This is a genomic window from Lentzea tibetensis (assembly GCF_007845675.1).
GTDB lineage: Bacteria > Actinomycetota > Actinomycetes > Mycobacteriales > Pseudonocardiaceae > Lentzea > Lentzea tibetensis.
Map to the genome: position 1 here is coordinate 1 of NZ_VOBR01000034.1, position 57,106 is coordinate 57,106.

Here is a 57,106-nt window from a genome sequence, read left to right on the forward strand (position 1 = left end):
CGACCTGTCGCCCAACGCCGGCTCCACCCACACCAGCGGCTCACCTTCGACCTCCACCCCGGACGCACCGTCGTCCCCCAACTCACCCTCGACGTCCTCACCGGACGGACCAGGCTCCACCACACCCGGCTCACCTGGGTCACCCAGCACACCTGGCTCGCCGGGATCACCCAGCACGCCAGGTTCGCCCAGCTCGCCTGGGTCACCGAGCACGCCAGGTTCGCCTGGCTCACCGAGCTCGCCTGGGTCACCGACTTCGCCGTCCTCGAGTTCGCCGTCGGGGTCGCCTTCTGGCTCGCCGTCGTCTCCGGGCGCGCACTCGCCGGGATCTCCGTCGTCGGGCGCCCCGTCGGCCCCGTCGCACGCGCCGAACTCGCCGTCCGCGGCCGGCGCACCCAGCCCGTCGCACGCGCCCAGCGCGGACGGCCCATCGGGTGCCCCGTCGCACAGCCCGTCCCCGAGCGGCCCGTCGCCCAGCTCCACCGGCGCACCTTCGGCCGGTGCGCACTCCGGTGCCCCGTCCGCGGGCTCCCCATCGGCGGGCGGGTCGCCGAGCGCACACGGCCCCGGCGCCCAGCCCGACGCCCCAGCCGCCCCGCGCAACACCGGCCAGACCCAGCAGGCAGGCGTCGCCGCCCCCGAGGCACCCACCCACGCGGCAGGCCCGCGCGACACCAGCCCCGCCAGCTCCTCACCCGCCGGACAACAGAGCCCAGCAGGCACCCCGGCCGCAGGCCCCGCCGGCGCGGCCCCAGCAGGCGGCGCACCCTCGGCCGGCGGCGCCCCGACCGCAGGCGGAGCCCGCCCCGGCGCCGGTGGCGGCTGGACCGGCACCCCCGGCAGCCGAGGCGACCTCGGCTCCGGCACCCCCAGCCCCCGCACCCCCGACACATCGCCTTCGGGCGCCCGCCCGCACAGCGGCACCCCCAGCACACCATCGGCACCCCACGCACCGTCGACCTCCTCGGCACCGCACGCACCCGCAGCGTCCTCAACGCCACACGCACCTTCGACACCAGCAGCGCCGTCGGCGCCGCACGGCGGCACCCAGAACACCGGCGCGCCGCACTCCCCCTCAGCACCTGCCGCGGGCGCGCCGCACACCGGCACACCCGCCGCAGGCACGCCCCACACCGGTCCCGGCGCGGGTGCGCCGCACACCGGATCACCTGCCGCACCGAACGCGGGTACACCGCACTCCCCGAGCGCAGGCACACCACACGGCGGCCCGGCCACCGGCTCGCCATCGGCACCCGGCTCACCCCACGCAGGAGGCCCGAACGCGGGCACCCCGCACACCGGCACACCGACCGCTCCTCCCACTGGCGCACCGCACACCGGCTCACCATCGGCACCTTCCGCGGGTGCACCGCACACCGGCTCGCCCACGGCTCCCTCCGCAGGCGCACCGCACACCGGAGCCCCCTCAGCGCCCAACGCACCGCACAGCGGCCCAGCCGCCGGCACGCCGCACGGCGGTCCTGGCGGCGGCTCGCCACAGTCCGGCCCTGGCGCCCGCCCCGACGCGCCGGGCGCGCGTCCGGACGGGCCGATGCGCCCGCAGTCCGCGACCACCCCCACCCACGCCGACGCCCCCAGCCCCGGCACCAGCGCACCGCATGGCGGCCCGAACGCGCCGCACACCCAGCAGCCGGGCTTCACCCCACCGCACACCGGCAGCCCCGGCATGGGCGCACCCCACACCGGCGGCCCCGCCGCGGGCACGCCGCACACCGGCGGCCCGAGCACACACGGCCCCAACTCGCCCAGCGCACACGGCCCCGGCGGCCGCCCGGACACCCCCGCCACCAGGCCCGACGGCCCTGGATCCAGGCCCGACGGAACACGCCCGGACGCCTCCCGCCCCCGCACCGACGCCCCCGGCGGACACCCCAACAGCCCCTCCCGCCCGGACACCCCAGCCCCGCACAACCGCCCCGACAGCGCGCGATCCCGCGGCGACAGCCCCACCACCCATCCCGGCCAGCGACCCGACGCACCCAGCCAACCCCACAACCGCCCGGATGGCACCCGCCCCGACGGATCCCGCCCCGACGGATCCCGTCCCGACGGCACCCGCCCGGACGGCACTCGTCCCGGCTCGGCGCACCCGGACACCCCGAGCCACGCACCAGACCGCCCAGGCCACACCCCCGACCGGCCCGGCCACAGCCCCGACGGCAACCGGCCCGACAGCCACGCCCCGGACAGTCACGGCCCGGACAGCCCTCACCACGACCCCGACACGCCCGGCCACCACGACAAGCCGGACACCGACACCCCCAACAGCCACGACCCCAACAGCGACACCCCCCACACCCACGCCGACGAGCCGCGCCCGGACCCCGCCGAGGCCCACGCCCGGCACGCCGAACCCACCCCGGCCGGCGTCAGCCACCACGGCGGCGACCCCGACATGGGCGACCTCCCGCACCGCGTCCCCAACGACCCGCGCTTCTTCACCGCCGACGTCCACATCACCCCCGACGGCAGAGCCCGCATCGGCGGCCACGACTACACCCCCGCCGAATACGCCGACATGCTCCGCCGCTCCGGCTACGACGGCAGCAAACCCGTCCGCCTCATCGGCTGCGACGCCGCCAGCAACGACTTCGCCCAACAACTGTCCAGACACCTCGACGCCCCCGTCGTGGCGCCCACCAAACCCGCCTGGACCGACGCCAACGGCCGCGTCTTCACCAGCGACGTCGACATCACTCCCGACGGCACCAGGCAGCCGAAGATCCCGCCCAACGGCGAATGGGAAACCCACCACCCCGACGGCAGCAAAACCAAAGCCAGCGACGACGGCTACGCACCCGGCAGCGACAAGAACACCGACGGCGCCGACGCCAAAGACCGCGGCGACGAGCCGAAGAGCGACAGCGACAGCACTGACGCCAAGGACAAGCCGGAGACGCCCAAGAACGACCCGGACTGGGACAAGGCCGACCCGGCGGACCGAGCACGCATCCAGGAACAGGTCGACCAGATCCGTGATCAGGTGCGTGAGAGGTTCGACCAGTACTCGCGCGAAGCGTGGGACGAGGTCGACGGCAACTGGGACGACCTCAAGAAGCGGTACGACCGACCCATCAACGAAAAGGGTCTGCCGGAGGAGATGTTCAAGGGCACCGAGACGCACAACCGGTTCGAGAAGCGGGTCGAACAGGACATGAACGATCTCATCGACCCCGAGTCCGGCTACCGGATCCGCGTCGAGACGTCGTGGGATGCCGAAGGCGACCTGGTGCCGCGCGGCACCAAGGACTCGATCCGGCCAGACCTCATTCTGGAACGACAGTTCCGCGACGAAAGCGGCCGACTGCAGTGGGAGACCGCCCACGTGTGGGACCTGAAGACCGGCCAGGACGTCATCAGCAACTCGTGGGCGACGAAGGTCAACGACCGGCTGGACCCCGTGAAGACCCCGGAAACGATCAACCACCAGCTGGCCGACCAGGGCAAACTCCCCAAGGTCGACTCTCGTTAAGGTGGGGCGCATGAAACTCGTCGACCGCTGGCACGAACTCGCGAGGGAGCTGGCACCATCGCTCCCCGGCCGGTGGAGGCTGCGGGGCCGGGGTGACCTGACGGCGCTGGTCCAGGAGCCGTGGGACTGGACCGTGCGGTGGATCGGGTTCGAGCGGAGCTCGTTCTCCGACGAGGGCTGGTTCCAGGCCGCGGTCGAACCGCCCGTCCGAGACAGGTTCAAGTGGGCGCTGACGTTCGGGCTCAGGATGGACGAGGTGCAGGGTGGCCCGCGTCGCGTGGACCTCTGGTCGGCCGAAGCGGGACAGGTCCTGCAGGAGTTCGCGGTCAAAGCCGCTCTGCCGGAGTTCGAGCACTGGACCGTCGAGACGTTCGCCAGCGCCGCCGAGAAGTCGTTGCAACGGCCCGTCGAACGCCGACGGCCGCCGCACTACTGGATGATGGCGCCGGCGTGGCGCGTCATCCTCGACACCGGGTCCCCGGAAGAGCCGCTGCGGCAGATCATCGACTACTGCAACGAACACGAAGCGTTCAACCGCGCGTTGCCGTTCTACGAAGAGGTGCTCGAACGCTGGCAGGCCGGTGGACGTGACGAGACGCTCAGGTTTCTCGAGTTCGACCGCGACCGCAAGCTCGAGGAAGCGGGTCTCGCCCACCTGATCGACGGAGGAACGGCATGACCGCCCCACCCGCGCTGATCGAAGCCGTGCAGGAGAAGCTGCCTCTGCTCGCGCCGGAGGCATCGCTCGACGCGGAACGCGGTGAACTCCTGGTGCCGGTACCGGACGGCAGGGCGCGCATCTCGCTCGACTCGCTCGCGAAGACCGCCGCCACGACGCCGGCAGAGCAGTGGCCCGCACTCGTCGAGAGCTGGCTCGGCACGTTGCGCGCCGACCTCGCCGACGCGCAGGCGGGCAACGACGTCTCTCCTGACCAGCTCCGGGTCCAGCTGAAGCCGCACGAGGACACCCCGCCGACCGAGGCCCTGGTCCTGCCGTACGACCAGAACTTCGACGCCGCGATCGTGGTCGACCACGAGACCCGCGTCTCACCGCTGACCTACGCGCAGACGGCGAAGCTCGGCGCCGCGGTGGACGAGATCAACCGCCGGGCGATCAAGCAGACGATCACTCAGGAACTGGCGAACCTGGACGTTCGGGATCACACACTGCCGAACGGCGTCGTCACGCGAGTCGTCGCGCAGGACGGCAACCCCTACGTGACGACGATCCTCCTGTCGCTGGACCGCTTCACTCCTGGCGACGCTCCGCACGGCACGATCGTCGCGGTCCCCCAGTACAGCGCCGTGCTGCTGCACGAGGTGCGCACCCGCGACGTGATCGACTTCCTCGTCCCGTTCAGCCGCATCGCGAAGTCGATGCACGACGAGGCGCGCGACCCCTTCGGGACCGCCGTCTACTGGTGGGTCGCGGGGACGTACCACCGCGTCGAGATCGAGGAGACGGGCGACGACACGGCGAAGGCTCACCTGCCGGTCGGCTTGCGCGAGGTCGTCGACGCACTCCCGGAAGCGGACTGAGCCTGGCTCGCCCCGAGCGTGACCTGAGTCAACCGCCCCGCGCACACGGGGCCCGGCGGTTAAGATCGGCTCAACGTCTGGGGGGATACGAAGGGGCGAGGAGAGCATGAGTCAGCCGGCGACACCGCTGAGCGACGAGGACCAGCAGCAACTCGTGAGGCAGATCGGTCGCGCGATGCTGCCCGCACTACCGCCGGACTGGACGAGAGTGCGTGCGGAGTACCGCGCGGCAGGCAGGCACATCGAGGTCGACCTCGCGTTCGCCGGACCGGATGGCCAGATGCGGCCGGTGCGGCCTCCGATGGACGTCGTGCAGCTCTTCGGCCAGCTTCGGCAGGGCATGTACCAGCAGGATCGGGGGACGTGGCTCAGTGCGGTGTACGAGATCGAGGCGCCTGCGGCGTTCACGGTCGACTTCAACGCCGAGGAGGAGCCGCGGTGGCGCAACACGCCGCCGCCCATCGGCTTCCGCGACGAGCTGCAGACGTTCCCGCGGCCGGACGAGCGGATTCCGGACTGGTGGCGGCAGCGGATCGGGCTGCCACCGCTGCCCCAACCCGAACCGCAGGAGTACCAGGCCGCCGAGCAACCGCCGTCGGACGCGCCGCTGCGCACCGCCAAGGTGTACGACGGCAAGAACGACGAGGGCCGCATCGTGGTCAACCGGCAGCCGGTCGAGCCGCACCTGGTCGACGGGCTGATCGCCTACCTCGAGTCCGCTCCGGTCGTGCTGGCCGCGCGGAACCTCGACGTGGACGAGTTCAACCCCGGTGAGCAGGACGTCCCGCTGAACTTCCGCACCGACGGCACGTGGATCTGGGCGGGCGCGGTGCCGCACTACCTGAAGAAGTACGGCCTGCCGCCGGAGCCCGAGCTGGTGCGGCACGCGGCCAACCGCGGCTTCCAGGTCGGCGACGTCGACGAGGCGACGCAGGACCTCGCGGTCTCCATCATCACCGGTCAGCGGTAGTACTCCGGAGCACCGCCTCTCCTCGCGGGGAGAGGCGGTAACCGGTTTCCAGGCTCTCCGTGAGCCCTTTCGCCTTCAACCGCCGCACGTCCACATCGGACCGAAGCGCGACGCGCGGATCCTCGCCCAGGTACCGCAACCGGATCCGGTACAGCGAACCCTCACGCGAGTCCACAAAGGACATCAGATCGGCCACCGAGGAGTAGCCCGCGGCCGAAGCCTCCACTGATGACACGGACGACACGACGTCCACCGCGTCGATCGCCAGCACGCCCACCGCGGTCTGCAACGTCGAGCCCGCGCACCGTCGGGCGCCGCCACCGGCGGAACGCCAGGGTCACGGTGCCCGCGACGATCTCGTCCAGCACCGGCCGTCGGATCAGCACCGGCCCATCATCCCAGGTTGCCGACCTCCCGCACCCCGGCCACGATCCGGAGCAGGAGGTGCACGATGCTGCTGGAAACGCTCGCACAACGCTGGGGATTGTTCGCGCTCAGAGGCGCTCTGGCCATCCTGTTCGGCGTGATGGCGCTGGTCTGGCCGGGGATCACACTGCTCGCACTGGTGCTCCTGTGGGGCGCCTACGCACTGGTCGACGGCGTCACGGCCCTGTACATGTCGTTCACCCAGCGCGAATGGCCGACCGCTGACCGGGTGATGCAGGGGGTCTTCGGCGCGATCGGCGTGATCGCCGGAATCGGCGCGATCGCCTGGCCCGGACTGACCGTCGGGGCACTGCTGATCGTCATCGCCGTCTGGGCGATCGTCGCCGGGGTCATCCAGATCGCGGCGGCGATCCGGATGCGCAAGGTCGTCACGAACGAGTGGTTCTACGTCCTGACCGGCGTGCTCTCGGTGGTGCTGGGCATCATCCTGTTCGCCAGTCCGGGCAGCGGTGCGCTCGCGCTCGTCGTCACGATCGGCGTCTTCGCGATCATGTGGGGTGTCGTGCTGCTGTTGTTCAGCTTCCGCCTGCGGTCGCTGACAGGGCATTCCGCCGCTGGGCACGGGCAAGCAGCGCCAGCGTGACGAGCACGCCGAGACCCGCCCACACGTAGGCGTTGCCGATCACCTGCTGCCACCACGCCCAGTTGCGCTCGACGTCGTTGTCGTTGGGGAACCACCAGTGCGGCCCGAGCGCGAACACCAGCGTCAGCGGCAGGAAGCCCGCCCAGAACGCCCGGCCGCGGCGCAGCCCCGGCCGGGCGAGCAGCACCAGCGCGGGCGCGATCCACACCCAGTGGTGGCCCCACGACACCGGGGAGATCAGCAGCCCGCCGGTGGCGACCGCGAGGAACGCGACGAGGTCGTCACCGATCCCGCGCGCCCACACCGCAACTAGGTACGTCACGACCACGACGAGCAGCGACAGCACGACCCACGTCAGCACCTGCGCGGAACCGTCGAGCCCGAGCCGGGCGACCAGGCCGCGCAGCGACTGGTTCGCGGTGTAGGTGAGCCTGCCGACGCGACTCGGGTCGAGCAGCGCGCCCAGCCAGTACTTGCTCGCGTCCGACGGCGCGATCAGGAAGCCGAGCACGCCGAAGAAGAGGAACGAGCCGATCGCGACGACCACCGGCCGCCACTCGCGCTTGGCCACGAAGTACAGCGCGAAGAACGCCGGCGTCAGCTTGATCGCGGCGGCGAGGCCGATGAGCGCGCCCCTCGGCCAGCGGGTGCGCGCGAGCAGGCAGTCCGCCATGACCAGCACGCCGAGCATCAGGTTGATCTGGCCGAACCACAGCGTCTCGCGCAGCGGGTCGAAGATCGACGTCACGGCCGCGACCCCGAGCCCCCACTGCACGGCCTGCGGACCCCACCCGCACACGCGCGAGGCGGCGATGAGGCACAGCGTCGTCAGCGCGGCCAGGTTCACGAACGCCACGGCGAACACGGCGACCGCGAGCGGCACGAGCGCCAGCAGGCTGAAGATCACCGCGGCGACCGGCGGGTAGGTGAACGGGAGGTCCGGCCCGCCCAGCGGCTTGGCGAACCCGTCGACGTAGAGCGGGAAGCCCTTCAGCCACGCCTCGCCGCCGACGCGGTACACGCGCAGGTCGAGCGAGAAGTCGAGCGGGCGGCTCATGATGAACACCAAGGTGCCGATCATGGTGACGAGCCAGCCTGCCGCGATGAGCCGACCGCGAAGGTCCAATCGCGCCAGCGTCTGCATCGTGCACCCCCGTGTGAGCCGTTCGGACGCCGAATCGTAGCGAGCGCTCGGATGAGGTTTACGTCACGACCTCCGGCGGATCCCCGCTCGGAAAACTTCACGTAGCGTCGTTGCTTGTGCGCACACCGTCGAACCTCAGGTCATTTCGGGTGAAGGGGGCGCACAAAAGCGCACGCACGGGATACTCTGTGCGCATGAGCCCCGCGCTGGAGACGGTGCTGGCCAAGGCCGGCCTTCAGGTGACCCCCGACGAGTTCCTCTCTCTCGTGAGCGATGCCGCGAAGAGACTGGCTCCGCCGCACCCCGACCCGGCCAGCTACTTCACGCCGGACCAGGCCGAAGCGCTGACCGACGTGGGGCTCGACCTGACCCCCGCACGCCCGCAGGACGCGAAGCCGCGCGCCCGAACGGTCGTCGCGCACGCCGTGCTGCGCGACTCGGCGCTGACCGTCGCCGAGGCCGCCCGGCAGCTCCAGGTCGACACGAGCCGCATCCGGCACCGCCTCGGTGTCGGCAGGCTGGTCGGCTGGAAGGACAAGGGCAGCTGGCGCCTGCCCGCGTGGCAGTTCGCCGGCGGTGGAGTGCTGCCCGGTCTGGAGACCGTGCTGTCCGCCGTTCCGGTGGACCAACCCGCGCTCGTCGTAGCCGCCTTCATGACCACCGCACAGGAGGACCTGCTGGTCGACGGCAAGCCCGCCACCCCGCGTGAGTGGCTCCTCGCCGGAGGAGACCCGCGGCGCGTGGCCGACCTGGCCGCCATGCTCGGGACACCCGTCTAGAGCACACGAGACAACCTGGACCTGAATGTCACGGCTTCCCCAGCCGCCTGCCCCTGCCGTCCTGCAGGCGCACCTGCGCCGCACCGAGGACGTGGTGGCGGTGCACCGGGCGACCCGCCTGGTGCGCGTGTTCACCGCCAAGGGGCTGCACCCGCAGCGCTGGAACACGTTCCGCTACACCGGCCCGCTCACGCACGCGCGGTTCGACTGCCAGCCGCCCGCCGAGGACGGCGGGCCGACGCAGAGCCACGAGCACGGTGTCCTCTACTTCGGACTGTCCGTGCGCACGTCCGTGGCCGAGGTCTTCCAGTCGACGTCGCTGGTCGACCGCCGCACGCGCTCACCGTTCCTCGTGGTCCTGCGACCACGCCGGACGTTGCGACTGCTCGACCTGGCGGGCCTGTGGCCCACGCGAGTGGGCGCGTCGCAGGAGATCTCCAGCGGCCCCAAGCACATCACGCAGGCGTGGGCGCGCGCGATCCGCGCCGCCTACCCGGAGCTGGACGGGCTCTGGTACCGCTCGTCCATGGACTCCGGCGACCCCGCGGTGTGCCTGTGGGACCCGCCCGGTGCCAGCGGGTTGCCCGCTGCTCCGGACGTGTTGCTGCCGCTGGACCATCCGGGTCTGGATCTGCCGTTGGCGCGCGTGTGCGAGGAGCTGAACTACACACTGCTGGGATGAACGAGTTCTCCGGAACCGTGCACGGCAATGTCCTCCAGGCCGGGACGATCCATGGTGACGTGCACATCCACGGCCGTGCAGAGCAGCGGTTGGACCCGATTGCGCTGTACTACCCGTACATCCACGTCCGCGACGACACGTGGTTGAAGTACGCGGCGCTGTACTGGCCGAAGCTCGGCAGGCTGCTGCCCAACGGCTATCCGGCGAGGGACTCGGCCGTGGCGGTGGAACTGGACCGGGAGCTGAAGTGGGTGCTCAACATCCAGCCGTACTTCGCCGCGATGAAGATCGGAGACGACTTCCTGGACCTCGTCGTGCACCACGCCGAGGCATTGCGTCACCGCTACGGCATCCAGGACGTGCACGACTGGCAGGTCGATCCGGACGGCGGCAGCTCGGCGGGCACGTCGCGCGACCTGAACCCCCGATACTCCTACGTGCACTTGACCAAGATCCGGCGTGACCTGGTCGAAGCGATCGTCGATGCAGGCCTCGGCCACGAAGTGGGCGGACATGGTGGCGACTGGCTCGGCCTGCACCCGAAGCTCGCGGGCGTATACATGTGCGCGCTCACCGAGGAAGTGGCCAGGGAGGAGCGGATGCATCCCGTCACCGACCGGGCACTGACCCACGCTGCCCTCTCCGGCTGGACCATGGAACGGCTCGCGGAGGTGCTGCTCGGCAGCAGTCACGACACCAGGCCAACGGCAGGTGACCCGATCGACCGGTTCGTGGTCGCGGCCTTCCAGACCGTCGTCCCCGCGAACATGGCGTCCGTCCCCGTCGAGAAGATCATCGAGGTGCGCAAGCGGTACCGGCGCGAGCTGAACGGGTTCCGCGAGTACGTCGCGGCACAGCTCGAGGCGGTCACCGGCCTCGGCGACGTCCGTGATGTCGCCGTCTACCGCGCACACCTCGACTACGAGGTCGAGCGCAAGATCTCCGACAAGCTGGACGACCTGCGGGACCTGCTGCTGGACATGGGTCTGGAGCCGGCAACCGCACTTGCCACGGTGAAGGCGCCGCTCGACGTGCGGGACACGACAACGGAAACGAGCGAGCGCGGAACGCTCGCAACCCGTGTCGTCGAGGTGCCGCAACGATTGCGGGACCAGACGATTCGCAGCTCCCCGGTCGGCTACCTGTTCCACCTCGGCGAACGCCTGTCCGCGTCCGCACTGGCAGATCAGGTCACCAGTGCGATGCAGACCTAGCGGCGCCGGAACACGACACCGACCCCGACGAGCGCCACCATCGCGATGACGCAGCCCCACAGGTTCCACGGTTCGTAGTTCACGTTCCGCGCGAGCTCGGGCCGCAGCGGTGGCAGCTGGTACACGTCCACCTCGTCGCTCTCCAGGCGGTGGCTGTAGGTCTCGGACTCCTCGACGGTGCCGCTGGGGCACGCGATCACGTAGTCGTACCCGTGCCCGCTGCGCGCCCCCTTCTCCCAGTGGTACTCCTCGGTCGCCATGACGTGGCACTTCTCCACCGCGCCGAACGTGGTCATCACGGCGTTGTGCAGCTCCTGGGAGATCATGGCCGGGGCGATGGTGCCGACCGCGAACGCGAGCGAGATCATCCAGAAACCGCCGCGGCCGACGAGTGCCACGACTCCGGCGCCGAACACCAGGCCGGCGATGATGGTGAACACCATCCACGTGATGAACCAGCCGATCCCCTCGGGGAACAGTCCGAGGGGAGCGAACACCACCACACCGGCGGCACCGCCGACGATCATCAACCACGCCACTCGTGGCCGCGTCATCGCGCGACCCCGCTCGACTGGTCGGTGTCGCGGCGCCTCGCCAGAAGACCGACCCCGACGAGCGCCGCCATCGCGAGCGGAGGACTCCACAGCAGCCACGGCTCGGAGTGCATGCTCCGCGCGAGGACGGGCCGCAGCGGCGGGAGCTGGTACACGTCCACCTCGTCGCTCTCCAGGCGGTCGAAGTAGTCGACGGTCTCCTCGAGGATGCCGCTGGGACACGCGATCGCGTAGTCGACGACGTACTTGTCGGACTTGCCCCGCACTCCCTCGCTCCACCTCTTCTCGGCGTGCGCGACGCGGCACTCCTCCACCACGCCGTACGTGCGGAGCACGGTGAGATGGGCCTCGAGCACGAGCATCACCGGGGCGGCCGCGCCGATCAGCACCGCGACTCCGAACGCACAGCCGCCGCCCCGTTGGACGAGCGTGAGCACGCCGAAGCCGAAGACCAGGCCGCAGAGCACGGCGAGCACCGGTGCCCCGACCTCACCCATGAATCCGGAGAACATGCCGAGCGGCACGCACACCAGCACTCCGGCGGCACCGCCACCGATCAACCACCACACCCACCGCTTCATGCGGCAACGATCCAAGGACGCACCACACGGCGACCACACTCAGGCCAGGTGGCGCGACCACCACTCGAGGACGGCGTCGAAGCGCTGCCTGCGGTGCCGGGGCTGGCCGGTCCGAGTGAGCTCGTGGCCCTCACCGGGGAACACCAGCATCTCGGCGTCGACCCCGTTGCGCCGCAACGCGACGAACATGCGCTGCGCCTGTTCCAGCGGGCAACGCCAGTCCTGCTCGGAGTGCACCACCGCGAACGGCTTGGTGATCTTCTCGACGTAGCTCAGCGGCGACATCGCGTACTGGGCCTCGCGGTCGATGCCGATGTAGGCCTCGGTGAAGAACCAGCCGATGTCGGACGAACCGGAGAACGAGTCCCACGCGTTGACCGCGCGTTCGCTCCACGCCGCGCGGAAGCGCTCGCCGTGGTGCGCCGCCAGCCAGGACGTCATGAAACCGCCGTAGGAGCCGCCCATCACGCCGACGCGGTCCGCGTCGCAGGCCGGGTTCGCCAGCGCCAGGTCCAGGACGGCGAGCACGTCGTCGGCGTCGACCGTGCCGTACCTGGCGATCACGGCCTGGCCGTGCGCCTGGCCGTAGCCCGCCGAGCCGCGCGGGTTGGGCAGCACGACCGCGTAGCCCGCGGCGGCGTAGACCTGCGCCTCGTCGAAGAAACCCCAGCCGTGGTACATGAACGGGCCGCCGTGCACGGCCAGCACGACGGGGTGCGGGCCCTCGCCCTCGGGCAGCACCAGCCAGCCGTGCACCGGGTAGCCGTCCGGCGCGGTGCCGTTCAGCTCGACCAGCGGCCGCGCGGGCACCGACGAGAACGAGGCGCGCACCGAGGTGCCCACGAAGGACACCACACCCGGATTGTCCTCAGTGGACACACAGGCGACTGTCGTGTCACCCGACGCGGCGAAGGACTTCACGTGGGCACGCGCACCTTCGAGCAGCGGCAGGTCGGCGAGCACGACGCCCGCGGCGTCCAGAGGCACCCGGCGCAGCTCGACCGCGCCGCGGTTCCGCGCCGCCACGAGCACACCGGACGAGGTGACCACCGGACGGCCGGACAGCTTGTCCAGGTCCACGGTCTCGGTGTCGGTCATCCGGACCGCGTCGCCACCTGCGACGGGCACGCGGAACAGTCCCGCGTTGCGGGCGACGGCGTGGATGCCGGTGAACTCGGTGCCCAGGAAGAAGATCGAGTCACCGGAGACGACCGGGTGCGCGGCGTCGCCGGGGCCCCGCACGACGAGCCGGGGCTCGCCGCCCGCGGCCGGGATCGCCCACAGGTCGTGGTGCAGCGTGTCGACGGCACCGAGGTCCCGGTCGGTGACGACGACGATCTCTGAGCCGTCCGCGGTCCACGCGGGGTCGGCGACCTCGAACGCGCCGTCGGTGAGCTCCTTCAGCGAATCTTCAGCCGAATCCTCGGCCAGATCGAGCACGAACAGGCGCGGCCTGCGGTCGCCGAGGAAGCCGACGTCGTCCACGCGGTACATGAGATTGGTGATGCGGCGCGGCGCCTCGGCCTCCGGGCCGTCGTCGGAGGTGCCGTAGCGGCCCTCCTCCGGGATGCGCGCGGTGAACGCGATGCGGCGCGAGTCCGGCGCCCACACCGGCGCGCCCGCGCCGAGCGGCAGATCGGTCACGCTCCGGGCGTCACCGCCGTCGAGCGGCATGACGTGCAGCTGCGGCTTTCCCTTGCCTGACGTGCGAAGGAAGGCCACCAGACGGCCGTCCGGCGAGATCCGCTGCGCGAAGTCGCGATCGCCGAACGTCCACTGTTTCGTGGTGCCGTCCGGCAGGACGCGGTGCAACCCTCCCCGGTAGCTGTTCGAGGCGAAATCCGGCGTTGCGACGCTCACCAGCACCACGTCACCGGACACGTCGACGGTGCCGGGAGTGGTCAGGAGCTCCAGGTCTGCGGGGCGCACGAACAAGCACGTTACCCGAATTGGTTAGCAAAGCTCAGGACAGTTTATTGACTGATCACATAGATTTCGCCTCATGACGCGCACCCTCTTCACCGGCGGGAAAGTGTTCGACGGCACCGGCTCACCCACGGCCGAAGCCGACGTCGTCGTCGAGAACGACCGGATCGTCGACGTCGGAACCGGCCTGGACGGCGACGTCGTCGTCGACGCGACCGGCCACACCGTCCTGCCCGGACTCTTCGACTGCCACGTGCACCTGATGTTCGGCACGCCCGACCTCGTGCACTCGCTGAACACACCGTTCTCGCTGCCGTTCTACGAGGCAATCGGCAACATGCGCTTGACGCTCGAGTGCGGCATCACGACCGTCCGCGACGCGCTCGGCGCCGACCTCGGTGTCGCGGAGGCGGTGCGACGGAAGCTCGTCGCAGGCCCGCGCATGCAGATCGCGATCAACATGGTGTCGCAGACCGGCGGGCACAACGACGACTGGATGGCGTGCGGCGCGCACGTCGCGTCGATCCCACCGCACCCCGGCCGCCCGAACACCGTCGCGGACGGTCCCGAGGAGCTGCGCAAGGTCATCCGCGAGCTGGTGCGCGCGGGTGCGGACGTCATCAAGATCGCGTCGAGCGGCGGCGTGATGTCACCGCGCTCCAACCCCAGGCACGCGCACTTCCGCGACGACGAGATCGCGATGATCGTCCAGGAGGCCGCGGCCGCCGGGATCGCCGTGATGTCGCACGCGATGAGCGCCGACGGCATCCTCACCGCGGTGCGCAACGGCGTGCGCTCGATCGAGCACGGCGTGTTCCTCGACGACCGGGGCATCGAGGAGATGCTGGCGCGCGGCACCTGGCTGGTGCCGACGCTGATGGCGCCGCGCATGCTGCTGGAGCAGGCCGCTGCGGGCGTCCCGGTGTCCGAGGTGGTCCTCGCGAAGGCACACGTCGTTGCCGCGCAGCACGCCGAGTCGTTCCGGTCCGCAGTGGACGCCGGCGTCAAGATCGCCATGGGCACCGACTCCGGTGTCGGCCCGCACGGCGACAACCTCAACGAGCTGACGCTGATGGCGCGCAACGGCATGAAGCCCGCACAGGCGTTGCACGCGACGACGCTCAGCGCCGCCGAGCTGCTGGGGGTCGACAACGAGCTCGGCACGCTCGCCCCTGGCAAGCGTGCCGATGTCGTTCTGGTGGAGGGTGACGCCGAACAGCACGTCGTCGACGGCACCCTGCGCCAGGCGATCCGCGCCGTCTACCAGGACGGCGTGCGGGTGATCTAGGCGTTCGAGCCCACGTGCTTCTGGGCCTCCGGGTCGCGCTTCACCTTGAGGAGGCTGGCGATCGTCGTGATCGCCAGCACTCCGATGATCACGCTGAGGGAGACCTCGATGCCGATCGTCGGCACGTGCAGCGGCTGGCCGTCGTTGAGGAACGACAGCTGGTTCGTGTGCAGCGCCTCGAGGATCAGCTTGACGCCGATGAAGCCGAGGATGACCGACAGGCCGACCGACAGGTAGACGAGCTTCGACAGCAGTCCGCCGAGCAGGAAGTACAGCTGGCGCAGGCCCATCAGCGCGAACGCGTTCGCGGTGAAGACCAGGAACGGCTCCTTGGTGAGGCCGAAGATGGCCGGGATGGAGTCGAGCGCGAACAGCAGGTCCGTGCTGCCGATGGCGACCATGACGATGAACATCGGCGTGACGTAGCGCTTGCCGTCGATCTTGATGAACGAGTTGGCGCCGTGGAAGTCGTCGGTCACGGGGAACACCTTGCGCACGAGGCGCAGCATGATGTTCTCCTTGAACTCTTCCTCGTCGTCGTTGTCGTGGTTCTCGCGGGCGAGCTGCCAGCCGGTGTAGATCAGGAACGCGCCGAAGATGTAGAAGACCCAGCTGAACTGGGAGATGAGCGCCGCACCCGCCGCGATGAAGCCACCGCGCATGACCAGCGCCAGCAGGATGCCGATCAGCAGCACCTTGTGCTGGTGGATCGCGGGCACCTTGAAGGTGGTCATGATGATCAAGAAGATGAACAGGTTGTCGACGCTGAGCGAGTACTCCGTGATGTACCCGGCGAAGAACTCCGTGGAGTACTGCGAGCCGAAGAGCAACCACAGCCCGACACCGAACAGGCCCGCGATCGCGACGTAGAAGACCACCCACCGGGCGGCTTCGCCGATCGTCACCTCGTGGGGTTTGCGATCGACGATGACGAGGTCAACAGCCAGCAGTACGAGCAGACCTGCGATCGTTGCGATCCACAGCCACGCGGGGACGTTCACAATTCAACCTCCGGACCTAAAGGCGGCACGCCATTACTCCGGAGGTCTCCTCCGCCGAAATTCGCTGGTCAGCGAACCTTCGACCGACGGCACCGGGAGCTCCTACGTTGGAACTCCGTACTGACGACACCGCCGCGAGGGAGTACTCCCCTCCAACTAGCCGTGAACAGTGTCTCTTACCGCAGGTAGTTCGCGCCACCGAGGGTGACCAGACGCACCGCCTGAGATGCTGACAGCCCGTTCTCAGCAAACTGCGCATAAGGTCAACGAGGTGTCCCGCCTCCCCCGCCTGCGCGGCCGGTGGTCACTCCCCGCTGTGATCGTGATCCTGGCCCTCGCGGCCGGCATCGTGTTCTTCACGCGGACCGGAGATGACCCGGTGCCGGTGCCGACCCGCGATGCCGTCATCGACGTGCCCGAGGGTCCGGACAGCACGCAGACAGTCCAGATCGACACCACCCTCTACCTGCCCCAACGCACCCCGGCGCCGGCGGTTCTGCTGCCGCACGGGTTCGGCGGCAGCAAGAACAGCGTCAAGACGCAGGCCGAGGAGCTCGCGCGCGACGGCTTCGTCGTGCTCGCGTACTCCGCCCGCGGCTTCGGGCGCAGCACCGGCCAGATCGCGCTGAACTCGCTGGACTACGAGGTCCGCGACGCGCAGAAGCTGCTGGACTGGCTGGCCACCCGCGACGAGGTGCAGAAGGACGCACCGGGCGACCCGCGCATCGGCGTCACCGGCGCGTCCTACGGCGGCGCGCTCGCGTTGCTGCTCGCGGGCGTCGACCAGCGCGTCGACACGCTCGTCCCGGTCATCACCTACAACGACCTGAGCCAGGCGCTGCTGCCGAACTCAGCCGCGCTCGCGCAGCCGCAGGGCGCCACGCCGTCGGCGAACGCGTTCTCCGACAACGGCGTGTTCAAGCGCTCGTGGGCGGGCATCTTCTTCTCCGCGGGCATGACGAACGCGGACACGGCGAGCCCGGCCGGTGAGGCGCCGGAGCCGGGACAGATCGACGACAACGCGCAGGTGTCCACGCCGACACAGGCACCCCAGGAGGCCGGTCAGCAGGGGCAGAACCGCCAGCCCGCGCGTCCGACCGACGCGTGCGGCCGGTTCCGCCCGGAGGTGTGCGCCGCGTACACGGAGGTCGCGACCACCGGCAAGGCGTCGGCGCAGACGCTGGAGCTGCTGCGCAAGTCGTCCCCCGTCGAGGTGGCCGACAAGATCACCAAGCCGACGATGCTGGTGCAGGGCGAGCAGGACACGCTGTTCGGACTCGACCAGGCGGACGCGACCGCGCGGCAGATCAGCGAGGCGGGCGGCCAGGTCAAGGTCGTCTGGTACGCGGGCGGTCACGACGGCGGCAGCCCCGGCACGCAGCTGCGCAAGCAGATCTCGGACTGGCTGTCGTTCCACCTGACGGGCAAGGGCACGGACCCCGGCACCGGTTTCGAGTACGCGGTGCAGGGCGCGTTCCGCACGAACGGCACGCCGTCCCTGCGCACCGTCATCGCTCCCAGCTATCCCGGCCTGTCCGGCGGTGCGCAGACCGAGCGCAGGGACCTGAAGCTGTCCGGGCGTCCGCAGCTCGTGGTGAACCCGGCAGGCGGCAACCCGGCCGCGGTGTCGAGCCTGCCCGGACTCGGCTCCGCGCTGAGCCGGTCGAGCTCGATCTCGTCGCGGCTGTCGGTCGACCTGCCCGGTCAGGCCGCGGTGTTCACGTCCGACGCGCTGGACTCGCAGATGCTGCTGACGGGTGCGTCGTCCGTGCGGCTGCGCGTCGCCAACGCGCCGAACCAGCAGTCGCCGGAAGCGGTGCTGTTCGTGAAGCTGTACGACGTGAGCGCCGAGGGCGTGCGCACGCTGCCCGGCTCGGCCGTCGCGCCGATCAGGGTGGCGCTGCCCGCGGACGGCAACCCGACCGACGTGTCCGTGACGCTGCCCGGCGCGGTGCGCCCGGTCGAGAGCGAGCACCGGCTGGCGGTCGTCGTGTCGACGACGGACCAGGCGTTCCAGAACGCCACCGCGCCCGCCGCGTACCAGGTCTCGCTGGCGGCCGACACGATCTCCGTGCCGGTGGTGCCGGGCACGAACGTCACCGAGGGCGCGCCCGTCGGCGCGCTGTGGGGCATCGGGATCTCGCTGGCCGTGCTGGCGCTCGCCGGGGTGATCGCGATGTTCCGCCGTCGCCTCGCGCACGACGAGGATCCGTCGCTGGCATCCGTGCCACTGGTGATCTCGTCGCTGACGAAGTCGTACCCCGGTGGGCTGACGGCGGTGAAGGACCTGTCGTTCCGCGTGGAGCACGGCCAGGTGCTCGGCCTGCTCGGCCCGAACGGCGCGGGCAAGACCACGACGTTGCGCATGCTGATGGGCCTGATCCACCCGACCGAGGGACACATCCGCGTGTTCGGGCACAAGGTGGTGCCGGGTGCGCCGGTGCTGGCGCGGATCGGGTCGTTCGTCGAGGGCTCCGGCTTCCTGCCGCACCTGTCCGGTGCGGCGAACCTGAAGCTGTACTGGGCCGCGACCGGCCGCCCGCTGTCCGAGGCGCACCTCGACGAGGCACTGGAGATCGCCGGCCTCGGCGACGCCGTGCACCGGCGCGTGCGCACGTACAGCCAGGGCATGCGGCAGCGGCTGGCGATCGCGCAGGCGATGCTCGGCCTGCCGGATCTGCTCGTGCTGGACGAGCCGACCAACGGTCTCGACCCGCCCCAGATCCACCAGATGCGCGAGGTGCTGCGCCGCTACGCCGCGGCGGGCCGGACGGTGCTGGTGTCGTCGCACCTGCTGGCCGAGGTCGAGCAGACCTGCTCGCACGTCGTCGTGATGCACAAGGGCAAGCTCGTCGCGGCGGGCGAGGTCGGCGAGGTCGCCGCCGGTGGTGGCGAGGCCACGTTCAAGGTCGACCAGCCGACGCTCGCGGCGAAGGTGCTCGGCGACATCGAGGGCGTGCGCGACGTGCACGTCGAGGAGGACGCCGTGCACGCGTCGATGAACGGCGTGCCGCGCGCGACCGCTCTGTCGGCCTTGGTGGCGGCGGGGATCGCGGTGGACCAGGCCGGTCCGCGGCGCAGGCTGGAAGACGCGTTCCTGGAGTTGGTCGGCGGTGAGTGAGCACAGCGCGAACCCGCGCCCGGCAACGCTGACGCAAGCGTCCCCGCCAGGGGGATCCCCTGCTTTCAGCATCCCACGCGACACCGACAATTCCCGGCCCCGAGCAGCGCGAACGGGCCGTTCACACGACGAGAAGGGGGATGCCAGGTGAACGAGCACGACGTCCACACCGATCCCGGCGCCCTCAAGGACCTGACCGACGCGGCCGCCCAGACCCACCTCGAGGTCGCGGAGGACGGCTCACCCAAGAGCTACCGGGCGAACCGCACCCTCAAGCTGAGGGTTGAGCTGGCCAGGCAGATCCGGCGCCGCCGCACGCAGCTGGTGCTGGGTTTCCTGGTGCTCCTGCCGTTCCTGCTGGCGCTGAGCTTCGAGATCGGCCAGTCCAACCCGAACCGCCGCTCCGGCGGGTTCGTCGACCTGGCCACGGCGAGCGGCATCAACTTCGTGGTGCTGACGCTGTTCGTGTCGGGCAGCTTCCTGCTGCCGATGATCGTGGCGCTGTTCTTCGGCGACACGATCGCGAGCGAGGCGTCCTGGTCGAGCCTCAAGTACCTGCTGGCCGCCCCGATCCCCCGCCACCGCCTGCTCCGCCAGAAGGCGGTCGCGTCGGGGCTCCTCAGCGTCTTCGCACTGGCGTTGCTGCCGGCCGTGGCGCTGGCGGTGGGCGTGACCTGGTACGGCGCGGGCGAGGTGGTGAGCCCGACCGGCGAGGCGGCACCGTTCGGCGACGGCGTGCTCGGTGTCGCGCTCGCGGTCTGCTACATCTCGATCAACCTGTTCTGGGTGGCCGGTCTGGCGCTGTACCTGTCCGTGTCCACCGACGCGCCGCTCGGCGCGGTCGGCGGCACGGTGCTGGTGTCGATCCTGTCGCAGATCCTCGACCAGATCACCGCGCTGGAGGACCTGCGCAACTACCTGCCGACGCACTACGCCATGGCGTGGGCCGACCTGTTGTCGACCGAGATCGACTGGTCGGAGATGACGAAGGGCGTCTGCTCCGCGCTCATCTACGGCGGCGTCTTCACGTTGCTCGCGGCGCAGAAGTTCGTGCGCAAGGACATCACCAGCTAGCGCGGTCACTGCACGCAGAACTCGTTCCCCTCCGGATCGAGCATGGTGATCCAGTAGCCCAACGGGTCGTCGAACTCCTCGACCCGTTGGGCGCCAAGCCCTTCGAGCTTCGCCACGTGCGCGGCGACGAGCGCGCGGTCGTGCGTGCCGTTGCTGGCGTTCACGTCGATGTGCACGCGGTTCTTCGCGGTCTTGCCCTCGGGCACCTGCTGGAAGAAGACCCGCGAGCCGACGCCCGCCGGGTCGACGATCGCCGAACGGGAGTTGCGCGCCTCCTGCGGCACGTTCATCTTGTCGAGGAACGCCTCCCAGGAGTCGAAACCGGGAGGCGGCGGCTGCAGCACGTACCCGAGTGCCTGCGCCCAGAATTCGGCCTGCTTCGCGGGGTCGGCCGCGTCCATCGTCACCTGGAAACCCATGGGGCCCACCGTAGATCGCAATGCGGACAACCACTGTCCGGGAGTAGCCTCCCAAGATGCCTCGTCCAGTGCACTTCGAGATCCACGCCGCTGATCCCGAGCGGGCGCGGACCTTCTACGAATCGGTCTTCGGCTGGAAGTTCGAGCAGTGGGGCGACCAGCCGTACTGGCTCGTCACGACCGGGGACGACGGCCCCGGCGTCGACGGCGGCATGGTGCCGCGCCGGGGGCCCGAGCCGGCCCCCGACGCTCCCGTGAACGGCTGGGTGATGACCACCGGTGTCACCGACATCGCCGCCACCGACGCGGCCATCGCCGAGGCGGGCGGCACGGTCGCGCTGCCCGTCACGGACATGCCCGGTGTCGGCAAGGTCGGCTACTACAAGGACACCGAAGGCAACATCTTCGGCGTCATTCAGCCTCCCGCGGACAAGATGCCGTAGGCGCGGATCGTGGTCTGCTCGACCGAGTCACCGGTCGAGTCGACCGCGGTCACCCGCACGGACATGAACTTCGCGCCCGCCGGGTTGGCCGTCGTGAACGACCACCGGTCGCCCGTGTGCCCGGACGCGCGCGCCGAGGTCCACGTCTCACCGTCGTCGGCGGACGTCTCCACGGTCACCTTCGCGATGATCCGCTTGCCCGCCGAGCCGGCCTGCTGACCGGTCATCACGTCCAGCCCGAACGACGACGCGACCGGTGCGCGGTTGTAGTCGTCGAACTTGCCGCTCGTGCGCAGCGTCAGCAGCGGCACGTACTCGGTCGCCGTCGTCCGCTCGCTGGTGAACCGCCAGGTGGTGCTCACCGTCGTGGCGAGCGTGGACCACTCCGGCGCCCGGCTCATCTTGACGTCCAGCACGTACCGGGCGCGCTCCGCGGGCATCGTCATCATCGTGATCAGGCGGTTCTCCGCACCCAGTACCTTTCCATCCTCAGTGGACAGTGAGGTGCCGCCGTTGACGGTGAGGCCCGCGTTGAGCGCCCACGCCGTCTGCCCCTGGCCGGACGGAGCGAACGGCCACGACTGCACGGCAATCGTGTTCTCGAAGCGGCGCACGGCGTTGAACGTCTCGTGGCCCGAGATGTCGTTGCCGTGCACGGCGGAGTTCCAGTCCGTCGCCCGGCGCTCGCCCTTGCGGTAGATGGTCAGCGGCAGCCTGATCTCGCCGTCCAGCTGCAGCGGTGTGCCGATCTTGTGCTGCCACAGGTAGTGGTAGTACTCGATGTCCTCGCCGACCGAGAAGTACTCGGTTCGCCTGCCGGGCAAGGGAACGGGGATCCCGGCCGCGAAGATCACGCTCTGGCCGGGCACGTACGCGGGCACGGCCGAGCGGGTGCCCGCCGCCGCGATGCCCTGCGCGCGGTACCTCGCGTCGTCGCGCGCCATGTCCTTGGCGTGCACGCGATACGTCAGCGAACTCGGCACCGCACCGGCGGTGGGCTTGGCGACGTAGTAGGCGAGGCCGTCCTTGACGAGCCCCTGGTAGACGCCGAAGCCGAACGTCTTCGGATCGCTCTTCACCGGCACGGCGTAGAGCTCGTCGGCACCGCGGGCGCGCAGGCCGGTGTTGACCGTCGTCTTGCCGCTGTGCACGACGTTCACGTCGGCGACGTGCCGGGTGAGCCCCTTCTGGTCGGGCAGCACCTCGATCTTCTTGCCCTTCCGCGCGTCGATCGTGATCACGACGCCCGCGCGGTCGACCGCGACGTCCGGCGACGAGGCCATGGTGCGCACGGGCTTGTCTCCGCGCTTGGTCGTGGTCAGCGAGTCGACGGCGTAGACCCCCTTGGGCAGGCGCACCTTCGCGACGCCGTTCACCAGCTCGATGTCGTCGTGCTCGTCGTAGTCGTCGATCCGCGCGATGTCGAGGAAGTCCTCCTCGTCCGCGCCGGCCGCCGGTTTGCCGTCGCGATCGATGACCTTCACGGTGAGCTCGTAGGACTCGGCCTCCGCGGTGCCGCCGAACGCGACGTTCGGGGTGATCCGGCCGCCGAAGCCGCCTGCCGCGGTGAGGCCCGCGGGCGTGAACGTGACGTCGACCTTCGCCTCGCCGTGCGCGGGCACGGTGATCTCGTTGGCGGAGAACGTGATCGGCGCGGTTCCGGTGCGCGAGAGCGGCAGGGTCCGCGGCGCGTCGCCGTCGTTGCGGTAGGTCAGCGTCTTCGTGATCGGCTTCTCGTTGGTGTACGGGTACTTCACGAGTCCGAAGCTGAGGCTCGGCGGGGAGACCTGGACCGTCGTCGTGACGGCACGTGCGACGTCGAGGCGCCCGGCGCCCTGCTCGAACACCGACGGGCCGTCCAGCGTCGTGGCCGTGCCCATCAGACCGGCCTTCAGCTGCTCCGGTGACCACGCGGGCTGCCGCTGCGCGAGGATCGCCGCCGCACCGGAGACGTGCGGGGTCGCCATCGACGTGCCGCTCGCCGAGGTGTGCAGCGCGTCGACCGGGTCGCCCAGCGAGGTGCCCGCCGCGCGAGCGGCGATGATGTTCTCACCGGGTGCGGTGATGTCGGGTTTCACCGCGTGGTCGCCCACGCGCGGCCCCTGGCTGGAGAACGAGCTGAGCACGTCCTGCTTCGAGACGCTGCCGACCGCGAGCGCCGCGTCGGCGGCGGCAGGTGTGCCGACGGTGCCCGCCCAGCCGTTGTTGCCCGCGGCCACCACGAAGAGCGCGCCGTGCCGGGCGGTGAGCTCGTTGACGGCCACGGACAGCGGGTCGGTTCCGTCGGTGGCGTCGCCGCCGAGGCTCATGCTGACGACCTTCGCGTGCTGTGCGGCCCACTCCATGCCTTCGAGCACCGCGGACTCCTCGCACGAGTCCTCGCCGCAAACCTTGCCGACGACCAGCCGCGCGTCCGGGGCGACCCCCTTGTGGCGTCCGCCCGACGCGGCACCGGATCCGGCGATCGTGGAGGCGACGTGCGTGCCGTGGCCGTGCGTGTCGGTGATGCCCTCGCCGGTGAAGTCCTTGGCATCGGTGACGACGCCCTTGAGGTCCGGATGCGTTGCGTCGTAACCGGTGTCGAGCACGCCGACCGTGACGCCCTTGCCGGTGTACCCGCTCTCCCACGCCCGCGGCGCGCCGATCTGGACGTTGCTCACGTCGTCGCTGAGCCGGATCCTGCCGTTCAGCCAGGCCTTTCCGGAATGCTTCAGCGTCTCCCACAGGCCGCGGTCAGCGCGCACGGAGACGGCGTCGAGGACGGTGGTCCGCGTGTAGATCAGCTCATCGCCCTTGCGGCCCTGGCGAATCAGCTCCGCGACGTCGAACAACCGCCGGTCCAGCCTGCCCTGGTTCAGCGGGGCCAGTGCGTCGACCGGCGTGACCATCAGGTGGTCAGCACCCCGACGATCCTTGCTGTACCGCGTGAGCACGGTGATCTTCTCGCGGCCGGGAGCGGGCAGCACGGTGACGAACGGCCGCGATCCCTGGTAGGAAACCGACACCTCGTCACCGGTGATCAGGGTGACGGTTTTCGTTGGTGTGGCGCCGTTTCCTGCGCCCGCGGCGGGTAGCGGCGCAGCGTTCGCGGGTGCGGGAACGGTGAGCAGCAGCACGGTGAGCGCGGCGATTCGGCTCCAGCGCATGAGTTTCTCCCAGGCCGGCGAGTGAGGCTCGGCGGGAGCACCTCGAAGCGCGTCCCAATGTGGCCGCGCTTCCGCGCACTTGTCAATGTCTAGACCATCGGCCGCTTTCGCTTGGGGAGCTTGGACACGATGGACTCGTACGAAAGGTCCACCAGCTCCAGCAGTTCGTCGTCCGGCACGGCACCCTTGATCCGGAGGGTGTTCCAGCCGTACCGGCCGATGTAGCCGCTCACCGCTATGTCGTCCGGATAGCGGTCGCGCCACTCCCCCGCTTCCTCGGCATCCGCACCGCACTTGAGGCCGACTGAATTTTCCGTCAGCCCGATGAACGCGAACGCCTTGCCGCCGACCTTGCAGACCAGTTCCGCTTCACCCCACGGATAGGTCTCCTCGGCACCGGGCTTCGCCGCGCAGTACGCGATCAACTCGTCGAGGGTCACCGGGCGATTATCGCGCGCCGAACGCGGTCACGAAACGCGTCAGCAGCCGCGCGAACTCGGCGCGTTCGTCGTCGGACCAGTCCGTCATGGCTGACGCGAACGCTGCCTGCCGGCTGCGGTGGATCTCCGCGGAGACCGCCCGCCCTCTCGGCGTGCGGACGAGCAGTGCCCGCCGCCCGTCCGCCTGGTCCGCGACGCGGCGCACCAGCCCGCCGTCGACCGCGAGCGTGACGAGCTTGCTCGCTCGTGGCTGGTCGACGTTCAACGAGGTCGCGACGCTCGACACGGTCGCCTGAGCGCCGTTGTGCTCGGCTGCCTCGACGACGTCCAGCACGTCGTACGCGGGACTCGCCAACTCGGCCAGCGCTCTGCGGGTCTGGCTGCGCCTGATCGCCACCATCGCCTGCTCGACCAGTTCGACGTCCCTGTTGCCGTTCACTCCCGCTCCGATACATAATCATGTGCATGTAGTTGTTAGTTTACATCTATAGGAGTCGACATGAACCAACCAATCGGGTACTGGCTGAAGCACCTGGACGGTCTCATCGACGCCGCGTTCGATCGGGTGATCACTGAGGACGGACTCACCAGACGGCACTGGCAGGCCCTGAACGCACCCGCATCCACCACACCGTCGATCATGTCTGATCTGGAGGCGCGCGGGTGGGCGGCGCGGGGCCAGCTCACCCCAGAGGGCGAGAAAGTCCGCGCCGCGCTGCTGCGCCGCGTCGAGGGGATTCGCGGCACGCTCATGTCCGGACTGTCCTCGGAGGACTACGAACACACCGTTCGAGTATTGAGCCACATGGCGAACAACCTTCAGCGCGTGAGCCCGTAGGCCCTGATCGTCGTCTGCTCGACCTCGTTGCCCGCCGTGTCGACCGCCTTCACCCTGAGCGACACGAACTCGGCTTTGTTCGGATGCAACGCCAGCGCGCGCCACGTGGTGCCCCTGCCCGCCACGAGCACGGGCCTCCAGGTGACGCCGTCGTCGACGGACAGCTCGGCCGTGACCTTCTTGACCGCGGCGGCGCCCGTCGATCCCTTCTGCGGCGCGACCGTGATCGTCAGCGGGAAGGCGCCGCACGCGGGCGCCCGGTTGTAGTCGTCGAAGTTGCCGGTGACCCGCAGCGTCGGCACCGCCAGGTACTCCTTGGCCGCGGTGCGTCCCGACGTGAACTTCCAGCGGGAGGTCGCGGTCGGCGCGTACGGCGTCCAGCGGGGACTGCGCTTGGCTGCCACGTCGAGCACGTACCGCTGCGGCGCCTCGGGCAGCTTGAAGCTGGCGAACACGCTGGACGTGTCGGCCAGCACCTTTCCGTCCTCAGTGGACAGAGCGGTGCGCGCGCTGATGTACGGCGCGCCGAACACGAACTCGTCGGACGCGTTCGACTCACCCGGCGCGAACGGCCAGTGCTGGACGTAGCCGTTGTCGCCCTGCCGGGTCAGCCCGTTGAACGGCCGGTAGGAGATGTCCGTGCCGGCCACCACGGCGTTCCAGCTGCCCGTGGTGCGCTCGCCGGGCGTGAAGACCCGGCGTTCGCGCCCGATGTGCCCGTCGAACCCGACGCTCGGCTGGTCTTGCGGCCGCTGGAAGAAGTCGAACGTCCACGAGACGTCCGGCTGCGCCGTGAAGTGCTCGGTCCGGCGCGCCGGGATCGGCAGGTCGAGCGAGACGCCGAACGCGACGAACTGGTTCTTCACGTAGATCGGCACCGACGACCGCGACCCGATCATCGGCTGCCCCTGCGCCCGGTAGCGCACCTGTTCCTGCCCGAGGTCGCGGTCGCGCACGCGCGGGCTGAGGTTCTCCGGGATGGCGCCCAGCGTCGGTACGGCGACGTAGTACTGGTGGCCGTCGCTGTTGTGCACCTGGTCGACGCCGAAGTTGAAGTACGCGGTGTCCGCCTTGGCGGGCACGGCGTAGAACGCGTCGGTTCCCTTGCTCTGCACGCCGTCCTGCGCCGTCGCACCGCTCGCGGTCCGGTGGATCGCGTCGATCTGGATGTGCTTGCGCGTGGTCGGCCGGTCCAGCCCGACGCCGATCTTCTTGCCCTGCCTGGCGTCGATCACGATCGACCTGGGCTGGTCGACCAGCAGCTCGGGCGTGCTGGCCCAGGTGTGCGCGCCTTCCTCACTGATCAACGCGTTGACCGCGTACCGCCCCTTGAGCACGCGCACCTTCGCGGTGCCGTTGACCAGCGGCGGCACGTCGACGTCGTCACCGCTGTCGAGCGCGATGGCCGACAGGCTGCCGCTGCTGGGCCGGCCCGCCCGGTCGAGCACGCTGATCGTCAGCTCGTACTGCTCCGGCTCGGCCGTGAACCCGACCGCGGTCGTCGCGTTGCCGGCCGTGACGCGCACGCTGCCCGTGCCGACCTTCGCCTTGGCCGGGGTGAGCGTGACGTCGACGCGCTGGCTCTGCTTGGCCGGAATCGTGATCTCGTTGGCGCTGAAGGAGATCGCCTCGTCGTCAGCCTTGATCGGCACGGTGACCGGCTGGTCGGTGACGTTGTGGTAGGTCAGCGTCTTCGTGATCGGCGGCAGGTCGGTGTGCGGGAACCGCAGCACGCCGAAGTTCAGCGCGTTGGGGATGGCGTACACGGTTTGCGTCGTCGCGGCAACGAGGTCGAGCCGTCCACTGCCTTCCTCGTACACCGTGCGCCCGACGTGCTTGGCCGACGAGGTGAGCGCGGCCTTGAGCTGCGGCGCCGCCCAGTCGGGGTGCTGCTGCTTGAGCACCGCCGCCGCACCGGCGACGTGCGGTGTGGCCATCGACGTACCACTGGCCCGCGTGTGCACGTCGTCGATCGGCGTACCGAGCGTGGTTCCGCTCGCGCGCGCCGCCCCGATCCCTTCACCGGGCGCCACGATCTCCGGCTTGATCGCCAGGTCCCCCACACGCGGCCCGCGACTGGAGAACCGGCTGAGCGAGTCGCGTTTGTTGACACTGCCGACCGCGAGCGCCGCGTCGGCGGTGGCCGGACTCCCGACCGACAACACGCTGCCCTGGTTGCCCGCCGCGATCACGAACAGGGTGCCGTGCTGCTCGGAGAGGCGGTTGACGGCAAGGGACAGGGGATCCGTGCCGTCAGTCGCCTCGCCGCCCAAACTCAGGTTGACCACCTGAGCACGCGGCGCAGCCCACTCCATGGCCTCGAGAATCGCGGAGTCGTCACACGTCTCCTGGCCGCACACCTTGCCCACGATCAGTTGGGCGTCCGGCGCGGTCCCGCCGAACACACCCTTGCCGGCGATCGTCGCCGCCACGTGCGTGCCGTGCCCGTAGATGTCCTTCACACCCTCGGGCCGCCCCGTGAAGTCCCTCGCCTCGAGGACTTTGCCTTCGAGGTCCGGGTGGGTGGCGTCGTAGCCGCCGTCGATCACCGCAACCGTGACACCCTTGCCCGTCAACCCGTTGCGCCACACCTGCGGCGCCCCGATCTGCGCGTGACTCTCGGCGTCGTCGAGCTTCTTCTCGCCGTCGAGCCAGACCTTGGTGATGCTCGGGTCGCTCTTGATCTGGCCCCAGAGCGTGCTCAGTTGGTTCTTGCCGGGGTTCTGCTTGTCCGCTTTGAGGCTGGGGAGTTGTTGGGCTTGGTCCCTGCCGACGATGAGCGGCAACGTGTCGCGCGACTGGTCGTCCCGATGCTGCTCGATCAACGCCGTGACGTCGAACAGCCGCTTGTCGAGCTTGCCCGTTTCCACGTGGGCTTGCGCATCCAGCGGGGTGACCGTGATGTGGCCGCGCTTGTCCCTGGTCTGCCGGAACACGACGCCGTCCCGTTGGGGCGCGGGGAGGACCGTGACTCGGTTCCCTTGGACGAGCACCCGGTCACCACTGATCAACGTGACCGACTTCGCCTGCCCGGCGCTCTCGCTCTCCTCGGGCGCGGCGGCTCCGGTGCCCGGACTGCTGATCAGACCGACCAGGGTGACAACAGCCGCACCCAACGCCAGACCGCGCCGCATGAACCCTCCCGCCGACAGCAACGAATTCCTCGTTGCGCAGGCGGCGGGGTGCGCTCGATCGACACTGTCGCGCTCAGAGCCCCTCGTCAAGGTCCAGACCACGTAATCCCACCCCACCTGAAATTCCATTGGCGGCTTGGGGTGGTGCGGTCAGGCCAACGGGCTTGCGCGAACGGGCGGACGGCGGTTGGTGCGCGCGGGCAAGGCGAGGAGCTCGGCGCGAACGGGCGGCAAATGTGCTTGGTGCGAACGGACAGCGGCCAGTTGGCGCGAGCGGCACGCGGCCAGTTGGCGCGGCGGGCACGCGGCAGGCTAAGGGCGAGCAGGCGCGCGGCGAGCTTGGCGCGAGCAGGCACGCGGCAGGCTAGGCGCGAGCAGGCACGCGGCAGGCTAGGCGCGAGCAGGCACGCGGCAGGCTAGGCGCGAGCAGGCACGCGGCGAGCTTGGCGCGAGCAGGTGCTGCAGGTTGGCGCGAACGGGCACGCGGCCAGTTGGTGCGAACAGGCACGCGACGGCTATGCGCAAGCAGGCACGCGGAGGCCTTGGCTCGAGCAGGTGCCGCGGGTTGGCGCGAGCAGCGGGCTGGCGGCAGGTGTGCGGGAAACGCCGTGGTTTCGGCGTGTCGACGGGCCGGTTGTCGGCCTGGATCATCGCTTGCGGCCGCGCTCACGCAGGCGTCCCCGCTCGCGAGAACCCCCCGAATCCATGCTCGCAGCCAGCACCGACAATTCCGGGCCCTCACGCAGCACACGGTCGAAAGAGGGCAGGAGAAAGTCCAGCCACGGACCGGCAACCACGAACCCGAGTGACCAGGACAGCGGAAGGCGGGCGGCGGATCCGACCATCGCATTGCCGCGGCAGATGGCTCGGTACGACGCACGCCGAAGGCATGCGTCGTGTCGGGCGAAGCCCGTAAAGCCATACGCACCAAGGCAACACACCGGCACAGAGGTGACCCGCGCATTGCCCATCGGGCGCGCCACCACGAACCAACCGCCGGATATCCGGAGGAGCGCCCGCCGCGCCAGCGAGGACCACACCGCCCAACGGACGCCGCCCACAACCCCACCGACAGACACCCAAAGAGCGCCCGCCGCACCAGCAAGCACCGCACTACCCAACGGGCGCGGCCCACACCAAACCGGCAGATGCCACAAGGAGCGCCCGCCGCCCAGGCGACCCCGCATTGCCAAACGGGCGCGGCCCCCGAGCACAAACCGGCGGCCGAGTGCTCTTACCTCATTCCCCGGCCCCCAACCCCGGCCCAGCCACGCCCACCCCGGACGCGCCTACTTCACGCCTGCGGCATCCATGCCGCGCAGCTCCTTCTTCAGGTCCTGGATCTCGTCGCGCAGCCGGGCGGCGAGTTCGAACTGGAGGTCGCGGGCGGCGTTCATCATCTGGTCGGTGAGTTGCTGGACCAGGTCGGCGAGTTCGGAGCGGGCCATGCCGCCGCGCTCGTGGGGCTGGAGGACGCCTGCCGAGCGGCCGCCTTCGGTGCCGGTTGGCTTCTTGCCTCGGGACTGGTTGCGGCCGGAGCCGCCGACGGCGACCTCGTCTTCGGCCTCGGCGTAGACGGCTTCGAGGATGTCGGTGATCTTCTTGCGGAGGGGTTGCGGGTCGAGGCCGCGTTCGCGGTTGTAGGCGACCTGCTTCTCGCGGCGGCGGTTGGTCTCGTCGATGGCGTGCTTCATCGAGTCGGTGATGCGGTCGGCGTACATGTGGACCTGGCCGGAGACGTTGCGGGCCGCGCGGCCGATCGTCTGGACCAGGGACGTGCCCGAGCGGAGGAAGCCCTCCTTGTCGGCGTCCAAAATGGACACCAGGGAGACCTCGGGCAGGTCGAGGCCCTCGCGGAGCAGGTTGATGCCGATCAGCACGTCGTACTCGCCGAGCCGCAGCTGCCTGAGCAGTTCGACGCGGCGCAGCGTGTCGACCTCGGAGTGCAGGTAGCGGACGCGGATGCCGAGCTCGAGCAGGTAGTCGGTCAGGTCCTCGGCCATCTTCTTGGTCAGCGTGGTGACCAGGACGCGCTCGTCGCGTTCGGCGCGGACGCGGATCTCGTGGACCAGGTCGTCGATCTGGCCCTCGGTGGGCTTCACGACGACCTCGGGGTCGACGAGGCCGGTCGGGCGGATGACCTGCTCGACGAACTCGCCGCCGGTCTGGCCCATCTCGTACGGGCCGGGCGTCGCGGACAGGTACACGGTCTGGCCGACGCGGTCCGCGAACTCCTCCCACGTGAGCGGGCGGTTGTCGAGTGCGGACGGCAGGCGGAAGCCGTGTTCGACGAGGTTGCGCTTGCGGGACGCGTCGCCCTCGTACATGCCGCCGATCTGCGGCACCGTCACGTGCGACTCGTCGATGACCATCAGGAAGTCGTCCGGGAAGTAGTCGAGCAGCGTCGCGGGCGCGGTGCCCGCGCCGCGGCCGTCGATGTGGCGCGAGTAGTTCTCGATGCCGTTGCAGAAGCCGACCTGGCGCATCATCTCGATGTCGTACGCCGTGCGCATGCGCAGCCGCTGCGCCTCGAGCAGCTTGCCCTGGCGCTCCATCGTCGCGAGCGTGGACTCCAGCTCGGCCTCGATGTCGCGGATCGCGCGCTCCATGCGCTCCGGGCCCGCCACGTAGTGCGTCGCCGGGAAGATCCGCAGCTCCGACACCTCGCGCACCACGTCACCCGTCAGCGGGTGCAGGTAGTACAGCTTGTCGATCTCGTCGCCGAAGAACTCGACGCGCACGGCGAGCTCCTCGTACGACGGGATGATCTCCACCGTGTCGCCGCGCACGCGGAACCCGCCGCGCGTGAACGACATGTCGTTGCGGGTGTACTGCACGTCGACCAGCGCGCGCAGGAACGTGTCGCGGTCGACCTCGCCGCCGACCTCCAGCGGGATCGACCGGTCGAGGTACGACTGCGGCGTGCCGAGGCCGTAGATGCACGACACCGAGGCGACCACGATCGTGTCCCGCCGGGTGAGCAGCGACATCGTCGCCGAGTGCCGCAGCCGCTCGACGTCCTCGTTGATCGACGAGTCCTTCTCGATGTACGTGTCCGTCTGCGGGATGTACGCCTCGGGCTGGTAGTAGTCGTAGTAGCTCACGAAGTACTCCACCGCGTTCTCCGGGAAGAACTCCTTGAGCTCGTTCGCGAGCTGCGCGGCCAGCGTCTTGTTCGGCGCCATCACCAGCGTCGGCCGCTGCACCTTCTCGATCAGCCACGCCGTGGTCGCCGACTTGCCGGTACCCGTGGCACCCAGCAACACGACGTCCTTCTCGCCACGCCGGATCCGGCGTTCGAGGTCCTCGATCGCCGTCGGCTGGTCACCCGCCGGCGAGTAGTCGCTGACCACGCGGAACTGCGCGGTGGAGCGCTCGATGTCGCCGACGGGACGGTGCTCGGAGTGAGCCTTGACGGTGGTCTCCTCCGGCGGGAGCTCAGTTGCGAAAGCCACGTCCAAGACCGTACGCCGGGGGTCTGACAATTTCAGATCGGCCCTGGTCAGGGTCAGTCACACGGGCAGCACGAGCAGTCGCAGTCGCCGCAGTCCGAGCAGCAGTCGCAGTGGCAGGGGTTGTCGCGCTGCTTGTCGCTCCACGGCCCCGGCCACGGGTCGCGGCAGCAGAACTGGCAGGTCCCGCACATGTAGGTGAACGCGACGCAGCCCATCAAGCACCCGCGCGGCTCCGGCTCGAAGTGCAGCGACGGCCACGACCACAGCCCGCTGCCGCTGTCGAAGTCGTCGGTGGCGTCCCGCTTGCCGAACACCCGGATGATCGCCGAGTCCACCTCGTGCGCGAGCAGCGCGTGCACCAGCCGCGAGTCCTCGAACTCGCACTCCTTCAACGCGAGCCGGATGCCGACGGCCGCGTCGTCGCACAACCGCCGCGCCTCGGCCAGCGACGTCCCGGTCGCCACCAGCGGGTTGTAGAGCCCGGCCGCGACGTCGGCCTTCAGGTCCTCGACCGCGTCCAGCAGGTGCGCGACGCGCCCGAACAACCGGCCGAGCTCGCGCAGCGGCACCTCGTTCTCCGGACGCCCGGCCAGCACCGCGGTCCGCGACACCGCGTAGGCCGTCGCCTCCTCGGTCGGCGCCGTCACCAGCAGCACCGAGCTGCCCAGGCCGGCAGCGGCCTCGACGTCGGACTGCCGCGACACGGCCTCGACCATCACCGCGGCGTCGACACCCAGCGAGGACGACGTCGCGAACCCCTGCGCGGACCAGCGCGAGGCCACCTTCCGCCCGGCCCAGCCGAGCTTCGCGGCGGCGCCGTCTCCGTCCTCCACGTGGTCGCGGATCTTCAGCGACGCGAGGATCAGCGACGTGGACGCGGCCAGCCGGGCACCGTCCCCGATCGCGACGCTCGCGCCTCGCATACCGCGCAACGCGCACGGCCCCGCAGACCGTCGCGACCGGCCGGCCTGGGCCTCGACGAGAGCCGAGATCAGCAGGCCGTCGTAGTTCGTCACCAGGCGCGACAGGTGACCGTGCTCGTCCCTCAGGGACAGGCACATTCCGCACAGATGAGCCAGCCAGGCGGCCTTGAGATCAGACCCCAACCTGTTGCGGCACGGCCGAATGATCCCGAACATGCCGCGCATCCTAAGTGGCCGGACCGCCTGACGTCAGTCACAAGGGCAGCAACAGCAGTCGCACGAGTCGCACCCGCCGCCACCACCCTTGCCACCACCGCAACGGCAGTCGCCGCCACCGCAGTCGCACGAGTCGGTGCAGTCGCCGTCCTTGCGCTTGTCGCTCCACGGGCCGGGGCGCGGGTCGCGGCAGCAGAACTGGCACGTCCCGCACATGTAGAGCCAGGTGCCGCACCCCTCGAAGAACCCGCGCGGCTCCGGGCGCGCCTTCAGCCGCGGGTACGCCCAGATCCCGCTGCCGGGTTCGGAGCAGTCCGAACCGCAGCACCCGCCGCCACTGCGGTGCGGCGGACCAGGCGGCTGTCCCGGCGGCGGCTGATCAGACCACTGCGGCGGACCAGGCGGACCCGGCGGCACCGGACCGGGCGGACCGAACTGCGGCGGACCGGGCGGCTGCCACTGCGGCGGTTGCCCCTGGTTCCAGTGCGGCGGCTGCTGTCCCGGCCCGTGCGCGTGCACCTCGCCGAACGCGCGCCGCACCGCCTGCTCCAGCTCGTGCACCAGCAGCACGTGCACCAGGCGCGCGTCGGTGAACTCGGCCTCCCGCAACGCCAGCTTGATCCCGAGCAGCGCGTCGTCGCACAACCGCCGCGCCTCGTCCAGCGAGGTGCCGGTCGCGGTCAACGGGTTCCACGCCCCCGACGCCCGGTCGGACTCCAGGTCCTCCACGGCGTCGATCAGGTGCGCCACCCGCCCGAAGAGGCGGCCGACCTCGCGCAACGGCTCGACGTTGCCGGGCCGTCCGGCGAGCACCGCGGTCTCCGCGACCGCGAACGCCGTGGCGGTCTCGGTCGGCTCGGTCACCACCAGCACCGAGCTGCCCAGCCCGGCCGCGGCCTCGACCAGCGGCTGCCTGCGCACGGCGTCGACCATCACCGAGGCGTCGAACCCGAGGTCCGACGACGTCGCCATCCCCTTGGCCGCCCACCGCTGCGCGACCTGGCGCCCGGCCCAGGAGAACCTGCCCGCCAGGCCGTCGCCGTCCTCGACGTGGTCGCGGATCTTCAGCGACGCGAGGATCAGCGACACCGACGCCGCGAGCCTGGCACCGGCGCCGACGGCCACGTCCGCTGACCGCATGCCGCGCAACGCGCACGGCCCCGCCGTCCGCCGCGACGGGCCCGCCTGCGCCTCGACCATCGCCGAGATCAACAGGCCGTCGTAGTTGGTCACGAGCCTCGACAGGTGACCGTGCTCGTCCCTCAGCGACAGGCACATTCCGCACAGGTGGGCGAGCCACGCGGCCTTCAGCTCCGCGCCCAACCTGTTGCGGCACGGCCGAATGATCCCGAACATGCGGCGCATCCTAAGTGGCCGGATTCGCGGGTGATGGCAGGATCGCGCATCGTGGCACACATCCATCCGCCGAAGATCGAGTACTTCGACCTGGACGCCAAGAGCAACACCGATCCCAAGGGATACCTGCGGGGCGTCGACGAGTACCGGGTGACACCGCACGGCCTCTACATGTACCGCCCGGTGGCAGGACATCCGCAGCTCAGCGCGTTCGAGAGCTGGTTCGTCCCGAAACACGGCGTGCGCGTCACGCGCCAGTCGTGGCACCAGGGCCACGAGCGCGACTACGACTTCTACGTCGACGTCGTCGAGATCACCGGCGTGGGCACGGTCTGGAAGACGATCGACCTCTACCTGGACCTGATCGTCCGCACCGGCCGCAGCGTCACCGTCCTCGACACCGACGAGCTGCTCGGCGCGGTCCAGCAGAACATCGTCACCCCGGAACGCGCGCAGTGGGCGCTCGAGACGACCTACCAGGCCGTCTCAGGTATCTCGGCGCACGGCCACGATGTGGTGCGCTGGCTCACCGCATCGGGCTGCCCGACCACCTGGCGTTAGCACACAGAGTGTGTTCGTCATCTGACCGTGACGTAACGAATCGACCCGGAGTGTAACTAGGCGCACATCTATGACTACCCTCGGCGGGCGTGGGAGCGGTTACTTCACCTCAGCTGGTCGACGTCGTGGACACCATCTCCGCCGTCCGCAGCTATTCCTCCGGTGGCACCCGGCAGCTGTCGTCGTGCCGCGTCGAACGGTGGGGTCTGCGGATGGAATGCCCGACACCGGAGGATCCGTTCTCGGACTCCGAGGTCACCTGGCTGATGCCGGACCTGGGCCTGCGGCTGACCACCCACCGCGCCCGCTCACGGCACGCCCGCAGCAGCCCGAGCGTGCTGACCGCGGTCCGCGTGCAGGGCGACCACCGCCACTGGCAGACCACGGACCTGCTCCTGGGCCTGGCCGTCCCCGGTGGCACCACGGCCCGCATCGTGCGCTCCGAGGAGTTCGCCGCGGCCGTGGCCGGCCGCGTGCTGCGCCCCGGTGACGCGGACCAGGCGCTGCGCATCGTGCACCGCACGCTCGAGGAGCTCAGCCAGCACCGCCACGACCTCACGTCGTGGCTGACCTACCGCGGCATCTACGACGTCTGGCCGCCCCTGTAGGCAGCGACCCTGGGGATCGCGGCCTGCATCCACGGCCCCTTGGCGTCGCCGTAGTTGAACCCGGTCGTCTCGTGCGCGAACCGCTTCGAGAGCCCGAGCTTCAGCGCCTCGTACTCAGCGCGCGCGTCCGCGTCGGCCCGCACCCAGTCGCGGAAGTCGATCGCCCAGTTCCACCCCGGCCCGCCTTCGACCCGGACGTGCAGGTTGACCCGCCGTCCGGGGTCCGCACCGGCGTGCAGCCGCTTCTCCCAGCTACCGGGCCCCATCGGCGTGTCCGTGTAGCCGCCCGGCACCGCCGGAAACCCGGCCTGCGCCAGCACCTCGGCCAGCGCATCGGCCGTCTCCATCGAGTCGACCCCGAGCTGGAAGTCGAGCACGTCCTTGGCCGCAAGCCCCGGCACGGCAGTCGACCCGATGTGCTCGACGGTGCGTCCACCGGCGGCCAGCTTGATCCTCGCCGCCACCCGTTGCGCCTGCTCGGGCCACGTCTCGTCGTACGGCACCACGACCGGCGCACCAGCCGCGTACTGCTGCTTCCGGACGTTCTCCTCGAACGGCACCAGCCGCTCGCGCCACAGCCCGGTCACGTCCGGCACGTCGCCGGAATTGTCGAGCCACACGTCGGCCACCGCTCGCCGCTGCTCGACCGACGCCTGAGCGGCGATCCGGCTCCGCGCGTCCGCCTCGTCCATCCCGCGCGACCCGACCAGCCGCCGCACCCGCAGCTCGACGTCCGCGTGCACCACGATCACCAGGTGGTAGAGCGGCGCCATCCCCTTCTCCACCAGCAACGGCACGTCGTGCACCACGATCGCGTCCTCGGCGGCGCTCCCCATCCGCTCGGCGGTGAGCGCACCGATCCGCGGGTGCGTGATCGAGTTCAACGTCTCGCGCGCCTCGTCCGACGCGAACGCCTTGGCCGCCAGCGCGGCCCGGTCCAGCGCCCCGTCGGCCAGCACGTCGTCACCGAACGCCTTGACGACCTCGGCCAGCCCTTCACTGCCGGGCGCGAGCACCTCACGTGCCAGCTGATCGGCGTCGATGACGACGGCACCCAACTCGGCCAACGCCCGCGCGACCGTCGACTTGCCCGACCCGATTCCCCCGGTGAGTCCCACCCTCAGCATGGGTTCGAACTTAGACGGGCGGCGTCATCGACTGCTGGGCGAGGGTGGCCAGGATGCCGGGAAGCTTGTCGTCCGGCACAACCCCAGGCCGCGCCCGCACGACGAACGTCGACTTGCCGAGCGAGCCGATGAGCAGCCGCTGGTCCTTTCCGGACACCATCGCCCCCTTCTGCTTGCCGACGTCGACCTCCTTGACCACCGCCCCGTCCTTCCGCTCGGCTTCGATGCTCTCGGAGATGCGGGTGCGGGCGCTGAGTTCGTCCACGTAGGACGACAGCCCGATGGTGATGGCAGCTTCTTGCAACGCCTTGCCAGGCGGGATGCCGTAGTAACAATCGATCTTGCCGGCCCGCCCGATCCCCGGCTCGGGGATGCCGATGATGAGCTTCGGCTCGCCGGGCAACTCCTGCCCCAGCGCCTGGTTCATCGCGTCGGCGGTGACGACCAGCTCGCAGTCGTCCGGCAGCGCGCGATCGACCATGACCGGTGTGCGGGAAGCCGAGGTGGGCGCGGTGATCCGGGGGATCTGCGGCGGCGGCGCTTGCCCCTTGGGCGCGGCGGAACAGCCCGAGAGCACGAGCAACCCGAGACCCAGCACCACGAACCTGTTCCCACGCATAGGTTTGAGAAAGTACACAACGCCAACGGACTTACACCACCAGGTGACAGCAAGTCGATCTTGCGCGAGGGCGTGGGTGTGCTCACGCAGGCGTCCCCCGCACGTGAGAACCCCCCGAGTCGATGCTCTCAGCCAGCACCGACAATTCCCGGCCCGCAACAACGCCAACCCTCAACCCCGCAGAATCCAAGGCCCGCCACACACCCACCGGCAGGAGACGCGGCGAGCAGCGACGGGCGCCATCATCGATCGCAGCAGGTCAACCTGACGAAGGCCTACTAGGGACCACGGCCCAACCAGCGGGCACCAAGCGAGCACCGCGAGAACCGGCGCGAACCAAAAGAAGGAGCGCCCGCCGCACCAAGCAACCCCCGCACTGCCAACCGGGCGCGGCCCCCGAACACAACCGGCAGCCAAACGATCCCAAGCATCCGAAGGGCAGAGGGCGGGGAGGGGCTCACTGATCAGGCGCAGCCTTGCCACATCGAGATGTCCCCGTCAAGGCAGCTTTTCCGCCTTGACGGGGACATCTCGATGTGGCAACCGTGAGGTGATCAGCGAGCCCCTCCCCGCCCACCTCCCAAAAACCAAAGAGCCCCGCACCCCCCAAGAAGGGGGACGCGGGGCCCGATGATCAGGCTAGATCACATGCCGCCCGACAGCTTCTCGCGGAGAGCCGCGAGCTGCTCGTCAGAGGCAAGCGTGCCGCCGGACTGCGCCGGGGCGCCGACCGAGGAGCTGGAAGGCGCGTCGCCACCGGAGGTGTAGTTGCCCGCACCCTCGGCGGACGCCTCTTCCTCGGCCTCGGCGGCCTTCTTGATCTGCTTCATGTGGGCCTCGTAGCGCGTGTGGGCCTCGGCGTACTGACGCTCCCACTCCTCGCGCTGCTTGTCGTAGCCCTCCTGCCACTCCTGGGTCTCCGGGTCGAAGCCCTCGGGGTAGATGTAGTTCCCCTGGTCGTCGTACTCGGCGGCCATGCCGTACTGGGTCGGGTCGAACTCGGTGTCGACCGTGAAGCCCTCGTTGGCCTGCTTGAGCGACAGCGAGATGCGACGGCGGTCGAGGTCGATGTCGATGACCTTGACCATGACGTCGTCGCCGACCTGGACGACCTGCTCCGGGATCTCCACGTGGCGCTCGGCCAGCTCGGAGATGTGGACCAGGCCCTCGATGCCCTCGTCCACGCGGACGAACGCACCGAACGGAACCAGCTTGGTGACCTTGCCCGGCACGATCTGACCGATCGCGTGGGTGCGGGCGAACTGGCGCCACGGGTCTTCCTGCGTCGCCTTGAGCGACAGCGACACGCGCTCGCGCTCCATGTCGACGTCGAGGACCTCGACGGTGACTTCCTGGCCGACCTCGACAACCTCGGACGGGTGGTCGATGTGCTTCCAGGACAGCTCCGACACGTGGACGAGACCGTCGACGCCACCCAGGTCCACGAAGGCACCGAAGTTGACGATCGAGGACACGACGCCCTTGCGGACCTGGCCCTTCTGCAGCTGGTTGAGGAACTCGCTGCGGACCTCGGACTGGGTCTGCTCGAGCCACGCGCGGCGGGACAGGACCACGTTGTTGCGGTTCTTGTCCAGCTCGATGATCTTCGCCTCGAGCTCGCGGCCGACGTACGGCTGGAGGTCGCGGACGCGACGCATCTCGACGAGCGAGGCGGGGAGGAAGCCGCGGAGGCCGATGTCGAGGATGAGACCACCCTTGACGACCTCGATGACCGTGCCCTTGACGGGCTCGTCCTTCTCCTTGAGGGCCTCGATGGTGCCCCACGCGCGCTCGTACTGAGCGCGCTTCTTGGAGAGGATCAGACGGCCTTCCTTGTCCTCCTTCTGGAGAACAAGCGCCTCGACCTCGTCACCGACCTTGACAACCTCGTTGGGGTCGACGTCGTGCTTGATCGACAGTTCACGCGAGGGGATGACGCCCTCGGTCTTGTAGCCGATGTCGAGCAGGACCTCGTCCCGGTCGACCTTGACGATGGTGCCCTCAACGATGTCGCCATCGTTGAAGTACTTGATCGTCTTGTCGATAGCTGCGAGGAAGTCCTCCTCCGTCCCGATGTCGTTGATCGCGACCTGCTTGGGCGCAGCTGCAACGGGGACAGTGGTGGTGTCGGTGGACATTAGGTAGATGGCTCCGGTACGGATTGGAATTAATGGCTGGTAGTGGTGCGCGCGCAGCGTCGCAGCGAACTCAAATCCGACAGTTCTGGATCATGGGCAGCACTAACCCACTACGCGGGCGGTATCGTACGCGGCTGCGCGCAGCGCGAGCAAACTGGCCCCCTGTTAGGAGCAGTGTGTCCAACCAGCACGTCAGTGCCGAAGCAACGCTCGGCACGACCGGCATCGCCAAGCGCGGGGCCGACGCCGCCGAGTCGCGAGCGGCGAACAAGATCTGGTGGGACGCGGACGCGGACGACTACCACGCTACCCACGGAACGTTCCTGGGCAAGGCGGACTTCGTCTGGTGCCCGGAGGGCCTCCGCGAGGAAACCGTCGGCTTCCTGGGCGAAACCGCAGGTCGGCGCGTTCTCGAGGTGGGATGCGGCTCCGCGCCGTGCGCCCGCTGGCTCGCCGCGCGAGGGGCGCACGTCACGGCCCTCGACATCTCCGGCGGCATGCTGCGCCACGCCCGCGAGCACAACGAGGAGACCGGCATCGCCGTTCCGCTGGTCCAGGCCAGCGCGGATCAGCTGCCGTTCGCGGACGCGAGCTTCGACGCCGCGTGCTCGGCGTTCGGCGCGGTGCCGTTCGTGGCCGATTCGGGCGTGGTCATGGCCGAGGTGGCCCGCGTGCTGCGCCCCGGCGCGCCGTGGGTCTTCGCGGTCACCCATCCGATGCGCTGGATCTTCCCGGACGACCCCGGCCCCAACGGGCTGACGGTCACGCAGTCGTACTTCGACCGCACGCCCTATGTAGAGGTGGACGACGCGGGCCGCGCGACCTATGTCGAACATCACCGCACGCTCGGCGACTACGTCCGGCAGCTGCACGCGGCGGGTCTGGAGTTGATCGACCTGGTCGAACCCGAGTGGCCGGCCGGGCACACCCGCAACTGGGGCCAGTGGAGCCCGCTGCGCGGACGCCTCTTCCCCGGCACCGCGATCTTCAGGACGCGCCGCACGCCGTAACCTGACCCGCATGTCCATGGCTCGCGGGCTGGTCACCACGCAGTCGGCGCGCTTCGCCTCCCTCGATCCCCTGCTGCCGCCCGCGGCGGAGCCACCGGAAGGCGACGTGCTCAGCGCGGCGCTGCCCGACGGCGGCCGCGTCGCCGGGATGCTGAGCCACCAGGTCAACCCGCAGCACTCGATCACCCGGCTGTGGTCGGCGACCGAGGTGTGGGAGCTCGTCCCGCTGCTCGGCAGCGCGGGCGGGGCGGCCATGGACGCGCTGCTGCGCGCGTGGCGGCACCGGATGGACGCGCTCGACACCTCGAACCCGGACTCGTCGTGCGTCGTGCACTGGCCGAGCCGCGACGCCGAGGCCACGCGCGCGTTCCTCGACCACGGCATGGTGCCGCTGTCCGTGCTGAGCGTCCGCACCGCGCCGCCGCCCACCCGCACCGACCGCACCCTCACGATCCGCCGCGCCACCCCGGCCGACCTGGAGCCGGTCGTCGAGCTGGCACTGGAGGAGCTGCGCTACTCGTCGTTCGTCGGCTCGACCGTCACCCGCCGGGAGGCGCCCGCGCTGAAGCGCCGCACGATGGGTGAACGGCTGACGCAGGGCGGCCCGGTGTGGCTGGCCGAGCGCGACGGCATCCCGGTCGCGCTGGCCGAGTGCGCGATCGTGACGTCCGAACCGGGCACGGCGGCGTCGGTTCGCCTGCCGTACGGCCGCTGGGGCTACGTGAACTGCGTGTCCGTGCTGCCCGGCGCGCGCGGCACCGGCGTCGGCCAGCAGCTGATGGCGCACGTGCACCAGGAGCTGCACCGGATGGGCACGGTCGGCACCTACCTCTACTACAACCCGCCGAACCCGCTGTCCTCGGTGTTCTGGCCCCGTCAGGGCTACCGCCCGCTGTGGACCGTCTGGGAAGTACGTCCCGCCGACGCCCTTCGATAGCCGTTTGTCCGAGTTGCCATGCGCCCACCCCTGCGCCACAATTTGAACTGACCGGTCAGTTCAAACGGAAGGTGAACGGTGGACATCCAGGCGACGCGCGTCGGCGTCAACGGGGCCCATGGTCCCCTGCTCAGGCCGACCTCGCTGCTCGTGCGGGCGGGTGAGCTGACGCTCGTCGCCGGCGACCCCGGCTCCGGGCACACCGCGCTCGGCCTGGTGCTCGCCGGCCGGATGCGCCCGAGCACCGGCTCCGTCTCCGTCGACGCCCGCGCGCTGCGCAAGCAGGTCGTGCTCGTGGACGCGCCCGAGGTCAACGAGCCCGAGGAGGGCCTGTCGCTGGCCGCCGTCGTCGGCGAGGAGCTGGCCATGTGCGGCCTGCCGTCCGGGCGCAAGGCGGTGCACGACTGGCTGGTCGAACGCGGCGCCGACGAGCACGCGCGCAAGCGGTTCGAGCACGTCCCGCCCACCACGCGGTGCGCGCTGATGCTCGAGCTCGCGGCCGCGCGTCCCGGCGTCACCACGCTCGTCCTGGACTGCCCCGACCGATACCACCCCGAACCGCGCGAATGGCTGAAGCTCGCGCAGCAGCACGTGACCGAGGAACGGTCCGTCGTCGCGCTGTGCTCGAACACTTCCGCCACTGCCCTGGACATCCCGGCCGCGCGCCTTGGTGAGGAGAACCTGTGACCGCCCTGCGGATGGCACTCAACGAACTGCGCCGGGTCACGTCCGGCGCGCTCCCGAAGCTCGCGGTGCTGGCGCTCGCGCTCGTGCCGCTGCTCTACGCCTCGCTGTACCTGTACGCGAACAAGAACCCGTACGAGAACCTCAAGCAGGTCCCGGCCGCGCTGATCGTGCAGGACAAGGGCACGAAGGACCTGAACGCGGGCCAGGACGTGGCCAAGGAGCTGCTCGACGGCAACAAGTTCAAGTGGAAGGTCGTCGACAACGCCGACGAGGGCGTCCGCAAGGGCGAGTACATCTTCGCGCTGACGCTGCCCGCGGACTTCTCCGAGGCGCTCACCTCCCCCGCGGACTTCAAGCCGCGCCAGGGCGTGCTGACGCTGACCACCAACGACGCCAACAACTACCTGGGCAGCACGATCGCCAACCAGGTGGTGTCGGAGGTGCGGCGCGCGGTGTCGTCCAAGGTGTCGGCGGAGGCGGCGGACAAGCTGCTGCTCGGGTTCTCCACGATCCGGCAGAAGACCAGCGAGGCCGCCGACGGCGCCACGAAGCTCGCGGACGGCAGCGCGCAGGTGCGCGACGGCGAGAACCAGATGGTGCCCGCGCAGCAGCAGCTCGCGGACGGCGCGCAGAAGCTCTCGGACAACCTGATCACGCTGTCGAGCGGTTTGAAGACGATCAAGAACGGCACGGACCAGCTGCCGTCGAAGACCAGGCAGCTGGCCGAGGGCGCGCGGAAGGTCGCCGACGGCAACGAGACCGCCGCGAAGACCGTCGAGGACTACGCCGCGAAGGCGCAGCAGCTCGTCAACGGGCTCGACCAGGTGGGCGGCGACGTCGCGGCCAGGCTGCGGCTGCTCGGGTTCAGCGAGCAGCAGATCCAGCAGGTCATGACGTCGATCGGCCAGGTGCGCAAGCCCATCGACGACACCAACGCGAAGGTCCAGGGCGCGGCGGGCAACCTGCGCGCGCTGGCGAACGGCGCGGACCAGGTCGCGGACGGCAACGAGCAGCTCGCGGCGACCATGCCGGGGCTCGCGGACGGCGTCACCAGGGCCGAGGACGGCGCCCGCAAGCTCACCGACGGCGCGGGCCAGCTGCGCGACGGCGAGCGCAAGGCCGTCGAGGCGCAGACGAAGCTGAAGGACGGCGCGACGCAGCTCGCGGACGGCAGCTCCCAGCTGCGCGACGGGCTGACCGGCGGCGTGAACCAGATCCCGAACCCGGACGACCCCACGCGTCTCGCGACCGCGCAGGCGATCGGCGACCCGGTGGCCGTGCGCGGCCTGTCGCAGACCAAGGCGTCCACGTACGGCGCGGGCCTGGCCCCGTTCTTCCTCGGCCTCGCGACGTGGATCGGCGCGTTCGTGCTGTTCCTGCTGCTGCGGCCGTTGTCACGGCGTGCGCTCGCGGCCGGCCAGTCGGCGCTGCGGGTCGCACTCGGCGGCTGGCTCCCCGCCGCGCTGCTGGGCCTGACTCAGGTCGCCGTGATGTTCGGGATGGTCACGCTGGTGCTGGACCTGCCGACGGAGTGGAGCACGTTCGCGTTCCTCGGCCTGATGTCGCTGACGTTCGTCGCGATCCTGCACGCACTGAACGCGGCGTTCGGCGCGGTCGGCAAGTTCCTCGGCCTGATCCTGCTGATCCTGCAGCTGGTCAGCGCGGGCGGCACGTTCCCGTGGCAGACGATCCCGGTGCCGCTCTACCCGCTGCACTACGGCCTGCCGATGGGCTACGCGGTCGACGGCCTGCGCCACCTGATGTACGGCGGCGACATGGGCGTCGTGTGGCACGACGTGATGATCCTGGTCGCGTGGCTGGCCGGGGCCCTAGCCTTGTCGTCCGTGGCGGCCTTCAAGCAACGGGTGTGGACAGCATCGCGACTCAAGCCGGAGCTCGTGCTGTGAGCGCGCGGACGACGGCGACCAAGCAGAAGCTCTTCGACGCGGCGCTGAAGCTCGTCGGCGAGCGGGGTGCCGCCTCGGTGACCGTCGACGAGATCGCCGCCGAGGCCGGTGTCGCGAAGGGCACGATCTACTACAACTTCGCGTCCAAGGACGCGCTGGTGGAGGCCCTGCTGCGGCACGGGGTCGAGCTGCTCGCCGGTCGTCTGCGCTCAGCCGAGGAGTCACTGGAGGACCTGGTCGACGAGATGCTCGGCTTCTGGGCCGAGTACCCGGCGTTCGGCCAGCTCCTCGTCTCGGAGCTGTGGCGGACGCCGGGCCAGTGGCACGGCACGCTGTCGCTGCTGCGCGACGACATCGTGTCGATCGTGCGCGGCCAGATGAAGCGGCTGTCCGACGAGGGCAACCTCCCCGAGGGGGTGGAGGTCGGCACCGCGTCGGCAGCCCTCTTCGGGACCCTGCTGGTGATCGCGCTCGACTGGCAGGTGTTCCAGCCCGAACGCAGCCGCGCCCAGGTGCGCGAGTCGGTCATGCTGCTCGTGCGAGGCCTGCGTCCCTGACTACGTGCAGACGTGCAGCGCCACGACGCACACCGTCACGATCTCCAGCGGACTCGTCCCGGCGCCGGTGGCGGTGATGACGACGACGGGCGCGGTCGGCGTCACCGACACCGCCCGCGTCTGCGACTGACCGGAGGCCAGCGGGCCGAACGAGCACGCCGCCGACCCACCGCTGACCGAGCAGTCGGTCGAGGCGACGTTCCCACCCAGGGCGCTGACGTTCACCTGCGCGGTGAGCTCGCCGTTGCCGTCAGCCGGGTCGTTGAGACCCTTGAAGAAGGCGAAGATCCGCGGATCGGCGTCTCCGGCATCGACCGACAGGTCCAGCTCCCCTTCGACGGCGTGCGCCGTGCCTGCCGTGCCGAAGGCGAGTACGAGCAGGAGAACCGCGAGAAGGCGGGCGACCATGGTGCGCTCCTTCCATTTCGTCGATCCCCGATTCTGCGCCGCTCGGGGCCGCACCACGCCGCACACCACCCCAATGGCCTACGCCTTCGCTCGTGCGAGGCCCGCGTCCTCCTGCATGAGCGAGATCCGCCTGACCACGAACAGCGTCAGGAAGATCGCGGTCGCCCCGGCGGCAGCGGCGAAGGTGACCACCAGCGCGCCGACCGGCCCGCGCTCCCAGGCCAGCCCGACGCCGGTGAGCAGGCCCGCGACGAACAGCGACACCCACCACGCGGTCACGAGCCCGCTGGTGCGCCGCTCCGGGTGACTGGCGCGCCACACGTCGTCCACGACCCGCTTCGGTGGCCAGCGGTCCGCCGCCGGCCAGCCCGCCCGCGCGACGTTGCGACGCACCTCTCTGAGCCACACCAGGAACGTCACCGCGGCGGCGGCCAACAGCACCGCGTACACCACGAAGTGAAAACCCGCTCGCGCCCCGGTGCCGACGTCGTGGTCCCAGGCGGCGACCGCCCAGGGGACCGTCCTCGTCGCCGTGATCGTGCCGACCACGACGACGGTCAGCGCCTTGCCGTGCAATCGTCTGTACTTCCCCATCGCATCCCCCTCGATTGCTCAGACGCGGGCCGCGGCCGTCATGTTGCGTCGACGAGCGCGCGCTGCCGCCATCACCCGGTGGCCATCAGTTGTAGCCCCGGTAGTCGTGCGCCGGAACAGACGCGGGAGGCGGCGTGAAGGGCACCGTCTGGAAGTCGGAGATGCGCTGCACGATCTGGGCGGCCAGCACCGCGGCGACGACCGTGAAGAACGCCGACGCGGTGGACGCGACCGCCGCGTCGAACAGCATCGGGGGCGAGATCTCCTGGCGCAGGTAGATGCGCATGATGATGCGGTCGATCGCCTGCATGACGAGGAAGGCGATCCACCAGACGGTCACCAGCGCGCTCTTCTGCCGCTGCTGCAACGGCACCTGCTGCTGCATCGGGTCGCTCGCGCGCCAGACGTCGTCGATGATCTGCTTCGGGAACCAGAAGTTGACGACCGGCGTGAACCAGGAACCGATCGCCCAGCCCTTGCCGCGCCGGTGCTCGGCAGCGTAGGTGACCCGTTCGGCGTTGAGCCGCGCGCGGTACAGCCACACGATGAACACGACTCCGGCCGCGATGTGCAGGACGGTCAGCGGGATCGAGACGATCGCCGTGTACTCGTCGGCCGAGGTCAGGTCGGCGGTCGTGACACCGGCCACGCCGTCGAGGTAGTCGCGCACGACGGTGTACGAGTGCCACGAGGTGAGCACGTCCGCGATCTGCCCGATCGCGATGAGCCCGATGAGGACGGACGCGGCGAGCCCGAGTCCGCGCACGGGTCTGAAGTGGTCCATGTCTTGTCTTCCCCCAGTGAAAGTGAAAACGAACGAGTGACAGCGGCGCTCGTGCGGGCCGAAACGACGCGCGGTACGAACGATGCATGTCCTTTGTGCTGCGTCTACTCGCGGCGACCCTGGTCGCCACCACCGCACTGACCGCTCCAGCGCACGCGGCGCCCGGTGAAGCTGCCGCGCGGTTCGAGCAGAACCTGGCCCACGTGCCGACCCACGTCGTCGAAGGCGAGGTGGTCTTCACCGATGCCGCCGACGGCACCGTCGCGATCACCGGCGAGTTCGAGCACGGCTTCGGCGTGCCCGAGCCGACGACCTACCGGTGGGTGCTGGTCGACGACAAGGGCGAGGTCGTCCACGACCTGACCAAGGAGCTCCAGGCGGAGATCGTGGTGAGCCCGCCCGCCGTCGAGGCGTTCGAGGTCACCTTTCCGGCCACGGTCAAGGACGTGCTCGGCCTCGACTTCGTCGTCTACCAGGAGATCGACCTCGCGGGCATCAAGCTGCTCGCGGAAACCGGCAGGACGGTGGTCAAGAGGGCGCCGTGACCGGGCGCGCGGATCTTGTGCAGTCTGATGTCCATGTACTACCCCCAGTACCGGGGACATCGGGGTACTCCGAACGGGTGTTACAACGGCACAGGGCCCGATCCTCAACCGAGGATCGGGCCCTGTGTGACGTCTGGGTGTCAGACCGCCGTGACGTTCGTCGCCTGCGGGCCCTTCTGGCCCTGCGTGATGTCGAAGGTCACACGCTGGTTCTCCTCGAGGCTGCGGTAGCCGCCGCCGTTGAGGGCCGAGTAGTGGACGAAGACGTCAGCGCCGCCGTCGTCCGGGGCGATGAAGCCGAAGCCCTTTTCCGAGTTGAACCACTTGACGGTGCCGTCTGCCATGTTCTGCTCCTTGCCGTGCTGGACGTGCCACCACACTGTGCGGTAGCACGGGTCGGGTCTCAGACGACGACTTCTCGATCTTGTCCAGCAAGACTTAGAGGCGACGCCCGCAACTGCGTTTCCGCGAGCGTGCTGTGACACGAACACAAAAACCACGACCAACCGTGCGCAACACTACGGGTACCGGGCATGTTCCCGATAGTCGCGGTAGGTGTTCATGGTCACCAACCCACGTACGGTTACTCCCATGGACACCACATCGGGCAGCACAGTTGCACTGAGTCACGGGCTGGCCGGCTACGTCCACGCTGTCGCAGAGGCCGTCGGCGTGCCTGCCGAAGGCACGTCCTTCGAGGTCAGCGACACGGTGACCGCATACGTAGCCCTGACGCCACGGTTGAGCGGCCGTCCCGGCAGGGATCTGATGCTCGTCTGGAGCGAGCACTCCGGCTGGGCGATCGCCGTGGAGACACGTCCGACGGAATCCAGTGAGGTCCTCGCCCATTTGGGTGGAATCGCACCGGTACCGCCGCCTCAGGTCGTCGCGAACTTCGTCGAGGAGGTGGTCGCCGGCAGGTGGACCGACCAGGCCCGCCCGGCGTTCGCCCGCAACCGGGAGGGCCTGACGGACCTGGTGTCGTCCTACCTCGAGGCGACGTCGGAGTAGGTCGTGCCCACCCGCAGGTCGGCCACGAAGTTGGTCATGTTCTGCCCCCGGCCTCCGTAGATCCCCCACTTCGGCTCGTTGATGTCGTCCAGCGTGCGGGCGACGTACCGCTTCGTGTTGTTCGTGAACGTCTGCTGCTGGCCGTCGAAGTAGATCTCGACCCAGCCCTTGTTCGTGTCCGGTGACAGGAACAGGCCGATCGCGAAGTGGTGCCACTCGTCGGCCTTGACCGGCGCCGACCAGATCAGCCGGTCCGAGCCGCCCAGCGGGCTGTGCAGCATGTGGATCCGGCCGTTGATCATCTTCAGCACGACCGGGAAGTTCTGCTTGTGGTTGCCGTAGGACTTCCACTGGAACGTGGCGTTGTTGTTGGCGGCGTTGGTCAGCTTGCTGTGCCAGCCGAGCCAGTACGTCTCGCCGCCCTTGAAGACGTAGCGCTTCCCGTTGACCGAGATCCCGTGGTTCTCGCACCGGTTGCTGCTGCCCGGCTTGGTGTACCGCCAGACCCGACCCTTCGCGGGGTCCGTCACCGCGGTCACGCTGCCCGGCGAGTCGCAGTTCATGTTGCCGAACACGGCCGTGCCGCGCGCGGGGTCACCGGTCCAGATCATCGCGGCGTGAGCGGGCGTCGCCATCATCAGCAACGCCACGAGCACCGCACCCAGAACACGCAATGTGCCGCACCTTTCGTCACTCAGTGCGACGGCGGAGATACGCGGTGCGGCGGTGGTTCCACTGTAGCGGCTGATTACCGGTACGAGTACTCGTCGACCTGGTGCAGCGACGGCGGCCGACCGGCCAGCGCCCGTTCGACGGCCTCCAGCACCCCGGCCGAGATGCGCCGATTCGCGTCGTGCTGGAAGTGCCCCAGCAGCACCTGCTGCGTCGGGTGCCCGTCCAGCAGCGGATCCGGCACGGGAGCGGCGGCGTGCACCTCGACCACGGGCGCATGGGGCGCGAGCAGCGGTTCAACGGCCCGCAGCACGGTCTCCCGGTAGGCGGCGTCCACCCACGCGACCAGGAGATCGGCGGGCCGCCCGAGCGCGAACTGGGCGTCCTCGGCCAGCGCGGCGGGCTCGGCCCACTCCGCCCGCACCCAGGTCGGCCTGTTGCCGGTCCGCACGGTGGCTCTGGCGGCTCTACCAGGCCCGGAGTCGGGCATCAACGGCGCCCGCCGGGACGGCACGACGACGTGCCAGCCCCGCGAGGACAGCTCGGCCGCGCAGAACGCGAGCATCCCGGTTCCGCCGAGCACCAGTGCAGCCTGACTCATCGCGCACGCTCCTCACCGGCGCCTGCCGCGACGCTCAGCGGGCCGGCCAGCCACTGCTCGACCTCGCGCTGACCCCGCAGCCGCACCACCACGATCTGGCCGTCCTCGACGACCCGACGGATGCGCTCACGCGTGCGGCGGAACGTCTTCCAGCCCCACCGCAGGATGTGCTCGCGGTCGGTGAACATCGTCCAGAGCGGCGATTCGAAGTTACCGTTCCACAGTTCCACGCGGGCCGCGCGACGGCGAACGGTGCGGACGACGAGCCTCGTCATCACGCAGCCGAACGAGTGATCCAGCCACACCAGCGTGTCCGCGTGGGCCAGCAGCAGCGGCCGGACCTCCTTGTACTGCCACTGGGTCACCCAGCGGGGCTCGGCGACCAACCGGCCGACGTCCGCCGCGAACTCCGGCCGCGGCGTCCACTGTGGACCGTGGAAGAGCGCGTCCAGCTCCACGTTGCGCAGGCCCAGCTGGTCCGCGACGCGCTGCGAGAGCGTCGACTTCCCCGAGCCCGTGTTGCCTGCCACGAGCACCCGTCGTGGCACGTGCGGAAGCGAATCCGCAGGTCCGAGCAACGGCATTGGCCAAGGCTAGCGGGTCCAGCGTGCCCCGAGCTCGGCGAAAGTAGCCAGTTTCTCGGCCGCTCGGACCACGATGTCGTCCACGCCGTCGAGCACCACGCGCTCGCCGTCGCGACGGGCCTCCACGAACGGGACCTGCGCCTTGCCGACCACCTCGACGACCGCGGTGAACGCCCTGGTAGACGCGAGCGGCGACAGCAGCGGCTCGCCGCTCTGCCGGTGCTCGATCAGGTTCTCCAGCAGGTCGACCGGCGTGGCCAGGTGCATCTCGTGGTCGTTGACCTCGAGCCGGTCGTCGTCGTACCAGAACACCGCGCGCCCGAGGCTGCCGTGCACCAGCACGTACGGCGGGTGCGGCACGTCCGCGCACAGCGTGGTCGCGACGACGATCGGCGGGGCGCCCTCGGCGGTCACCCGCAGGCACGACGTGTCGTCCGCCGTGTTGGCCGAGCGGCAGCGGAACAGCTCCAGCTCGATGTCCAGGTCGTCGCGGTCCTCGATCCCGGCGAGCAGCAACGCGTTCTGCACGGCGTGCGCGTACGGGTTGACCAGCGTGCCGTCCGGCCCGCGCTGCCCTGCCCACTCGGCGCGCTCGTAGTAGGCGTCCACGCGCACCCACCTGCCGACCGCGCCGATGCCGCGGATGTCACCGAGAGCGCCGGACCCGACCAGCTCGCACAGCCTGCGGAACGAGCCCTTGCCCTGCGACTGGAAGCCGACCTGGCACACCAGGCCCTTCTCCGCCGCGAGCGCGCTGACCTCGGCGAAGTCCGCGATGCTCAGCAACGCGGGCTTTTCGACGAGCACGTCGCAGCCCGCTTCGAACGCGCCGAGCACGAGCTCGCGGTGCGTGTGCGGCGGCGAGGAGACCACGACGATCTCCGGGTGCTGCTCGGCGAGCAGGTCGTCGAGCGTCGGGTACACCGGGACCGGGACGTCGACCTCGGCCACGTCGACCACGCCGATGAACGTCACCTTGCCCGTGCGGCCGAGGCGCACGAGGTTCTCCACGTGGTTCGCGCCATGACCGCGCGCACCCACCAGCGCTACCTTCACCTCTGGACCACCGAGACGGTCGCGAGGGCGATCGGACCGGCGATCACCACGGCGAGCGGGGGCAACGTCCAGACGAGCACTCCTGCGACGACCAGCACGGCCATCAGCATCGGTCGCGGCGCTTCCCAGCGCAATGCCGCGCGCCAACCAGTTCGCAGTACACCCGCTCGCGCCGCAACCGCCAGCAGCAAAGCGCCACCGGCCACACAGACGAGCACGACGGCCAGGCGGAGCAACGGGTGTCCCGGCAGGACTGTCGCGGCCAGCACGACGTCCAGTCCCAAGAAGACGGAAACACCCAGGAACGACAGTCCCGCGGCGAGCTCGCGACCGGGAGAACGCCACCGCTCTCTCAGTTCCGCGAAGAACGCGCGCGGCGACCGTCCCGAACCGAGCACCCCGCACGCCGAGGCGAACCCGGACGGAGCGGTCACGACCGGCAGGACGGTCAGCGTGACGAGAAGCCCCAGCACGAGCGTCTCGGAGAACTCCTCCAGGCGGTCCCTGATCATCCCTTGAGCCCCGTGGTGGCCACACCGGCGACCAGGAACCGCTGGAACGCCAGGAAGAACAGTCCGATCGGGACGAGCGACAGCACCGACATCGCGAACATCGCGCCGTAGGACGACGAGCTGGTCTGGTCGATGAAGAGCCTCAGTCCCAGCGGGATCGTGTACTTCTCCGTGCTGGACAGGTAGATCAGCTGCGAGAAGAAGTCGTTCCACGTCCAGATGAACGTGAAGATCGCCGTCGTCACGAGCGCGGGCTGCGACAGCGGCAGCACCACGTACCGGAAGTTGCGGACCGGGCCGCAGCCGTCGATGCGCGCGGCCTCGTCCAGCTCGTACGGGATGCCGCGCATGAACTGCACCATCAGGAACACGAAGAACGCGTCGGTCGCCAGCATCTTCGGCAGGATCAGCGGCACGAACGTGTCGGTGAACTCCAGCTGCTGGAACACGATGTACTGCGGGATCAGCGTGACGTGCGCGGGCAGCATGATCGTCAGCAGCGAGAACGCGAACAGCGCGCCGGACAGCCGGAACCGCAGCCGCGCGAACGCGTACGCGGCGAGCGCGCAGGACACCACGTTGCCGATCACCGCGCCGCCCGAGACGACCAGCGAGTTCGTCAGGAACGTCCAGAACGTCGACCCTCCGACGCCGTCCAGCGCCTGCGCGTAGCCGGAACCGGTGATGCTGCCGGGGAACAGCTCCCGCAGGTTCGCGACCAGCTCCTCCACCGGGGTCAGCGACGCGCTGACCAGCCAGACGATCGGGTAGAGCACCAGTGCGAGCGCCGCGATGCTCAGCACCAGCGCGAGCGCGCGCTTCACCGTTCGTCCCCGTAGAACACCCAGTACCTCGACGTGCGGAACAGGACCGCGGTGATCACCGCGATGACGACCAGCAGCACCCACGCCATCGCGGACGCCGAGCCCATCCGGAACTCGGTGAACCCGCGCTCGTACAGGTAGAGCGTGTAGAACAACGTCGAGTCGGCGGGCCCGCCGCGGCCGCCGCTGACGACGAATGCCTGCGTGAACGCCTGGAACGCGTGGATCGTCTCCAGCACCAGGTTGAAGAACATCACCGGCGACAGCATCGGCAGGACGATGCTGAACAGCCGCCGCCACCAGCCGGCCCCGTCCACCTCGGCCGCGTCGAGCATGTCGCGCGGGATCTGCTGCAGCCCGGCCAGGAAGATCACCATCGGCGCGCCGAACTGCCACGCGGACAACAGGATGATCGTCGTCAGCGCCATGTCCGGGGTGTCGACCCAGGTGTCGAAGATCGCGCGCCAGGCCAGCGCCAGCCCGACGGACGCACCGAGCAACGACGGCGCGTAGAAAGCACTGCGGAAGAACGCCTGACCCAGGCCGCGCAACGAGTTCAGCAGCAGTGCGACGCCCAGGGCCAGGAGCAGCTTCAACGGAACGGACACCGCGACGTACCGCAGCGTCACCCCGACGGACTGCAGGTAGCGCGGGTCGTCGGAGAACAGCTTGACGTAGTTGTCGACGCCGACCCAGTTCGGTGTGTTGAACAGGTCGTAGTCGGTGAACGACAGGTACAGCGACACCACCATCGGTGCGACGGTCAGCCCGATCGCGCCGAGCAACCACGGTGCCAGGAACAGGTAGGCGACGCCCTGCGACTTGTTCGGCCGCCGAGGGGGCGCGCCCTCGGCGACCGACTTCACCGGCGCGGGAGCAACCCGCTCGGTGAGCACCACTAGCTCAAAGCCCTCTCGGCCTCGCCGAAGAAGTCTTCCAGCGCCTGGTCGATGGACTTCTTGCCGAACACGACTTCCTCGTGCGTGCGCTGCATCAGCTTGTAGATCGCGCCATCACCCTTCGGGGGCGCGGCCGGTGCGTCACCGAGCTTGGCGTCGACGGACTTCTCGTACTCGAAGATCACCTTGTTCGTGCCGGTGAGGTTCTGCGAGACCTGCTCGCGGACCTTCAGGTTCGCCGGCAGGCCGCGGTTCGCGCCGAGGATCTTGCCCGCGTCCGGGTCGTTGAGCAGGAAGTCGACCAGCTTGATCGACGCGTCCTTGGCCTTGGTGCGCGCGGACACGCTGATCAGCTGCGACGGCTTGCGGTACGACCCGAGCGAGTCCTTGCTGTCGCTGGGGTACGGGCCGAGCTTCAGCTCGTTCGGGCGAACCGTGTTGTAGCCGCCGAAGAGGCTGTCGTAACTGTGCTCGGACGCGGACAGCTTCTTGCCCAGCGGCGACTGCTCGGCACCCGCGTTGAGCGTCGTCACCAGCTCGGGCGGCGTGGTCGCCTTGGCGTCGCGGAAGTCCTTGGACAGCTGCCAGAACGCCTTCAGGTCGTCCTTGGTGTACCCGAGCTTGCCGTCGTCGGCGTAGAGCTTCTTGCCGCGCTGGCGCAGCCACGTCTCGAAGACGTCCTCGGTGCCGCCGAAGTCCGTCGACCCGGCGATCTTGTTCTCGTTCTTGGCCTGGATCTTGCCCGCGCGGTCCTTGTAGTCCTGCCAGGTCCAGCCGATGGCAGGCTCCTCGACACCCGCGTCGGCGAAGAGCTTCGGGTCGTACGCGATCGCCGTCGCGTTCTGCGCCAGCGGCATCGCCACCTGCTTGTTGTTCAGCTTGCCGCTGCCGATGAAGCCCTGGTTCCAGTCGGCCGTGCGGATCTCCTTGCCCAGGTTGGGTGTGAGGTCCAGCAGCACGTTGCGGCCCGCGTACTCGTTGAGGTAGCGGTAGTCCATCTGGATCACGTCCGGCGCGTTGCCGCCCGCGATCTCCGTCGAGAGCTTCTCGAAGTACGTCTGGAAGTTCTGGAACGAGGTGGTGACCTTGATGTTCGAGTTCCGCTCCTGGAACAGCTTCACGGCCTCGTTGGTGAGCTTGGCGCGGTCGTCGTTGCCCCACCAGACGAACTTGATCTCAGCCGGTCCGCCGCTCGCCGTCCCGCCGCCGCCTCCGCAGCCGGACGCGACCAAGGCCGCACCGATCAGCAAGCCCACAACTTTGTGTGCCTTCAAGTCAGCTCCCTCAACGAAGGTCGAGTACGTCGACCACGCGAACGGGTTCTCCCGTCTCGAAACTGCGGTTGGCCGCGAACCCCGTCAACAGCGACAACGCGCCGTCGCGGTGCGTGGCACGCCTGCCGAGCGGGTCGTCCTGCCCCGCCTCGCCGTAGAGCGCGCCGACCATCCGCTTGTCCGCGCCGCCGTGCCCGTCGCGGTCGTACTCCAGCGGGATCTCCTCCCGCCGCTCGAAGAGCCGCTGGACGGTCAGCTTCGCCCAGCCCTCCTCGGGGTTGGCGTTCACGCCGTGCACGGTCGGGTTCTGGCTGGACACCCAGCTGTTCTCGCACACCTCGAGCTCGAGGCGGCCCTTGCTGCCGTTGACCATCAGCCGGTAGCCCTCCCACGGCGAGTACGCCGTGAGGTGGTAGGTGAGGTTGGCGCCACTGGCGTACCGCACGATCACCGACATGTCGTCCTCAATGGACACACCGGGCGCGAACGGGTTCTGGTCGCGGTGGTAGCCGTCCTCGTGCTCCGCGTCGAGGTACAGCTTGCGCAGCCAGTCGTTCTCCTCCAGCCGCATCGCGAACGGATCGTCGGCCGCTTCCGGGTTGCCGTGCACCCGGTCGTACGGCTTGTAGTAGCCGTGCCGCTTGCCGTTCTCCTCGCCGTAGAAGAACAACCTGCCGTGCGCGTACACAACGGCCGGGATGCTGCCGACCCACCAGTTGAGCAGGTCGAAGTGGTGCGTCGCCTTGTGCACCATGAGCCCGCCGGAGTTCTGCTTGTCGCGGTGCCAGCGGCGGAAGTAGTCCGCGCCGTGCCGCGTGTCCAGCAGCCACTCGAAGTGGACCGAGCCGATCTCCCCCACCGCACCGTCGGCGAGCAGCTTCTTGACCTGCTCGTGGATCGGGTTGTACCGGTAGTTGAACGTGACGGTGACGTTGCCGTCGTTGCGGTGCACCGCGTCCATGATCTTGCCGGCGCTGGGCACGTCCGTCGTCATCGGCTTCTCCGTCACCACCTCGCGCCCGGCGTCCAGCGCCTCGACGATGTAGGTGACGTGGTGCTTGTCGACGGTGGTCACGACGACCGCGTCGACCCGCTGCTCCTCGAGCATCTTCAGGAAGTCGTCCGCGTCGTACTCCGGGACCGGCTCGACCCCCAGTTCGACGAGCCGGGCGTTGTGGACGGCCATCCGGGTCTTGTTGACGTCGGCGAAGGCAACGAGCTCGCAGGTGTCCGCGTGCTCGACCGCGATGGCGTGGATGTGCCGCTCCGCTCGCGAGCCAGTGCCCACGACCGCGTAGCGCTTGCGAGCCATCACGACCTCCCCGGTAAGCGGTTTCCACACGCTAGTCGCAGGTGCCCTGACCTCGTCAAGAGCTTCTCGAAAACGTTTTCGGGCGTTTCATGGACGTGAACTCACACCGCGCCCCGAAGCGCAACCGGCAGGCACCCAGGAGAGCGCCGCCCAACCAGGTACCAAGAGAGCCTCAGCGAAAACCGGCAGGCACCAACGGAGCACGGCGAAACCGGCAGACACCAAAAGAAAAGAGCGCCCGCCGCACTAGCAACCCCCGCATTGCCAACCGGGCGCGGCCCCCGAGCACAAACCGGCGGCCGAATGAACAGAGCAAACTTCCCCGGAGGGCAGGGGGTGGGGAGGGGTTCGATGTGGCGACCTCTGGTGATCAGCGAGCACCTCCCCACTCCCACCACGAAAACCCCAACCCCGAGCCACACTGACGCACATGCCCATCCCAACGGTGCTCGACTGCGACCCCGGCCACGACGACGCAATCGCGATCATGCTGGCAGCGGCGACACTCGACCTGCGCGCGATCACGACCGTCGCCGGCAACCAGACACTGGACAAGGTGACCCTCAACGCGCAGCGCGTCTGCACGGCCGCGGGCATCTCAGTCCCGATCGCGGCGGGCTGCGCACGACCGCTGGTCCGCCCGCTGCGGATCGCCGACGACGTGCACGGCGAGTCGGGCCTCGACGGACCGGCGTTCGGACCGCCCACCATCGCACTGTCGCCACTGCACGCCGTGGACCTGATGCACCGGTCGCTGCCCGCGACGATCATCGCCACCGGCGCGCTGACCAACGTGGCGCTGCTGATCAGCCGGTACGGCACCGCGGGCATCCGCGAGATCGTGCTGATGGGCGGGTCCACCGGCCGCGGCAACATCACGCCGTACGCCGAGGCGAACATCTACGTCGACCCGGAGGCGGCGGAGATCGTGTTCTCCAGCGGTGTCCCGGTCACGATGTGCGGGTTGAACGTGACGCACCAGGCGCTGGTGACGCCGGACGTCGTCGCGCGCATGTCCGCGCTGGGCCCGTTGGGCGAGACGTGCGCGGAGCTGATGACGTTCTTCGCGTCGACCTACCGGACGCTCTTCGGGTTCGAGGCTCCCCCGCTGCA

General features: G+C 69.7%; 53 protein-coding genes and 1 pseudogene (1 of these 54 cut by a window edge). 23 read left to right on the forward strand and 31 right to left on the reverse strand.

Going from position 1 to position 57,106, the window contains the following annotated elements; genetic code table 11:
- A pseudogene (locus FKR81_RS36410) lies at positions 1–1,323 on the reverse strand (hypothetical protein); the annotation flags it as partial.
- A 229-nt stretch (positions 1,324–1,552) separates the two neighbouring features.
- Between FKR81_RS36410 and FKR81_RS36415 the strand changes: the two are divergent.
- The 4 genes from FKR81_RS36415 (at position 1,553) to FKR81_RS36430 (ending at position 6,002) form a co-directional block, all read left to right on the forward strand.
- Entirely contained in the window at positions 1,553–3,493 is a 1,941-nt protein-coding gene (locus tag FKR81_RS36415) for a hypothetical protein (RefSeq protein WP_146358773.1), read from the forward strand.
- Between the two features lie 10 nt (positions 3,494–3,503).
- Positions 3,504–4,172 (forward strand): hypothetical protein, encoded by a 669-nt coding sequence (locus tag FKR81_RS36420; protein WP_146358774.1) that lies wholly within the window; start codon positions 3,504–3,506, stop codon positions 4,170–4,172.
- The gene (locus tag FKR81_RS36425) at positions 4,169–5,032 is read left to right on the forward strand and encodes a hypothetical protein (protein ID WP_146358775.1); all 864 of its coding nucleotides are present in this window, start codon (positions 4,169–4,171) and stop codon (positions 5,030–5,032) included. The genes FKR81_RS36420 and FKR81_RS36425 overlap by 4 nt, the downstream gene beginning before the upstream one ends.
- 106 nt (positions 5,033–5,138) lie before the next feature.
- On the forward strand, positions 5,139–6,002 hold the full coding sequence (locus tag FKR81_RS36430; protein ID WP_146358776.1) for a hypothetical protein: 864 nt from the start codon (positions 5,139–5,141) through the stop codon (positions 6,000–6,002).
- On the opposite strand, the gene FKR81_RS36435 is transcribed toward FKR81_RS36430, so the two are convergent.
- Complete coding sequence (locus FKR81_RS36435) at positions 5,986–6,291, reverse strand: hypothetical protein (protein ID WP_235922104.1); 306 nt, start codon at positions 6,289–6,291, stop codon at positions 5,986–5,988. The genes FKR81_RS36430 and FKR81_RS36435 overlap by 17 nt on opposite strands.
- A gap of 162 nt (positions 6,292–6,453) precedes the next feature.
- Between FKR81_RS36435 and FKR81_RS36440 the strand changes: the two genes are divergently transcribed.
- Entirely contained in the window at positions 6,454–7,032 is a 579-nt protein-coding gene (locus FKR81_RS36440) for an HdeD family acid-resistance protein (RefSeq protein WP_146358777.1), read from the forward strand.
- Here the strand turns inward: FKR81_RS36440 and FKR81_RS36445 are convergent.
- Complete coding sequence (locus FKR81_RS36445; protein ID WP_186763382.1) at positions 6,965–8,158, reverse strand: glycosyltransferase 87 family protein; 1,194 nt, start codon at positions 8,156–8,158, stop codon at positions 6,965–6,967. The two genes, FKR81_RS36440 and FKR81_RS36445, sit on opposite strands and share 68 nt — an antisense overlap.
- 212 nt (positions 8,159–8,370) lie before the next feature.
- Here FKR81_RS36445 and FKR81_RS36450 point away from each other — a divergent pair, with 212 nt between their 5' ends.
- Genes FKR81_RS36450 through FKR81_RS36460 form a run of 3 tightly spaced genes read left to right on the forward strand, consistent with a single transcriptional unit; the run spans position 8,371 to position 10,851 of the window.
- On the forward strand, positions 8,371–8,955 hold the full coding sequence (locus FKR81_RS36450; RefSeq protein ID WP_146358779.1) for a DNA-binding protein: 585 nt from the start codon (positions 8,371–8,373) through the stop codon (positions 8,953–8,955).
- A 25-nt stretch (positions 8,956–8,980) separates the two neighbouring features.
- Positions 8,981–9,637, forward strand: coding sequence for an RES family NAD+ phosphorylase (locus FKR81_RS36455; protein ID WP_146358780.1), 657 nt, complete (start codon positions 8,981–8,983; stop codon positions 9,635–9,637).
- Entirely contained in the window at positions 9,634–10,851 is a 1,218-nt protein-coding gene (locus FKR81_RS36460; RefSeq protein WP_146358781.1) for a DUF6236 family protein, read from the forward strand. Before FKR81_RS36455 ends, FKR81_RS36460 begins: the two co-directional genes overlap by 4 nt.
- Here the strand turns inward: FKR81_RS36460 and FKR81_RS36465 are convergent.
- The 3 genes from FKR81_RS36465 to FKR81_RS36475 are packed head-to-tail and all read right to left on the reverse strand — an operon-like array spanning position 10,848 to position 13,915.
- The gene (locus FKR81_RS36465; RefSeq protein ID WP_146358782.1) at positions 10,848–11,405 is read right to left on the reverse strand and encodes a hypothetical protein; all 558 of its coding nucleotides are present in this window, start codon (positions 11,403–11,405) and stop codon (positions 10,848–10,850) included. The genes FKR81_RS36460 and FKR81_RS36465 overlap by 4 nt on opposite strands.
- Positions 11,402–11,986, reverse strand: a complete 585-nt coding sequence (locus tag FKR81_RS36470; protein ID WP_146358783.1) for a hypothetical protein — start codon at positions 11,984–11,986, stop codon at positions 11,402–11,404. Before FKR81_RS36470 ends, FKR81_RS36465 begins: the two co-directional genes overlap by 4 nt.
- A gap of 39 nt (positions 11,987–12,025) precedes the next feature.
- Positions 12,026–13,915 carry a S9 family peptidase gene (locus FKR81_RS36475; protein WP_146358784.1) on the reverse strand — a complete coding sequence of 630 codons (1,890 nt, stop codon included), beginning with the start codon at positions 13,913–13,915 and terminating at the stop codon, positions 12,026–12,028.
- A gap of 73 nt (positions 13,916–13,988) precedes the next feature.
- On the opposite strand from FKR81_RS36475, the gene FKR81_RS36480 reads away from it, so the two are divergent.
- Positions 13,989–15,200 carry a metal-dependent hydrolase family protein gene (locus FKR81_RS36480; protein WP_146358785.1) on the forward strand — a complete coding sequence of 404 codons (1,212 nt, stop codon included), beginning with the start codon at positions 13,989–13,991 and terminating at the stop codon, positions 15,198–15,200.
- Here the strand turns inward: FKR81_RS36480 and FKR81_RS36485 are convergent.
- A complete protein-coding gene (locus FKR81_RS36485) occupies positions 15,197–16,201 on the reverse strand; it encodes a TerC family protein (RefSeq protein WP_146358786.1) in 1,005 nt (334 codons plus the stop codon). The two genes, FKR81_RS36480 and FKR81_RS36485, sit on opposite strands and share 4 nt — an antisense overlap.
- A gap of 226 nt (positions 16,202–16,427) precedes the next feature.
- On the opposite strand from FKR81_RS36485, the gene FKR81_RS36490 reads away from it, so the two are divergent.
- Positions 16,428–19,322, forward strand: coding sequence for an alpha/beta fold hydrolase (locus tag FKR81_RS36490; RefSeq protein ID WP_146358787.1), 2,895 nt, complete (start codon positions 16,428–16,430; stop codon positions 19,320–19,322).
- Positions 19,323–19,469: 147 nt separating this feature from the next.
- On the forward strand, positions 19,470–20,396 hold the full coding sequence (locus FKR81_RS36495; RefSeq protein WP_146358788.1) for an ABC transporter permease: 927 nt from the start codon (positions 19,470–19,472) through the stop codon (positions 20,394–20,396).
- A 5-nt stretch (positions 20,397–20,401) separates the two neighbouring features.
- On the opposite strand, the gene FKR81_RS36500 is transcribed toward FKR81_RS36495, so the two are convergent.
- A complete protein-coding gene (locus tag FKR81_RS36500; protein WP_146358789.1) occupies positions 20,402–20,815 on the reverse strand; it encodes a VOC family protein in 414 nt (137 codons plus the stop codon).
- 56 nt (positions 20,816–20,871) lie between these two features.
- Here FKR81_RS36500 and FKR81_RS36505 point away from each other — a divergent pair, with 56 nt between their 5' ends.
- The gene (locus FKR81_RS36505; RefSeq protein ID WP_146358790.1) at positions 20,872–21,258 is read left to right on the forward strand and encodes a VOC family protein; all 387 of its coding nucleotides are present in this window, start codon (positions 20,872–20,874) and stop codon (positions 21,256–21,258) included.
- Here the strand turns inward: FKR81_RS36505 and FKR81_RS36510 are convergent.
- The 3 genes from FKR81_RS36510 to FKR81_RS36520 all read right to left on the reverse strand — a co-directional run bounded on the left by FKR81_RS36510 (position 21,231) and on the right by FKR81_RS36520 (position 25,283).
- Positions 21,231–24,404, reverse strand: a complete 3,174-nt coding sequence (locus tag FKR81_RS36510; RefSeq protein ID WP_146358791.1) for a S8 family serine peptidase — start codon at positions 24,402–24,404, stop codon at positions 21,231–21,233. The genes FKR81_RS36505 and FKR81_RS36510 overlap by 28 nt on opposite strands.
- Positions 24,405–24,493: 89 nt before the next feature.
- Positions 24,494–24,844, reverse strand: coding sequence for an MmcQ/YjbR family DNA-binding protein (locus FKR81_RS36515; RefSeq protein WP_146358792.1), 351 nt, complete (start codon positions 24,842–24,844; stop codon positions 24,494–24,496).
- Between the two features lie 7 nt (positions 24,845–24,851).
- Complete coding sequence (locus tag FKR81_RS36520) at positions 24,852–25,283, reverse strand: MarR family winged helix-turn-helix transcriptional regulator (protein WP_328593183.1); 432 nt, start codon at positions 25,281–25,283, stop codon at positions 24,852–24,854.
- Between the two features lie 60 nt (positions 25,284–25,343).
- Between FKR81_RS36520 and FKR81_RS36525 the strand changes: the two genes are divergently transcribed.
- On the forward strand, positions 25,344–25,682 hold the full coding sequence (locus FKR81_RS36525; protein ID WP_146358793.1) for a MarR family winged helix-turn-helix transcriptional regulator: 339 nt from the start codon (positions 25,344–25,346) through the stop codon (positions 25,680–25,682).
- Here the strand turns inward: FKR81_RS36525 and FKR81_RS36530 are convergent.
- The 4 genes from FKR81_RS36530 to FKR81_RS44020 form a co-directional block, all read right to left on the reverse strand.
- A complete protein-coding gene (locus tag FKR81_RS36530; protein WP_186763383.1) occupies positions 25,664–28,816 on the reverse strand; it encodes a S8 family peptidase in 3,153 nt (1,050 codons plus the stop codon). The genes FKR81_RS36525 and FKR81_RS36530 overlap by 19 nt on opposite strands.
- Positions 28,817–30,105: 1,289 nt before the next feature.
- Positions 30,106–32,271 (reverse strand): excinuclease ABC subunit UvrB, encoded by a 2,166-nt coding sequence (gene uvrB, locus FKR81_RS36535; RefSeq protein ID WP_146358795.1) that lies wholly within the window; start codon positions 32,269–32,271, stop codon positions 30,106–30,108.
- Positions 32,272–32,324: 53 nt separating this feature from the next.
- Positions 32,325–33,410 carry a DUF5685 family protein gene (locus FKR81_RS36540; RefSeq protein WP_146358796.1) on the reverse strand — a complete coding sequence of 362 codons (1,086 nt, stop codon included), beginning with the start codon at positions 33,408–33,410 and terminating at the stop codon, positions 32,325–32,327.
- A 33-nt stretch (positions 33,411–33,443) separates the two neighbouring features.
- Entirely contained in the window at positions 33,444–34,766 is a 1,323-nt protein-coding gene (locus tag FKR81_RS44020; protein ID WP_186763384.1) for a DUF5685 family protein, read from the reverse strand.
- Positions 34,767–34,817: 51 nt separating this feature from the next.
- Here FKR81_RS44020 and FKR81_RS36550 point away from each other — a divergent pair, with 51 nt between their 5' ends.
- Positions 34,818–35,327, forward strand: coding sequence for a DUF402 domain-containing protein (locus FKR81_RS36550; RefSeq protein ID WP_407936573.1), 510 nt, complete (start codon positions 34,818–34,820; stop codon positions 35,325–35,327).
- An 89-nt stretch (positions 35,328–35,416) separates the two neighbouring features.
- Positions 35,417–35,935, forward strand: coding sequence for a DUF402 domain-containing protein (locus tag FKR81_RS36555; RefSeq protein WP_146358798.1), 519 nt, complete (start codon positions 35,417–35,419; stop codon positions 35,933–35,935).
- Here the strand turns inward: FKR81_RS36555 and coaE are convergent.
- The 3 genes from coaE to rpsA form a co-directional block, all read right to left on the reverse strand.
- On the reverse strand, positions 35,911–37,062 hold the full coding sequence (gene coaE / locus FKR81_RS36560) for a dephospho-CoA kinase (protein ID WP_146358799.1): 1,152 nt from the start codon (positions 37,060–37,062) through the stop codon (positions 35,911–35,913). The two genes, FKR81_RS36555 and coaE, sit on opposite strands and share 25 nt — an antisense overlap.
- A 10-nt stretch (positions 37,063–37,072) precedes the next feature.
- Positions 37,073–37,681, reverse strand: a complete 609-nt coding sequence (locus FKR81_RS36565; protein WP_146358800.1) for a hypothetical protein — start codon at positions 37,679–37,681, stop codon at positions 37,073–37,075.
- Between the two features lie 644 nt (positions 37,682–38,325).
- The gene (gene rpsA / locus FKR81_RS36570; protein WP_146358801.1) at positions 38,326–39,819 is read right to left on the reverse strand and encodes a 30S ribosomal protein S1; all 1,494 of its coding nucleotides are present in this window, start codon (positions 39,817–39,819) and stop codon (positions 38,326–38,328) included.
- Positions 39,820–39,995: 176 nt separating this feature from the next.
- Here rpsA and FKR81_RS36575 point away from each other — a divergent pair, with 176 nt between their 5' ends.
- From FKR81_RS36575 to FKR81_RS36595, 5 genes are all read left to right on the forward strand, one after another.
- The gene (locus FKR81_RS36575; RefSeq protein WP_235922107.1) at positions 39,996–40,829 is read left to right on the forward strand and encodes a class I SAM-dependent methyltransferase; all 834 of its coding nucleotides are present in this window, start codon (positions 39,996–39,998) and stop codon (positions 40,827–40,829) included.
- Positions 40,830–40,839: 10 nt separating this feature from the next.
- Positions 40,840–41,766 (forward strand): GNAT family N-acetyltransferase, encoded by a 927-nt coding sequence (locus FKR81_RS36580; RefSeq protein ID WP_146358803.1) that lies wholly within the window; start codon positions 40,840–40,842, stop codon positions 41,764–41,766.
- A 78-nt stretch (positions 41,767–41,844) separates the two neighbouring features.
- Positions 41,845–42,453, forward strand: a complete 609-nt coding sequence (locus tag FKR81_RS36585) for an ATP-binding cassette domain-containing protein (protein ID WP_146358804.1) — start codon at positions 41,845–41,847, stop codon at positions 42,451–42,453.
- A complete protein-coding gene (locus FKR81_RS36590; RefSeq protein ID WP_146358805.1) occupies positions 42,450–44,360 on the forward strand; it encodes a YhgE/Pip domain-containing protein in 1,911 nt (636 codons plus the stop codon). The genes FKR81_RS36585 and FKR81_RS36590 overlap by 4 nt, the downstream gene beginning before the upstream one ends.
- Positions 44,357–44,917 carry a TetR/AcrR family transcriptional regulator gene (locus tag FKR81_RS36595; RefSeq protein WP_186763385.1) on the forward strand — a complete coding sequence of 187 codons (561 nt, stop codon included), beginning with the start codon at positions 44,357–44,359 and terminating at the stop codon, positions 44,915–44,917. The genes FKR81_RS36590 and FKR81_RS36595 overlap by 4 nt, the downstream gene beginning before the upstream one ends.
- Here the strand turns inward: FKR81_RS36595 and FKR81_RS36600 are convergent, their stop codons facing one another.
- The 3 genes from FKR81_RS36600 to FKR81_RS36610 form a co-directional block, all read right to left on the reverse strand.
- Positions 44,918–45,325, reverse strand: coding sequence for a hypothetical protein (locus FKR81_RS36600; protein ID WP_146358807.1), 408 nt, complete (start codon positions 45,323–45,325; stop codon positions 44,918–44,920). It lies immediately after the preceding gene.
- Positions 45,326–45,403: 78 nt separating this feature from the next.
- A complete protein-coding gene (locus FKR81_RS36605; RefSeq protein WP_146358808.1) occupies positions 45,404–45,919 on the reverse strand; it encodes a DUF4328 domain-containing protein in 516 nt (171 codons plus the stop codon).
- An 85-nt stretch (positions 45,920–46,004) separates the two neighbouring features.
- Positions 46,005–46,703, reverse strand: coding sequence for a DUF4328 domain-containing protein (locus tag FKR81_RS36610; protein WP_146358809.1), 699 nt, complete (start codon positions 46,701–46,703; stop codon positions 46,005–46,007).
- An 86-nt stretch (positions 46,704–46,789) separates the two neighbouring features.
- Between FKR81_RS36610 and FKR81_RS36615 the strand changes: the two genes are divergently transcribed.
- Positions 46,790–47,248 carry a hypothetical protein gene (locus FKR81_RS36615; RefSeq protein WP_146358810.1) on the forward strand — a complete coding sequence of 153 codons (459 nt, stop codon included), beginning with the start codon at positions 46,790–46,792 and terminating at the stop codon, positions 47,246–47,248.
- A 140-nt stretch (positions 47,249–47,388) separates the two neighbouring features.
- Here the strand turns inward: FKR81_RS36615 and FKR81_RS36620 are convergent, their stop codons facing one another.
- Entirely contained in the window at positions 47,389–47,592 is a 204-nt protein-coding gene (locus FKR81_RS36620; RefSeq protein WP_146358811.1) for a cold-shock protein, read from the reverse strand.
- A 247-nt stretch (positions 47,593–47,839) separates the two neighbouring features.
- Here FKR81_RS36620 and FKR81_RS36625 point away from each other — a divergent pair, with 247 nt between their 5' ends.
- Entirely contained in the window at positions 47,840–48,259 is a 420-nt protein-coding gene (locus FKR81_RS36625) for a DUF6292 family protein (RefSeq protein WP_146358812.1), read from the forward strand.
- On the opposite strand, the gene FKR81_RS36630 is transcribed toward FKR81_RS36625, so the two are convergent.
- From FKR81_RS36630 to FKR81_RS36665, 9 genes are all read right to left on the reverse strand, one after another.
- Complete coding sequence (locus FKR81_RS36630; protein WP_235922108.1) at positions 48,235–48,933, reverse strand: heparin lyase I family protein; 699 nt, start codon at positions 48,931–48,933, stop codon at positions 48,235–48,237. The genes FKR81_RS36625 and FKR81_RS36630 overlap by 25 nt on opposite strands.
- Positions 48,934–49,007: 74 nt before the next feature.
- Positions 49,008–49,532, reverse strand: coding sequence for a Rossmann-fold NAD(P)-binding domain-containing protein (locus FKR81_RS36635; RefSeq protein ID WP_235922109.1), 525 nt, complete (start codon positions 49,530–49,532; stop codon positions 49,008–49,010).
- Positions 49,529–50,080, reverse strand: a complete 552-nt coding sequence (locus FKR81_RS36640; protein ID WP_235922110.1) for a P-loop NTPase family protein — start codon at positions 50,078–50,080, stop codon at positions 49,529–49,531. The genes FKR81_RS36635 and FKR81_RS36640 overlap by 4 nt, the downstream gene beginning before the upstream one ends.
- Positions 50,081–50,125: 45 nt before the next feature.
- Positions 50,126–51,172 carry a Gfo/Idh/MocA family protein gene (locus FKR81_RS36645; protein WP_186763386.1) on the reverse strand — a complete coding sequence of 349 codons (1,047 nt, stop codon included), beginning with the start codon at positions 51,170–51,172 and terminating at the stop codon, positions 50,126–50,128.
- On the reverse strand, positions 51,169–51,684 hold the full coding sequence (locus FKR81_RS44025) for a hypothetical protein (protein ID WP_186763387.1): 516 nt from the start codon (positions 51,682–51,684) through the stop codon (positions 51,169–51,171). The genes FKR81_RS36645 and FKR81_RS44025 overlap by 4 nt, the downstream gene beginning before the upstream one ends.
- Positions 51,681–52,508, reverse strand: a complete 828-nt coding sequence (locus FKR81_RS36650; protein ID WP_222598514.1) for a carbohydrate ABC transporter permease — start codon at positions 52,506–52,508, stop codon at positions 51,681–51,683. The genes FKR81_RS44025 and FKR81_RS36650 overlap by 4 nt, the downstream gene beginning before the upstream one ends.
- Positions 52,505–53,404, reverse strand: a complete 900-nt coding sequence (locus FKR81_RS36655) for a carbohydrate ABC transporter permease (protein WP_407936574.1) — start codon at positions 53,402–53,404, stop codon at positions 52,505–52,507. Before FKR81_RS36655 ends, FKR81_RS36650 begins: the two co-directional genes overlap by 4 nt.
- Positions 53,405–53,406: 2 nt before the next feature.
- On the reverse strand, positions 53,407–54,681 hold the full coding sequence (locus FKR81_RS36660) for an ABC transporter substrate-binding protein (protein ID WP_146358816.1): 1,275 nt from the start codon (positions 54,679–54,681) through the stop codon (positions 53,407–53,409).
- Positions 54,682–54,691: 10 nt separating this feature from the next.
- Entirely contained in the window at positions 54,692–55,993 is a 1,302-nt protein-coding gene (locus FKR81_RS36665; RefSeq protein WP_146358817.1) for a Gfo/Idh/MocA family protein, read from the reverse strand.
- 430 nt (positions 55,994–56,423) lie between these two features.
- Between FKR81_RS36665 and FKR81_RS36670 the strand changes: the two genes are divergently transcribed.
- Positions 56,424–57,106, forward strand: the 5' portion of a protein-coding gene (locus FKR81_RS36670) for a nucleoside hydrolase (RefSeq protein ID WP_146358818.1). The gene runs 244 nt beyond the window's last position; 683 of the gene's 927 nt are visible here — the first part of the coding sequence; the start codon lies at positions 56,424–56,426; its stop codon lies off the right edge, out of view.

Bases quoted from the DNA above. Each gene is read 5' to 3' on its own strand.
- FKR81_RS36415 (WP_146358773.1), top strand. From the start codon at position 1,553: ATGCGCCCGCAGTCCGCGACCACCCCCACCCACGCCGACGCCCCCAGC.
- FKR81_RS36420 (WP_146358774.1), top strand. From the start codon at position 3,504: ATGAAACTCGTCGACCGCTGGCACGAACTCGCGAGGGAGCTGGCACCA.
- FKR81_RS36425 (WP_146358775.1), top strand. From the start codon at position 4,169: ATGACCGCCCCACCCGCGCTGATCGAAGCCGTGCAGGAGAAGCTGCCT.
- FKR81_RS36430 (WP_146358776.1), top strand. From the start codon at position 5,139: ATGAGTCAGCCGGCGACACCGCTGAGCGACGAGGACCAGCAGCAACTC.
- FKR81_RS36440 (WP_146358777.1), top strand. From the start codon at position 6,454: ATGCTGCTGGAAACGCTCGCACAACGCTGGGGATTGTTCGCGCTCAGA.
- FKR81_RS36450 (WP_146358779.1), top strand. From the start codon at position 8,371: ATGAGCCCCGCGCTGGAGACGGTGCTGGCCAAGGCCGGCCTTCAGGTG.
- FKR81_RS36455 (WP_146358780.1), top strand. From the start codon at position 8,981: ATGTCACGGCTTCCCCAGCCGCCTGCCCCTGCCGTCCTGCAGGCGCAC.
- FKR81_RS36460 (WP_146358781.1), top strand. From the start codon at position 9,634: ATGAACGAGTTCTCCGGAACCGTGCACGGCAATGTCCTCCAGGCCGGG.
- FKR81_RS36465 (WP_146358782.1), bottom strand. From the start codon at position 11,405: ATGACGCGGCCACGAGTGGCGTGGTTGATGATCGTCGGCGGTGCCGCC.
- FKR81_RS36470 (WP_146358783.1), bottom strand. From the start codon at position 11,986: ATGAAGCGGTGGGTGTGGTGGTTGATCGGTGGCGGTGCCGCCGGAGTG.
- FKR81_RS36480 (WP_146358785.1), top strand. From the start codon at position 13,989: ATGACGCGCACCCTCTTCACCGGCGGGAAAGTGTTCGACGGCACCGGC.
- FKR81_RS36490 (WP_146358787.1), top strand. From the start codon at position 16,428: ATGCTGACAGCCCGTTCTCAGCAAACTGCGCATAAGGTCAACGAGGTG.
- FKR81_RS36500 (WP_146358789.1), bottom strand. From the start codon at position 20,815: ATGGGTTTCCAGGTGACGATGGACGCGGCCGACCCCGCGAAGCAGGCC.
- FKR81_RS36505 (WP_146358790.1), top strand. From the start codon at position 20,872: ATGCCTCGTCCAGTGCACTTCGAGATCCACGCCGCTGATCCCGAGCGG.
- FKR81_RS36510 (WP_146358791.1), bottom strand. From the start codon at position 24,404: ATGCGCTGGAGCCGAATCGCCGCGCTCACCGTGCTGCTGCTCACCGTT.
- FKR81_RS36525 (WP_146358793.1), top strand. From the start codon at position 25,344: ATGAACCAACCAATCGGGTACTGGCTGAAGCACCTGGACGGTCTCATC.
- FKR81_RS36530 (WP_186763383.1), bottom strand. From the start codon at position 28,816: ATGCGGCGCGGTCTGGCGTTGGGTGCGGCTGTTGTCACCCTGGTCGGT.
- FKR81_RS36540 (WP_146358796.1), bottom strand. From the start codon at position 33,410: ATGTTCGGGATCATTCGGCCGTGCCGCAACAGGTTGGGGTCTGATCTC.
- FKR81_RS44020 (WP_186763384.1), bottom strand. From the start codon at position 34,766: ATGTTCGGGATCATTCGGCCGTGCCGCAACAGGTTGGGCGCGGAGCTG.
- coaE (WP_146358799.1), bottom strand. From the start codon at position 37,062: ATGCTGAGGGTGGGACTCACCGGGGGAATCGGGTCGGGCAAGTCGACG.
- FKR81_RS36565 (WP_146358800.1), bottom strand. From the start codon at position 37,681: ATGCGTGGGAACAGGTTCGTGGTGCTGGGTCTCGGGTTGCTCGTGCTC.
- rpsA (WP_146358801.1), bottom strand. From the start codon at position 39,819: ATGTCCACCGACACCACCACTGTCCCCGTTGCAGCTGCGCCCAAGCAG.
- FKR81_RS36580 (WP_146358803.1), top strand. From the start codon at position 40,840: ATGTCCATGGCTCGCGGGCTGGTCACCACGCAGTCGGCGCGCTTCGCC.
- FKR81_RS36600 (WP_146358807.1), bottom strand. From the start codon at position 45,325: ATGGTCGCCCGCCTTCTCGCGGTTCTCCTGCTCGTACTCGCCTTCGGC.
- FKR81_RS36605 (WP_146358808.1), bottom strand. From the start codon at position 45,919: ATGGGGAAGTACAGACGATTGCACGGCAAGGCGCTGACCGTCGTCGTG.
- FKR81_RS36610 (WP_146358809.1), bottom strand. From the start codon at position 46,703: ATGGACCACTTCAGACCCGTGCGCGGACTCGGGCTCGCCGCGTCCGTC.
- FKR81_RS36615 (WP_146358810.1), top strand. From the start codon at position 46,790: ATGTCCTTTGTGCTGCGTCTACTCGCGGCGACCCTGGTCGCCACCACC.
- FKR81_RS36620 (WP_146358811.1), bottom strand. From the start codon at position 47,592: ATGGCAGACGGCACCGTCAAGTGGTTCAACTCGGAAAAGGGCTTCGGC.
- FKR81_RS36625 (WP_146358812.1), top strand. From the start codon at position 47,840: ATGGACACCACATCGGGCAGCACAGTTGCACTGAGTCACGGGCTGGCC.
- FKR81_RS36635 (WP_235922109.1), bottom strand. From the start codon at position 49,532: ATGAGTCAGGCTGCACTGGTGCTCGGCGGAACCGGGATGCTCGCGTTC.
- FKR81_RS44025 (WP_186763387.1), bottom strand. From the start codon at position 51,684: ATGATCAGGGACCGCCTGGAGGAGTTCTCCGAGACGCTCGTGCTGGGG.
- FKR81_RS36665 (WP_146358817.1), bottom strand. From the start codon at position 55,993: ATGGCTCGCAAGCGCTACGCGGTCGTGGGCACTGGCTCGCGAGCGGAG.